The organism is Xanthobacter autotrophicus, assembly GCF_029991245.1.
GTDB classification, from domain to species: Bacteria; Pseudomonadota; Alphaproteobacteria; order Rhizobiales; family Xanthobacteraceae; genus Xanthobacter; species Xanthobacter autotrophicus_C.
In genome coordinates, this window is sequence record NZ_JAIVFO010000011.1 from 1 (window position 1) to 52,590 (window position 52,590).

General features: G+C 65.6%; 46 protein-coding genes, 1 tRNA gene and 1 pseudogene. 24 read left to right on the forward strand and 24 right to left on the reverse strand.

Annotated elements, in window-relative coordinates; genetic code table 11:
* Positions 1 to 10 precede the first annotated feature (10 nt).
* Together K9U41_RS03760 and K9U41_RS03765 are read left to right on the forward strand one after the other, a co-directional pair.
* The gene (locus K9U41_RS03760) at positions 11 to 2,419 is read left to right on the forward strand and encodes a transketolase (protein ID WP_282639567.1); all 2,409 of its coding nucleotides are present in this window, start codon (positions 11 to 13) and stop codon (positions 2,417 to 2,419) included.
* Positions 2,420 to 2,655: 236 nt separating this feature from the next.
* A tRNA-Ser gene (locus K9U41_RS03765) sits at positions 2,656 to 2,745 on the forward strand.
* A 197-nt stretch (positions 2,746 to 2,942) separates the two neighbouring features.
* Here the strand turns inward: K9U41_RS03765 and K9U41_RS03770 are convergent.
* From K9U41_RS03770 to K9U41_RS03815, 10 genes are all read right to left on the reverse strand, one after another.
* Entirely contained in the window at positions 2,943 to 3,488 is a 546-nt protein-coding gene (locus K9U41_RS03770; protein WP_282639525.1) for a terminase small subunit, read from the reverse strand.
* A gap of 88 nt (positions 3,489 to 3,576) precedes the next feature.
* Positions 3,577 to 6,228, reverse strand: coding sequence for a DUF3987 domain-containing protein (locus K9U41_RS03775; protein ID WP_282639526.1), 2,652 nt, complete (start codon positions 6,226 to 6,228; stop codon positions 3,577 to 3,579).
* 464 nt (positions 6,229 to 6,692) lie between these two features.
* Positions 6,693 to 6,932: a helix-turn-helix domain-containing protein gene (locus tag K9U41_RS03780; RefSeq protein ID WP_282639527.1), complete on the reverse strand. Its 240-nt coding sequence runs from the start codon at positions 6,930 to 6,932 to the stop codon at positions 6,693 to 6,695.
* 101 nt (positions 6,933 to 7,033) lie between these two features.
* On the reverse strand, positions 7,034 to 7,825 hold the full coding sequence (locus tag K9U41_RS03785; RefSeq protein WP_282639528.1) for a hypothetical protein: 792 nt from the start codon (positions 7,823 to 7,825) through the stop codon (positions 7,034 to 7,036).
* A gap of 456 nt (positions 7,826 to 8,281) precedes the next feature.
* Positions 8,282 to 8,659 (reverse strand): hypothetical protein, encoded by a 378-nt coding sequence (locus K9U41_RS03790; protein WP_282639529.1) that lies wholly within the window; start codon positions 8,657 to 8,659, stop codon positions 8,282 to 8,284.
* A gap of 14 nt (positions 8,660 to 8,673) precedes the next feature.
* Entirely contained in the window at positions 8,674 to 9,003 is a 330-nt protein-coding gene (locus K9U41_RS03795) for a hypothetical protein (RefSeq protein ID WP_282639530.1), read from the reverse strand.
* A 568-nt stretch (positions 9,004 to 9,571) separates the two neighbouring features.
* Complete coding sequence (locus K9U41_RS03800; RefSeq protein ID WP_282639531.1) at positions 9,572 to 12,886, reverse strand: hypothetical protein; 3,315 nt, start codon at positions 12,884 to 12,886, stop codon at positions 9,572 to 9,574.
* A complete protein-coding gene (locus tag K9U41_RS03805) occupies positions 12,886 to 14,469 on the reverse strand; it encodes a hypothetical protein (protein ID WP_282639532.1) in 1,584 nt (527 codons plus the stop codon). The genes K9U41_RS03800 and K9U41_RS03805 overlap by 1 nt, the downstream gene beginning before the upstream one ends.
* Before the next feature lie 32 nt (positions 14,470 to 14,501).
* Positions 14,502 to 14,882, reverse strand: a complete 381-nt coding sequence (locus tag K9U41_RS03810; RefSeq protein ID WP_282639533.1) for a hypothetical protein — start codon at positions 14,880 to 14,882, stop codon at positions 14,502 to 14,504.
* A gap of 49 nt (positions 14,883 to 14,931) precedes the next feature.
* On the reverse strand, positions 14,932 to 15,162 hold the full coding sequence (locus tag K9U41_RS03815; RefSeq protein WP_282639534.1) for a hypothetical protein: 231 nt from the start codon (positions 15,160 to 15,162) through the stop codon (positions 14,932 to 14,934).
* 131 nt (positions 15,163 to 15,293) lie between these two features.
* On the opposite strand from K9U41_RS03815, the gene K9U41_RS03820 reads away from it, so the two are divergent.
* Complete coding sequence (locus K9U41_RS03820) at positions 15,294 to 15,707, forward strand: type II toxin-antitoxin system RelE/ParE family toxin (protein ID WP_349237828.1); 414 nt, start codon at positions 15,294 to 15,296, stop codon at positions 15,705 to 15,707.
* Positions 15,593 to 15,886 carry an addiction module antidote protein gene (locus K9U41_RS03825; protein WP_149576368.1) on the forward strand — a complete coding sequence of 98 codons (294 nt, stop codon included), beginning with the start codon at positions 15,593 to 15,595 and terminating at the stop codon, positions 15,884 to 15,886. The genes K9U41_RS03820 and K9U41_RS03825 overlap by 115 nt, the downstream gene beginning before the upstream one ends.
* 83 nt (positions 15,887 to 15,969) lie before the next feature.
* Here K9U41_RS03825 and K9U41_RS03830 read toward each other — a convergent pair whose 3' ends face one another.
* The gene (locus tag K9U41_RS03830; RefSeq protein ID WP_282639535.1) at positions 15,970 to 16,581 is read right to left on the reverse strand and encodes a recombinase family protein; all 612 of its coding nucleotides are present in this window, start codon (positions 16,579 to 16,581) and stop codon (positions 15,970 to 15,972) included.
* Positions 16,582 to 16,909: 328 nt separating this feature from the next.
* On the opposite strand from K9U41_RS03830, the gene K9U41_RS03835 reads away from it, so the two are divergent.
* The gene (locus K9U41_RS03835) at positions 16,910 to 17,539 is read left to right on the forward strand and encodes a hypothetical protein (RefSeq protein WP_282639536.1); all 630 of its coding nucleotides are present in this window, start codon (positions 16,910 to 16,912) and stop codon (positions 17,537 to 17,539) included.
* Between the two features lie 96 nt (positions 17,540 to 17,635).
* On the opposite strand, the gene K9U41_RS03840 is transcribed toward K9U41_RS03835, so the two are convergent.
* On the reverse strand, positions 17,636 to 18,346 hold the full coding sequence (locus K9U41_RS03840) for a hypothetical protein (protein ID WP_282639537.1): 711 nt from the start codon (positions 18,344 to 18,346) through the stop codon (positions 17,636 to 17,638).
* Positions 18,347 to 18,981: 635 nt separating this feature from the next.
* On the opposite strand from K9U41_RS03840, the gene K9U41_RS03845 reads away from it, so the two are divergent.
* From K9U41_RS03845 to K9U41_RS03865, 5 genes are all read left to right on the forward strand, one after another.
* Entirely contained in the window at positions 18,982 to 20,346 is a 1,365-nt protein-coding gene (locus K9U41_RS03845; RefSeq protein ID WP_282639538.1) for a DNA cytosine methyltransferase, read from the forward strand.
* A 12-nt stretch (positions 20,347 to 20,358) separates the two neighbouring features.
* The gene (locus K9U41_RS03850; protein WP_282639539.1) at positions 20,359 to 22,101 is read left to right on the forward strand and encodes an AAA family ATPase; all 1,743 of its coding nucleotides are present in this window, start codon (positions 20,359 to 20,361) and stop codon (positions 22,099 to 22,101) included.
* Positions 22,098 to 23,369, forward strand: coding sequence for a hypothetical protein (locus K9U41_RS03855; RefSeq protein ID WP_282639540.1), 1,272 nt, complete (start codon positions 22,098 to 22,100; stop codon positions 23,367 to 23,369). The genes K9U41_RS03850 and K9U41_RS03855 overlap by 4 nt, the downstream gene beginning before the upstream one ends.
* A gap of 9 nt (positions 23,370 to 23,378) precedes the next feature.
* A complete protein-coding gene (locus K9U41_RS03860) occupies positions 23,379 to 23,816 on the forward strand; it encodes a very short patch repair endonuclease (RefSeq protein WP_282639541.1) in 438 nt (145 codons plus the stop codon).
* A gap of 420 nt (positions 23,817 to 24,236) precedes the next feature.
* Positions 24,237 to 24,416 (forward strand): Myb-like DNA-binding domain-containing protein, encoded by a 180-nt coding sequence (locus K9U41_RS03865; protein WP_203195904.1) that lies wholly within the window; start codon positions 24,237 to 24,239, stop codon positions 24,414 to 24,416.
* A gap of 222 nt (positions 24,417 to 24,638) precedes the next feature.
* On the opposite strand, the gene K9U41_RS03870 is transcribed toward K9U41_RS03865, so the two are convergent.
* The 5 genes and pseudogenes from K9U41_RS03870 to K9U41_RS03890 form a co-directional block, all read right to left on the reverse strand.
* Positions 24,639 to 25,847 carry a tyrosine-type recombinase/integrase gene (locus tag K9U41_RS03870; protein WP_282639542.1) on the reverse strand — a complete coding sequence of 403 codons (1,209 nt, stop codon included), beginning with the start codon at positions 25,845 to 25,847 and terminating at the stop codon, positions 24,639 to 24,641.
* A gap of 296 nt (positions 25,848 to 26,143) precedes the next feature.
* Positions 26,144 to 26,624, reverse strand: a pseudogene (locus tag K9U41_RS03875) (recombinase family protein); the annotation flags it as partial.
* Positions 26,625 to 26,810: 186 nt separating this feature from the next.
* Positions 26,811 to 28,184 (reverse strand): MFS transporter, encoded by a 1,374-nt coding sequence (locus tag K9U41_RS03880; protein WP_282639543.1) that lies wholly within the window; start codon positions 28,182 to 28,184, stop codon positions 26,811 to 26,813.
* Positions 28,185 to 28,346: 162 nt separating this feature from the next.
* Entirely contained in the window at positions 28,347 to 29,327 is a 981-nt protein-coding gene (locus K9U41_RS03885; RefSeq protein ID WP_282639544.1) for a Bug family tripartite tricarboxylate transporter substrate binding protein, read from the reverse strand.
* 139 nt (positions 29,328 to 29,466) lie between these two features.
* Positions 29,467 to 30,399, reverse strand: coding sequence for a dihydrodipicolinate synthase family protein (locus K9U41_RS03890; RefSeq protein ID WP_282639545.1), 933 nt, complete (start codon positions 30,397 to 30,399; stop codon positions 29,467 to 29,469).
* 169 nt (positions 30,400 to 30,568) lie between these two features.
* Here K9U41_RS03890 and K9U41_RS03895 point away from each other — a divergent pair, with 169 nt between their 5' ends.
* Complete coding sequence (locus K9U41_RS03895; RefSeq protein WP_282639546.1) at positions 30,569 to 31,645, forward strand: LacI family DNA-binding transcriptional regulator; 1,077 nt, start codon at positions 30,569 to 30,571, stop codon at positions 31,643 to 31,645.
* Between the two features lie 711 nt (positions 31,646 to 32,356).
* Here the strand turns inward: K9U41_RS03895 and K9U41_RS03900 are convergent.
* Together K9U41_RS03900 and K9U41_RS03905 are read right to left on the reverse strand one after the other, a co-directional pair.
* Entirely contained in the window at positions 32,357 to 33,133 is a 777-nt protein-coding gene (locus tag K9U41_RS03900) for an enoyl-CoA hydratase-related protein (protein ID WP_282639547.1), read from the reverse strand.
* A gap of 21 nt (positions 33,134 to 33,154) precedes the next feature.
* The gene (locus K9U41_RS03905) at positions 33,155 to 33,388 is read right to left on the reverse strand and encodes a hypothetical protein (protein WP_282639548.1); all 234 of its coding nucleotides are present in this window, start codon (positions 33,386 to 33,388) and stop codon (positions 33,155 to 33,157) included.
* Between the two features lie 168 nt (positions 33,389 to 33,556).
* Here K9U41_RS03905 and K9U41_RS03910 point away from each other — a divergent pair, with 168 nt between their 5' ends.
* Positions 33,557 to 34,723 (forward strand): acyl-CoA dehydrogenase family protein, encoded by a 1,167-nt coding sequence (locus K9U41_RS03910; protein WP_282639549.1) that lies wholly within the window; start codon positions 33,557 to 33,559, stop codon positions 34,721 to 34,723.
* On the opposite strand, the gene K9U41_RS03915 is transcribed toward K9U41_RS03910, so the two are convergent.
* On the reverse strand, positions 34,689 to 35,258 hold the full coding sequence (locus K9U41_RS03915; RefSeq protein ID WP_349237829.1) for a MarR family winged helix-turn-helix transcriptional regulator: 570 nt from the start codon (positions 35,256 to 35,258) through the stop codon (positions 34,689 to 34,691). The genes K9U41_RS03910 and K9U41_RS03915 overlap by 35 nt on opposite strands.
* A gap of 198 nt (positions 35,259 to 35,456) precedes the next feature.
* On the opposite strand from K9U41_RS03915, the gene K9U41_RS03920 reads away from it, so the two are divergent.
* From K9U41_RS03920 to K9U41_RS03960, 9 genes are all read left to right on the forward strand, one after another.
* Positions 35,457 to 36,236, forward strand: a complete 780-nt coding sequence (locus tag K9U41_RS03920; protein ID WP_282639551.1) for an SDR family NAD(P)-dependent oxidoreductase — start codon at positions 35,457 to 35,459, stop codon at positions 36,234 to 36,236.
* An 11-nt stretch (positions 36,237 to 36,247) separates the two neighbouring features.
* Positions 36,248 to 37,030: a 2-ketocyclohexanecarboxyl-CoA hydrolase gene (badI, locus tag K9U41_RS03925; RefSeq protein ID WP_282639552.1), complete on the forward strand. Its 783-nt coding sequence runs from the start codon at positions 36,248 to 36,250 to the stop codon at positions 37,028 to 37,030.
* A 338-nt stretch (positions 37,031 to 37,368) separates the two neighbouring features.
* A complete protein-coding gene (gene aliB / locus K9U41_RS03930) occupies positions 37,369 to 38,541 on the forward strand; it encodes a cyclohexanecarboxyl-CoA dehydrogenase (RefSeq protein WP_282639553.1) in 1,173 nt (390 codons plus the stop codon).
* 21 nt (positions 38,542 to 38,562) lie between these two features.
* Positions 38,563 to 40,221 (forward strand): cyclohexanecarboxylate-CoA ligase, encoded by a 1,659-nt coding sequence (aliA, locus tag K9U41_RS03935; RefSeq protein WP_282639554.1) that lies wholly within the window; start codon positions 38,563 to 38,565, stop codon positions 40,219 to 40,221.
* An 80-nt stretch (positions 40,222 to 40,301) separates the two neighbouring features.
* Entirely contained in the window at positions 40,302 to 42,362 is a 2,061-nt protein-coding gene (locus K9U41_RS03940; RefSeq protein ID WP_282639555.1) for an FAD-dependent oxidoreductase, read from the forward strand.
* Positions 42,359 to 43,561, forward strand: a complete 1,203-nt coding sequence (gene pcaF / locus K9U41_RS03945) for a 3-oxoadipyl-CoA thiolase (RefSeq protein ID WP_282639556.1) — start codon at positions 42,359 to 42,361, stop codon at positions 43,559 to 43,561. The genes K9U41_RS03940 and pcaF overlap by 4 nt, the downstream gene beginning before the upstream one ends.
* A 21-nt stretch (positions 43,562 to 43,582) precedes the next feature.
* A complete protein-coding gene (locus K9U41_RS03950; RefSeq protein ID WP_282639557.1) occupies positions 43,583 to 43,729 on the forward strand; it encodes a hypothetical protein in 147 nt (48 codons plus the stop codon).
* A gap of 50 nt (positions 43,730 to 43,779) precedes the next feature.
* On the forward strand, positions 43,780 to 45,432 hold the full coding sequence (locus K9U41_RS03955) for an electron transfer flavoprotein-ubiquinone oxidoreductase (RefSeq protein WP_282639558.1): 1,653 nt from the start codon (positions 43,780 to 43,782) through the stop codon (positions 45,430 to 45,432).
* A 9-nt stretch (positions 45,433 to 45,441) separates the two neighbouring features.
* On the forward strand, positions 45,442 to 45,876 hold the full coding sequence (locus K9U41_RS03960) for an acyl-CoA thioesterase (RefSeq protein ID WP_282639559.1): 435 nt from the start codon (positions 45,442 to 45,444) through the stop codon (positions 45,874 to 45,876).
* Between the two features lie 62 nt (positions 45,877 to 45,938).
* Here K9U41_RS03960 and K9U41_RS03965 read toward each other — a convergent pair whose 3' ends face one another.
* A complete protein-coding gene (locus tag K9U41_RS03965; protein ID WP_282639560.1) occupies positions 45,939 to 46,385 on the reverse strand; it encodes a MaoC/PaaZ C-terminal domain-containing protein in 447 nt (148 codons plus the stop codon).
* 184 nt (positions 46,386 to 46,569) lie between these two features.
* Here K9U41_RS03965 and K9U41_RS03970 point away from each other — a divergent pair, with 184 nt between their 5' ends.
* Complete coding sequence (locus tag K9U41_RS03970; RefSeq protein WP_282639561.1) at positions 46,570 to 47,772, forward strand: ABC transporter substrate-binding protein; 1,203 nt, start codon at positions 46,570 to 46,572, stop codon at positions 47,770 to 47,772.
* Positions 47,773 to 48,004: 232 nt separating this feature from the next.
* Here K9U41_RS03970 and K9U41_RS03975 read toward each other — a convergent pair whose 3' ends face one another.
* A complete protein-coding gene (locus K9U41_RS03975) occupies positions 48,005 to 48,556 on the reverse strand; it encodes a hypothetical protein (protein WP_282639562.1) in 552 nt (183 codons plus the stop codon).
* A gap of 359 nt (positions 48,557 to 48,915) precedes the next feature.
* Between K9U41_RS03975 and pobA the strand changes: the two genes are divergently transcribed.
* Entirely contained in the window at positions 48,916 to 50,088 is a 1,173-nt protein-coding gene (pobA, locus tag K9U41_RS03980; protein ID WP_282639563.1) for a 4-hydroxybenzoate 3-monooxygenase, read from the forward strand.
* 33 nt (positions 50,089 to 50,121) lie between these two features.
* Here pobA and K9U41_RS03985 read toward each other — a convergent pair whose 3' ends face one another.
* Both K9U41_RS03985 and pcaQ read right to left on the reverse strand, forming a co-directional pair.
* Entirely contained in the window at positions 50,122 to 51,183 is a 1,062-nt protein-coding gene (locus K9U41_RS03985) for a 3-carboxy-cis,cis-muconate cycloisomerase (RefSeq protein ID WP_282639564.1), read from the reverse strand.
* Positions 51,184 to 51,268: 85 nt separating this feature from the next.
* Positions 51,269 to 52,180, reverse strand: coding sequence for a pca operon transcription factor PcaQ (gene pcaQ, locus K9U41_RS03990; RefSeq protein WP_282639565.1), 912 nt, complete (start codon positions 52,178 to 52,180; stop codon positions 51,269 to 51,271).
* 217 nt (positions 52,181 to 52,397) lie between these two features.
* Between pcaQ and K9U41_RS03995 the strand changes: the two genes are divergently transcribed.
* Positions 52,398 to 52,590: carboxymuconolactone decarboxylase family protein (locus K9U41_RS03995; RefSeq protein ID WP_282639566.1), on the forward strand; the 193-nt coding region annotated here is incomplete at its 3' end.

The window sequence follows — 52,590 nt, forward strand, 5'->3', positions numbered from 1 at the left end:
CTCGCCCCCCTTGCGCCCGCGCCCCGCGCCGCCGAGCGCTGCGGACCTCGCCATCCTCGCCGAGCTGGAGCGCAAGGTGCTGTGGCTGGCGAGCTGGATGATCCACAATGCCAACCACCTGCGCCCGAGCCCGGACGGGCTGAAGGTGGGCGGTCATCAGGCCTCCTCCGCTTCGCTGGCCGCCATCATGAGCGCGCTCTATTTCCACGTGCTGCGCCCGGAGGACCGGGTGGCGGTGAAGCCCCACGCCAGCCCCATCTTCCACGCCATCCAGTATCTGTTCGGCCGCCAGACCCGCGAACGACTGGAGAATTTCCGCGGCTTCAAGGGCGCCCAGTCCTACCCCTCCCGCACCAAGGACGCGGACGACGTGGACTTCTCCACCGGCTCCGTGGGCCTCGGTGTGGCGCAGACCCTGTTTGCCAGCCTCGCGCAGGATTACGTCCACGCCCACGGCCTTGCCGGCGCCCGGCCCAAGGGGCGCATGATCGCCCTGGTGGGCGACGCCGAGCTGGACGAGGGCAACGTCTTCGAGGCCCTGCTGGAGGGCTGGAAGCACGAGGTGCGCAACACCTGGTGGATCATCGACTACAACCGCCAGAGCCTCGACGGCGTGGTGCGCGAGGGCCTCTACGAGCGCTTCACCGGCATCTTCGAGGCCATGGGCTGGCAGGTGGTCGTGCTCAAATACGGCACCCTCCAGCAGGCGGCCTTCGCCGAGCCGGGCGGGGCAGCCCTGAAAAGCTGGATCGATAGCTGTCACAATGCCGAATATTCCGCGCTCACCTTTCAGGGCGGGGCGGCCTGGCGCAAGCGGCTGATGGACGACCTCGGCGACCAGGGCGAGGTCTCCGCCCTCATCGCCCGGCGCTCGGATGCCGAGCTGTCTGCCCTCATGACCAATCTGGGCGGCCACGACATTGCCGCGCTCATCGCCGCCTTCGACGCCATCGACCACGACCGGCCGGTGGCCTTCCTGTGCTACACGGTGAAGGGCTTCGGCCTGCCGCTGGCCGGCCACAAGGACAACCACGCCGGCCTCATGACCCCGGCCCAGATGGAGGCCCTGCGCGCCGCCATGGGGGTGGGCGAGGGCCGCGAGTGGGAGCCCTTCGAGGGGCTGAAGCGCCCGGCGGCCGAGCTTTCCACTTTCCTCGCCCGCGTGCCGTTCGCGCAGGGCGGCCCGCGCCGCTTCGCGGACCCCGCCCTCGCGGTGCCGGCTCTGGCGCCACCGCCCAATCCGGTGATCTCCACCCAGGCCGGTTTCGGCCTCATCCTGCAGGACCTGGCCAGGGGCGAGAGCGCACTCGCCGATCGCATCGTCACCACTTCGCCGGACGTGACCGTCTCCACCAATCTCGGACCATGGGTGAACCGGCGCGGCCTGTTCGCCCATGCGGCGCTGGCGGACGTGTTCAAGCGCGAGCGCATCCCCTCCACCTTCGCCTGGGAGTTCTCGCCCAAGGGCCAGCATGTGGAGCTGGGCATCGCCGAGATGAACCTGTTCCTGACGCTTTCGGCCTTCGGCCTGTCCCATTCCCTGTTCGGCGCGCGCCTCGTGCCGGTGGGCGCCCTGTATGATCCCTTCATCTGCCGCGGCCTCGATGCGCTGAACTATGCCTGCTACCAGGACGCCCGCTTCATCCTGGTGGCGACGCCCTCCGGCATCACGCTGGCGCCCGAGGGCGGGGCGCACCAGTCCATCTCCACGCCGCTCATCGGCATGGCGCAGGACGGCCTCGCCGCCTTCGAGCCGGCCTTCGTGGACGAGCTGGCGGTGCTGATGGAATTTGCCTTCGACTATGTGCAGCGCGACGGCGAGGGCGTCGGCGACGAGCGCAACTGGCTGCGCGACGAGACCGGCGGCTCGGTCTATTTCCGCCTCTCCACCCGCCCGCTGGAACAGCCGAAGCGGGTGCTGACCGCGGCCCAGAAGCGCGGCATGGTGGATGGCGCCTACTGGCTGCGGGAGCCCGGCCCCAATTGCGAATTGGTGGTCGCGGTGCAGGGCGCGGTGACGCCCGAAGCCATCGCGGCGGTGGCCCTCATCGCCGAGGACCGGCGCGACGTGGGCCTGCTCGCCGTCACCTCCGCCGACCGGCTGAACGCCGGCTGGACGGCCGCCGCCCGCGCCCGCGAGCGCGGCTTTGCCGGCGCCACCAGTCCTGTGGAGCGCCTGCTGGAGCCGCTGCCCCGCCATTGCGGCATCGTGAGCGTCATCGACGGCCATCCGGCGACGCTGGGCTGGCTGGGGGCGGTGGCGGGGCATCGGGTGCGGGCGCTGGGCGTGGAGCATTTCGGCCAGACCGGGACGCTGGCCGATCTCTATGCCCACTACGGCCTCGACACCGCCGCCATCGTCGCGGCCGCCCAGGCCATTTCGCCCGGCCGGCCGCTGCGGCATCTCAAGGCGGTGTAATGCCAAAGGCCGAGGAGCGTAACTCATCGGCCGTCGGCATGAAGCCGGCGCCGCACGGGGCGGACCCCGTGTCGGCGCCAGTCCAGGACGGGGGCCGTCGTCACAGGGTGGAACGCGAGAGGGCGGCCTGAGCGGGAGAAAAGCAGAACCGATGGCTTAGACGGCTTGTCGGCGGCTTTGTGGTCCGCTAGAAGCGCGGGACCACACCCACCAGCGCTGCTGGTGCCGGGCCTCGCGGAGAGGTGGCAGAGTGGTCGAATGCACCGCACTCGAAATGCGGCATACGGGCAACCGTATCGGGGGTTCGAATCCCCCCCTCTCCGCCAGTTTATGGACATAAGTATTTGAAATATAACGAGTTTGTAGCGCTCGTTTCATATCGACCCCACCGTCAACCCCACCGCACGACACTGGCTTTAGGCGAACGTTCACGGACACATAGGGACGATTGTCGCCTGAAATGGGAAGGGGCCGCCCCGGTGGGCAGCCCCCTTAACCAGCCAGACCTCTTTGGTTGCCGCTCTCAGTGCGCCAGAAGAGCCGGCGTCGCAACCGGCTTGATGCTTGTGCCCTGAATGGCCTTCACCAGCAGCGTGAGCGGGTTCTCTGCGTCACCCTTGAGGGTGAGCTTATCGTTGAGCATGCCGAGGTGACGCGCCAGCAGCGTGAGGGCACCGATCTTGTCGGACAGCTTGATCTTCCTGACGCTGCCGGTGTGCTCACCATCATCGTTGAAGGTCTCGGCAACCTCCAACCCGGCGATTGCCGCCGCCGTTTCGTCGTCGATCTGGTCGAGCGGCTTCATGCTGCCGTCCGCGTTGAACGCCTTGCGGATGTCGAGGAAGGCGATGCGCGCCAGCTCCTGAAGAACGCGTTCGGCAGTGATCCCCGTCCGCGCAGCCCGCTCATCCATGGCGCGCTGAATTTCACGTGCAATGTCTGGTTTAAGGAGGTTTTCACTTCCAATCTTCACTGCCGTCCTTTTGGAATAACCGGCTCGAACTGCGGCCTGCGTGGCGTTCAGATCCACAAGATACTCCTGCACGAACCGCGTCTGCTTCGGTGTCATCTCACCCTCTCCTTGCTATTTCCCTGTGCCAAAAGTGCCGAAATCGCCGAAATAAATTTATCTTTCTAATTCAGATACTTATGGGGGATTATTTCGATTTCGCGCCTGTGCCGGAATTGAACGGCCGTGCCGAATTGACGTCACCACCGCACATGGCTGGGTTCACCTCGAACCCCTTGATCTTCCGCCCGCGCCCCGCCTTGGTGTCCGGAATAGGCCTGACGAGGCCCGCATCACCGAGTTCGGCGAGGGCAGCATCCATAGCCTCGGCCGTCCGAAGCGCTCCGCCGACCTGTCGCCGCAATCCTCGGACGTTGAAAGTCGGCAGCATCTTCGCTCGGATGTGGCGAGCAAGCGTGGCAGCGTTCGTTTCCGCGACAGGGATCGAGGCGTCGCCGAAGACCCGCTCGGCCATCGGGAGAAAATACGTTTCCATCATTTCGCACGCGGTGGCCACAGCCGCTTCGCCGATGTCTGCGGGCTCGTCGAAGGATGCTCGCGGATCGGCGCTCCACCACATGATGGTGAGGATGCTGGACAGCCGCAGAGCGTGCCCACGCGCTTTGCCAAGCGCCGACTTCATGAGCGGTGAAGCTCCCGCTTCGCGTGCCTTCATTTCCAGCGCAAAGCGCTCCAGCTCGGCGAGGGCGGGCTCTTCCAGCCGCAGGAAGACTGGACTGTCAGGCATCGGTACCGGGTTTGAGTTCATGTGAAGTCGGCAAACACGGTTCACCACCCGCTCCGCAGGGCCTCGGTCAAAGTCCTCGCGCGCGATATGAAAGCCGGGCACCGGATTTGGCCAGCACCATAGAAAACGCGAAACGAAGCCATCGTCCGCCCCCTTGAGCAGCTCGGCGGCTTTGTCCGGCTGAAGGGCGCCGATGATGCCGATGCTCAGATGAGGGACACGGATGGGATCGCCGCTCTTCACGCGGTCAACAGTGAAGCTGCGGCCACCATATGCTTCCAGGAAAAATTGCCTGTCCGATCCGCCGCCGCCGGAGTAGCGGCCGAACGAGGCGAAGAGACCAGCGAGTTCGTCGCGATGAAGGACCAGGCCGGCAGGGTTCTCCGCCGATAGGGTGGCAAGCCTTTCGACCGTGCTGTCGCGGACCACGATGCGCTTCAGGAAGGGCTTCACGGGCTCGCGGAAGCCCTCTGGCAGCTTGACGGGAATTGCGGCTGCCAGCGCTGGATCGGCTCGCATCGCCTCGCGCGCGGCCGTTTTGTGCGCGGCCATCACCGCGTCGGCGGAGAGCTTCTCAGCTTCGTACTCGCACAGGCGCTGCCGATAGTCGGCGTCGAGAGCCGCCTCCTCATTATTTACGAGGCTCATGACCGCCGACGATGCCGGGCTTTTTCCCGAACTAGGTTCGCCCACAAGCGCCATGAATAGTGTCGGCGGCTCCTCCCAACCGGCGCCAGCGAGGGGACGGCGGCGATTGCCGAGGAGGCCACCGATCAGGCCGAGAAGGGACACAGCCGCGTAATCCGTTGGAGCTGACGTTGCGCGGGCCTGCGCCTCAGCCCATCGCGCGAGGTGTGGCCCCAGCCAATCGAGTTGGAACGTCGGTGGTGGGCGGCGGCCTTCGTTGAGCAACGTCAGATCCGGCAGCGCCCACGTGCTGCCAACCGCTTCCCGATCGATCACCTCGCCCGTGGTGGCGTCGTGCAGCGTGCCATCTGCTGAGACAGCCAGATCGCGGTTCAGCGCGACGGCGGATGCAGCGATCTCCTCATCGCGGATGAACTCCTCAGGCACCTCGCGGGGCTGCGCCGTGCCGCCGCGCCGGGCGGAAGATATCGTCTTGAGCACCGATCGACGCCCGTCGTCTTTGACGAGCCCGCAGGCTTCTGCCGCCTGAACGAGTGCGGTGTGTGCCGCATCCTCGGCCACCCAGCCGGCCGCTACGAACTGGAAGATCGCGAACGCCGAGGTATTGAGCTGGTTGTTGCGGCCGCCGCGTCCGCACTGCGTCAGCGCCTGGATTTCGTCGTCGAAAGCCTTCTCCACCCAGGCGCGCAGCCGAGGGTGCCCCATGTCGAGTGCGCGGACGGCGGTCTGGCTCGAACTTGCAGCATTGAGAGGCGAACTTGGCGCCTTTGGCAGTGGACTTGGGTCAACCGGGGCTGGGCTTGGCGCCTTATCCTCGCGCTTGCCAGTGAGAATGTCGTGCAGCCACTCCGGAAGCTCGGGCGCTTGGAGGATGTCGAGCGGATCACCATCGCCGATGTCATAGATCCCATCTGCGAAGTCGCCGCCGTACCGCACCGATCCCGGCGCGATGATGTATCCGCCGGCGCCACGCACATCGACAGGGCACTCTGCTTTGGGCGGTAGGCCGCCGCGCCCGTTTCCGAGCTTCTCGCCCGGCCGCTGGCGGAAGATGAAGTGTCGGCCACCTCCTGCCGGCGTGTCCACCATAGGGCACTCCGGAACGCCGCCATGGGGTTCGCACAGCGCCTCGAACGCCGCGATGCCGATCCGCCCTTCATCGGCGTCGATGGCCAGCAGTGCGGCAGCTCCGAGGTTGATACCGGGCATCGCGTCGGGATGCTTCCGCCACATGGCACGAACGACATTGATGTTCGTGGTCGCGTCTCGGAACCCGTGCTGCGTGAGCGGCTTTTTGTTCTCGTCGCACGGAAAGATGGGTACGCCGCCACGGGCCAGCATCTCGGCGAGCAAGAGGTTGGTAAGCTCGGGCGGCTCGAACGGAGGATCGAGAGTGACCGGCATCACGACCGCTCCCCAAACTGATTTATCGCGGTTTTCAAGAAATGAGCATTGCCTGCGAGAGGCAGATCAGATAAACGTGTCACGTCCAAAGACCTTTGTGTTTTGAAGGGCCGACCTTGTGGCGAGGTCGGTCCTTCTTCTTTTTTTCGCATCGATCTATCTCGACAGATGCCACGAAGTTGAGCGCTCACCTCTTGCGGGATCGACACTGTTCGTCCTCGAACTCTCCGCGCGTCTGCCTGTTAAAATCGTCGCTGGCAGTGGGGTCTCGCCGCCATTCGGAGCACCAGTCTCCGCGAGGATCGACTTGAGGCCAGCGGGGCCAGCCTCGCCCTGGACGGGCCGCGCGGCAGTCGCCCTCATAAGTTTTGCCAGGATTGTGCGGGCGGAAGTGCCGGCAGGTCTCGCAGCCCTCGCCTGCCGGCGAGAGGTTCGCACCTCGCGCCCGAAAGTTGGTTCGCATCTCAGGCTCCCACTTTCTTCGCTTTGCGGGCGGCGATGGCAGCCTCGGGCGCCGGATCGAGGCCGATTGGACGGGAGCGGAGGAATTTTTCGACATCCTCGGCAAGTACCAAGGTGGTCCGCCCCACCTTGCGGGCCGGAAGGGCGCCTTTGGCAATCAGTTCGAAGGCGCGGGAACGGGAGATGCCATAGATCGACGGGAAGTCGTTCGGCCGAACGGCGAATGGAGTAGCGTTGGACATAATGGCCTCGGACGTTTTGGACGCTGTGCGCGTCTGGATACGTCGCGAATATTGGCCGGGACCAACCTGTCTGTCGGGTCCTAATGGGGGCAAAACCCTTTTTACCCCCTCTTCCTATCCGGATGAATAGCCTGATAAACCCTTCTCGCGTATAGCTTTGCCTGATCATCGTTCGGAATGTTTTTGGGGTTTTGCACCGCCAACCAATCCACCATAGCTCGCGCGATTTTGCCCTGGCTCCAGTCTCCGATCCCGTCCGGCGTGTTCGCCTTCGCTGTAAGGTGGGCCATCGCACCTTCCCAGTCGTATTTCCTCGGTCTACCCGAGACGGTTGGCGCCGACAGATCAAGCATCCTGTCGGTTTCACCGGAAAGATCAGCACCCAGGTGATCCCTCAGGAACGTGATAAAATCGTCCCTCCGGACAATAACGTGAGCCCACTGGTCTGCTGATCCCGCCGCTGGCACCGTGCAGCGCCTCAAAAGTCGATTGTACTCTTCCTGTTCATCACCCTCGAAGGAAAAAGGAGCGATGGCACCATCCTCGTAATCGAATCCGCGCACACCATCGACCATGAAAAATTCAGCCGGTATCGGTTGGCGCGCAGCCGGATCTTCTGCAACGCTTCCGATCCAGAACATCATCGGGATGCCCTTCATCACAAGTGTCCCGTCGCGCGCGGCGCGCTGCATATCGCCCTGAAGCTGAAAAATGCGGGCGTTAAACTTGTCCGCGTCGTCGGCGGCGAGACCTTCAAGGAGTGAACCGGGCAACGCGTGGGCTTGCTCATCCCCGTTGGGGGCGCCCCACAACGCGAATTGCATCGCCTCCGCAAGAAAAAGCCACTCACCCTTCGGCAAGCGGTTCAAATCGAAAACTGGTTTCAGGTCCATTTTCGCACATCCTGCGCGTGAAATTGGTTTGGCTCGAACGCCACCGGACGTGGCAGGACCCATCATAGATGATCCAATCTTGCGGCCAGTATAAAATCCACAGCTTTATGTCCGGAAGCGATTTGCTTCGCCCATGAAAAATGCCCCCGCCATGGAGGTGGCGAGGGCGGACAGAACCAGTTCGACTCAAGCCTCGATTAGACGTTTTTCGCAATCGGCGAGCGAGATCCGCATGCCATCGGCAAAATCTGCATCGAATGGCTTGGCCAGAAGATGCTTGAGTTTGTCCATATGAAACGCAATTTCTTCAGCAGTTGCATCGGCTGGAGCGGGGCGAGTCAGGTTAAATACTCTGAGTCACATCACGTCATTGCCTGCTACGTTCATTTTGAATTCCTGTCTTTTGGGTTGAAGATCAAGCTCTGCGAGCGAAGTGCAAGGCGTCGTCAGAAAACGTCATGGTCGGACGTAGATATTCCCCCCAAATGGACTTCCCGCGCCAAACGGATTGTTGATGCTGTCCGGCGAATACGGGCTGCCGTAGCGCCCGAATGGATTGCTCGTACTGTCCGGATCGAAGGGATTGGTGCTGAGCCGCCCGCGATAGTTTCCGTGCCCGTCGTACAACTTCGGCGCGTTCGTGGCGTAGGGGTTTGTCCAGGAGTTGTTGCTGTACGGGCTTCCCCGGTCGGAATAGGGGTTCATCAACCCATTGGGCTTATAAGGACTTCCAGCGCCGTAGGGATTGGAAAGGCAGTTCGGATCGAAAGGGCAGACGGCCCCGGCAGCGCTGGCAGACAGCAGCAGGACGATGGATGCGGTGATGGTGCGCATGCGATGCCCCCCCATCAAGCCTGAGCAGGTGCAGGCGCCGTGTTGAATTCACAGAGCCGGTCAAAAAGGGAGACCAGCTCGGCGTCCGCGCGAGCGACTTCAAAAAAATCGCCCGTGGAGCGCACGTAGACGGCCTTCGCCCGCGCTTCCTCTTCGGTCTGCGGGCGGCTCACAAGCAAAGTAATCCGCGCCTCGACAAGCTTGTCGTACAACGCGTCCGCAATCTCGTCGGCCCTCTTGTACTCTTGTGAGTCATAAACGAAGTCGTTGGCGGCAGTGAATGCCGCGTTGACAGCAATCTGGGCGTCGCGATGTGCTTCGATCAATTTTTGCATGACAGACATGGATGTTTTCCTTGGCTAGACCGTGAAGCTTGTTCGGATTGGCTCGCACTATATGGCGACTTTCGTGAACTAAAGATCCGCTCTGCGATCATATGATCGTACAACGCCAGGAAACTACGTGGCAGCTTTGCCAAGCGTCCAATGAAACATTTGAATCGATCCAGCGGCATCCATCAGCGAGATGAATCGTTGGGCTGAAGCGCAGGTTGACGGCGAGCGTTGCGACCGCCATTTTGCGGATGGCTCAGGGGTCGTCGTATGTCGCGGCGGTGTCTCAAGATCGGATATGGCAGCGGCATTGACAGCGCCCCGGAGCCATCCGCTTTGGCCCGAGATCGCGCTAGGGGACCCGGAAACGGGTTGATTGGACTGCGCCCTTTCCCAAAGCAGCTTCTTCCCCTCGAACGTGGGATCGAGGGGTGCCTTTTGACCGATGAGATGACCAAAGTGCCGCCACGACCGATGCTGGTAAGATAAAACCAACCCCAAGTCCCAACGCCCGAAGCGATGGCGGCGAAGCACTGTAAGACGCCGTCGACGTTACCGGCAAGCCTGCGGTGGCCCTCGCTCATTCGCCGGTGGCACCGCTCTCCAACACCGGCAGCACCGATAGCCTGCCGAGATGGGCCGCCAGATCACGCCCCCGTGCCTTCGCCTGAGCCGCCGGGACCTTGGCGAGAAGCAACTTTGCGAGCGCCGGATCGAGCATCGCGTCGCGCACCAGTTCATCCACCCGTGTCAGGCCGGCATTCCTGATGGCCAGCGCCGCCGCCGTGCCCAGAGCCGCGAAGCCGCCGGTGGTGAAGCCGCTCACCGCGCCGACCGTGCCGGCACCACCGAGGGCCTGAGGCGTGAGAAGGTGTGCGAGAAGCGAGCGGGCGCCCTTCTGGGTCGCGGCGAGGTCCTGCGCCGTGTTCGACTGCCCCGGCAGCCGCACGGATGAGATGGAGCGATTGGCGCGCTTCAGGTCGGCAGCGACACGGCCCAACAGGTTCAGCTCCTGCTCGGAAAGGACATGCCTGAGGGCGGCAGCATTGGACTTCAGGAACCCCTGAAGCGCATCGGATTTGATCGTGTCCCGCCCGCTGGTGCCGGCCTCGGTGTTCGACAAGAACCGTTCCGCGATGTGGTCCGCCACCGCCTTGCGCAGCCCCTGCCGCGCCTCGGGATTGCCGCCGGTCTCACGCGCAAGGCGCCGCATCTGGGCCGCCGCATCCTGTTTCTCGAAGATGCCGCCGATGATGCGCTTCACGTCCGCCGGATCATCTACGTTCATGAGGCGGGAGATGGTGCCCCGCTGGAAATCATCCAGTGCCTTGCGCCGCGCTGCCGCGAGACCTTCAATCGCCTCCGATGCGGAGGTGGCGTCGGCCAGCTTGGCATCCAATTCGGGGAGAGCCCTCAACGCCTCCCGATGCTTGGCGCGCCAGGAATTCACCTTCGCCGGGCTCAGCATCCCGTCCGGACGCTCGGCCATGTGGCGCAGGTCCGCCACCGCATAGTCGCTGATGACCGCGTTGGCACGTGCATCGCCCACGGCGCGACGGAAGCTGTCCACGGCCTCGAACCCACCTTCGCCCTGCCGGAATACGCGCGAGGCCAGGGCATGATCGGGAAGGCCCTCGGGGAAGTACCGAGCCTGATCGAGCGCGCGCGACGCCTTCTCCGCCGTGCCCATCTTACGGCCAAGGCCGGGCATGGCGCGCAGTGCGTCGCGATGCTTCGTCCGCCACCGCTGGAAGGCATCGGGATCGAGCGTCCCATCCTTCCGCGTCGCGACGCGGCGAAGGTCGGAAACGGCATAGTCGGAGAGGATCTGCATGGCGGCATCATCCCCCACCGCCTTTCGGTACGCGCCCACAGCCTCAAAGCCCTTCGGCCCCGGCTGGAAGACCTTCGCCGGCACGGCAGCATCCGCCATGTGATATGGCCCGTCCTGGCCGGAACGCCGCGTCACCTCGCGCACGGGAGAGGCGCCGAAGGTCTGCGCCCGGTCGCGCGTGGCGGCGCTGGCCTCCTTCAGGCGTCCCACTGCGGCGGCGTCAAAGGGCTGAGCCGGAGGAGCCTCGGCGACACCATCACGGCGTGCTTTCCAGGCTGTTGCCTGTTTCTGCAATCTCGCCGCAAGGCTGTCTTCCGCGTCCATCTTTCCTGATGCGACGGAACGAGCATCGTCAGCCGCGCGCGTCGCCACCGCACCGTCAATGTCCCGTTCCACGGCGCCGCGAAGCTGCGAAAGCCGGGCATAAGTGGGCGTCTGTCCCTTGCCGGGGCTGGAAAGCTCCTCCCGCATGGCGGTGGAGATGCGATTACGCAATGCCGTCATCTCGTTGAACAGCACGGTGTCGCCTTCATAGCCGCGCGCCACATCAAAGATGGCGCGTTCCTCGCCCTCCATGGGCTTGGCCGATTCCGGCATGCGGTCCAGCACGTCCCGAGCCGCGCGCGTTGTGCTGGCGGAAGGCAGGGACAAGGCACCGTCCGGATCGACAGCCCGCCACAGCTCGCGCTCGTGATCCCTCGCCGCTCGTTCCGCTTCCCGGACGCGGGAACGAAGATCAGCGCCGTAGCCCTCCGGCGTACCGATGCCGCCCAGATCATCCATGGCGCTGCGGGCGCGCTGCTGGGCGCGCTCCACCGCTGGGCGCTCAAGGTCTCGAAGCGCCGCACCGTAGGCCTCGGGAGGAAGGTCTCCGCCCATGCCTCGGACGCGCTCGGCAGCGCCCGCCGTCGCCTCCTCAATGGCCTGCGCGGTCTCTTTGTCGATGGCGTCGAGTTGGGTTCGGAGCGCGGTGGAAACAGCTTCGGGCGCGCCGTCCGGCTGCACCTTACCGAGGGCGTCGAGGCGGGCGGCGTTCTGATCGGCGCGGCGCTGCTGGAACACCTCGGGGTTCTTGGTCGCCACCGCGCGCTCCAAGCCACCGAGACCCATGTCGCCGGTCTGCTGGAAGGTCGTAGGCCGGGAGCCCGGAACCAACTCTTCTGCCGGAGCGTCCAGCCCTTCGCGTACGGCGGTGGGATCGGTGGCAGCGTCGGCGATACGCCGGCCGGCCGCGCGCTCCTGTGCCGCCTCGGTCGGAACGAGATAGTCCGCCGCCCGGCGCACGCCACCCGCCACCGCGCCGGGCAAAGCCATCGCGCCAGCTGCACCGACACCACCGACGATGCCGCCAGCCATCTCGGCGAGGGGTCGCCACCGCTCGCCGCCCATCTCATCGGCGACCTGTCCGGCCACCTCGGCACCAGCACCGCCAGCGGCGCCCATCGCTGCATCAGCCGCCAGCGCGCCGGGAGAAGCCGCCCGACCGATGAAGGGCGCCGCCGCGTTCACCGCCGCCTCGGTGGCCGGCACGGCCCTCGCCGCAACACCGGCCACCGCCTGGGGCGCGATCATGAGGCCGGCGCCCTCACCAGCCTTGCGAAGAATACGTTCCATGGGGCCACGCGGCTCGACCTTGGCGGGATCGTTGACGCCCACCGCCTCGCCGGCACCCGCAAGCCACCGGCTCGAGCCGGGAAGGTCGGTGCGCGCCTCCGGCAGCTCGGCGCCCGTTACGGCGTTGACGCCCTGCACCGCCTTGTTCGTCACCCAAGTCGCTGCATCCACCGGCGCGCCGAGGGCAGAATAGATCCCTTCGTTGAGGCCAGCCGTCAGGTTGCTCCAAGCGCCCGACTTCTTCTCTTCAGGCGCAGCGGCTTGGGCATCGCCCGGCATCCAGATGGGCGGCTGCGAGCCAGCCGGCCTTTCGCCGCGACCCGCCGTGGCAGGACCGAACTGGGCGAAGAAGTTGCTTCCTGTCGGATCGCCCTCCCGGATGGTCTCGGGCGAGGCTGTGCTGCCGTTGGTAGACGGGCCGAACTGGGCGAAGAAGTTGTCGGGCATCACTGCACCCCCAGAATGCGAGCGGCAGCACCAGGGCCGTACCATTGGTCGAACTGAGCCGAGAGCTTCGGGTTTTGCCTGAGAGCCTCAATTGCGGCGGTGGGAAGGCCTGCGCGCCCCTGTGCAGCGGGCTGCGGGGCCTGTCCGCGCACCTGCGGATTACTTGCGGAGCCGGGAGCCCCCTGCTGCGGCGCTGGCTGCTTCCAGATCCCATCACCACCGGATGCCGGCGTAGATCCTGGCCCGCTCCAGCCTTGCGGCGGACGATACGAAGGGCCGGCCTCGCGCATCATGCCGCCGGTGGCGGTGGCCCGGTTCTGCCGCTTCTGTGCGATCACCTCCGCACTGTCGCCCGGCTGGGGGAAATACTGGAGCCGGGCGTTCGCAAACTCGCGTTCGTTGATGACCGCACCGCTCTCCTTGCGGAGAACCGCGTTGATAAAGTTCCGCTGCGCCTGATTAACTTTCTGGCGGTCGGTGCTGGCGACGATGTTGCCCACGCCCGCCGGCAACGTGCTCGATACAGCACCACCAATGCCGCCCGTGATGCCCGAGTTGATCCCCTCGTTCGCGCTGATCACAGCTTCGGCCTCTGCCATGCGGTCCGAGAAAGCGGCGGCCTTGCCCTGACCCTCGTTGAATTTGCCTGAGGCATAGGGGTTCACGCCCGCGCCTTCCTCCTGGCGCTTGAGGTCCGACTTGTACTTTTCCTTGGTGAGGTCTGCCTGAAGCCCCCGCTGCTCCTTTGCGATGTCAGCGCGCGCCTTGTCCGTGGCCTCAAGCTGGCTCATGCCGAACTTGAACACCTGCTCAGGCGACAGGAACATGGTTCCAAACCGGTACAGGCTCTCCATGCCGTCGAATGACTGCTTCGCGACCTTGCCGCTCGCGTCGGTGAACTCAAGGTCCACACCGACCGTCTTGCCCTTATCGTCCTTGCGGAGATTGGCCTTGCCCTTCAGTCCGTCATCGAAGTAGCCGGAGTTGTTGTAGGCCTCCATGGTGTGCTTGGCGAAGCCTTCGGCATCGCCCATCTGGGCAGACTGCATCGCCCTGGCCCAACTCTCCATACCCTTCTGCACCTGTTCGTTCTTCACCCATTCCTGGTAGGCTTTGGCCTTCTCCGGCTGTCCGGCGCGGATGTACGCCTCGGTCACCTTGGGCGTGCCCTCCTTCACGTAATAGTCAAGGAAGGGCTTCACGCCGTCCTGAGCCGCCGCCTTGGCCTGCGTCTGATCGGTGAAGGTCTTGTCGCCCACCTGCCAAGCTGGGAGGCCCCTGCCGTCCGTGGTCGGCCCCTGCGCCTCGATAGGCTGGATCGACTTCTCGATGTCGGCGTTGCGCTTCATGGTGGCGTCGGTGGCAGCCTGACCGTATGCGCCCTTGACGTTCGCGTCGTCCTGCCACGCCTTGCGCTGCTGGTCCCGCTGTTCACGCTGGAAGCCGATATTCTCGTCTTCCGACGCGCGACGCCGCGCCCGATCCTCTGCCGCGATGGTGCGGTCTTCATCTTCCAAAGCGCGCCGCCGTGCACGCTCCGCCTTGTCTGTCACCATCTTATCCATGGTGGCGAAGCCGGACATGAACGAGCTAATCCCCAATCCGCCGCTAACCATCACGCGTCCCCCTCAAGGTTGGTGGTGGGGGCGACGCTGGCCGTGGCCCCATCCAAAGTCGCTTTGATTTCCGCCATGCGCGCCAGGACATCGGGATGGAGGGCCATCTCCACCGTGTCGCCGCGATCAATCGCACGGCGCAGGCGGGCGGCATTGGCCTCGATCTGGGAGCGGCGCCGGTCACTCTCCAGGTCCGCGATGGCCATGAGCGCGACCGCAGGCACCTGATGCAAGGACGCGATCCGCTCCACGTCGCCATGGGAGGCGTCGGTTTCGGTGGCGCGGGATGGTGAGCGGAGGATGAAGATCTCAGCGCCGCCCTCGGCAGCGCATGCTTCCAGCGCGGAAAGGCGCCTGAAGGCTGTCAGCGGATCGAGCACCAAAGGCTCGCATCCGATGAAATATCGCAGGATGAAGGAGGGAAGCGGCTCAGCGCCGGGCGAAGACGGGGCGCGCATCATGCGCATCCTCCTGAATGGGGGTGGGGGCGAGGCCGATGGTGGAGCCGTCCCGCTTGCGCAACAGGACCTTCAACTCGCTGGGGGCCTCAACAGCGAGGCGCGCATGGTGTCCGCCACGCGAGTTCCGCCGCTCCGCTAGCGTCACAATCGTGTCGCCGATGACGAGGGTCTCGCCCATGTGCAGAGAGAAGAGCTTCATGCCCCGAAGATAGCGGTGCGGTAAATATATAGCAATATCAAATAGTTATTGGAACAATTGCGGACGCTGGCGGACGGCTGCGAACATCCTCGGACGTTGACAAGCGACCTTCTGTGAACTATAGTTCACGCATGATCGAGGTGCGCCAGACCGACGAATTCAGCGCCTGGATCAAAGCGCTTCGTGATGCCAATGCCCGAGCGCGGATCGTCAACCGTATGCGCCGCCTCGCTGCCGGCAATCCCGGTGATGTGAAGCCGGTAGGCTCGGGCGTCAGTGAAATGCGGATCGACTACGGTCCCGGCTACCGGGTCTATTTCGTGCAACGCGGTGATGTTCTGGTGATCCTGCTGTGCGGCGGGGACAAGCGCACGCAGGAAAAAGGACATCGCTATGACCAAGGCGCTCGCCGAGGATCTGGAGGACTGACATGGCAACCAAGACCACCAAATTCGACGCGGCGGACTACATCGACACCGCCGAGGATGTCATCGCCAACATCGAAGCCGCCTTCGAGGATGGCGACCCTACGGTCATCACCATGACGCTCGGCGACATCGCTCGCTCCAAGGGCATGACGGCGGTCGCGAAGGATGCTGGCGTGACCCGCGAGGCGCTCTACAAGGCTCTGAGCGCAGATGGCGACCCGAAGCTGTCCACACTGCTGGGGGTGATGAAGGCGCTCGGCCTGCATCTCACCGTGGTTCGGGGTCGGGCGGCATGACCAAGCTCGCCGCCGAGGAAGCGGTAGATGCTGCGGCCGTGCGCCAGTTCAAAGACCAGCTCGCCAAGGGGGAGTAGCCGGCATCAAGCCGCCCGCCTCTTCGCAACCTTGGCTATGGTCGCGCGGCTACACCCCGTCGCGGCCTGGATCTGCGACCACGACACTCCCTTCTCCAACATCGCGTTGATGCCGGCATTGCGTCCCACGTCCTCTGGGCGCCCGGTATAGCGGCCCTCGGCCATCGCCCTGGCCTGCCCCTGTGCCTGACGGCGGCGCCGGTCCTCGTAATCCTTCCGGGCCACCGCAGCGAGCACATCCAACATCATGGCATTCACGGCCGCGAACATGCGCGAAGTGAATTCGTCGGCCGGGGCTGCGAGCATCCACGAGGTGGGAAGGTCGAGCGCCACGACGCGGACCTGTCGGGCGTCCAGCTCGGAGCGGAGCCGCTGCCAGTCGGCGGACGTGAGGCGGGATAGGCGATCCACCTGTTCGATCAACAGCACGTCGCCGGGACGGCTGTCAGCCAGAAGCCGGAACAGTTCCGGGCGAGCGAGTTTCGCGCCGCTCTCGTTCTCAACGTAGGTCGCCGCGATCCGCAGGCCCTTGTCGTTGGCGAAGGCCTCAAGATCGGCCCGAGCACGAGACGCATCCTGCTCATCGGTGGACGCACGCAGATACAGGCGAACGAGCATGGATGCTCCCGGACAGTTCACTTTGGATGGTTCATATCTATCCGGTTCATTTTGAATGGTCAATTGGTATTTAATGAACCACGTCAGATGTGGTTCACTATGGGCATACCCAAAATGAACTTACATTGTCAGTGCATTCCGCTTCGCGCAAACGGCCGATCTAGCGAACCCGCGAAGTCGAGATGCAGGCTGGTCGATGGCGCCAGCCGCAGCCACCGCTCCTTCTCCACGGGCATGCGTCCCTTGAGGGTGCGGCGATTGTATCGAGGCTTGAGATTTCAACTGTTGGTACGGTGGCGCTCAGCTGACGCTTGGGCAAGGAGCCGGGATGAGCGAGAAAAAGCCTTGGACCGCAGGGCGTATTGCGCGGTGGGCGGTCGGTGCGTTCTTGTTGACATCCTTTGTCTCAGCAATGCTGGAGCCGCGTAAGGAACAGCAAGGAACGGCGTCGTCCCGCGAAGCTGCCAATCCGGTTGCCGTCGTCGATGCCAAGCAGGATCCACCCATCCCGCAACCGCCAGTTCCTATTGTTCCTCTCGGCGGCAACGTTGGCGGCTTCGCCAAGGTCTTCAATGACAAATCCAAGCGTTTGAGTGCCGGTGTCAGGATCGCGAAAGGAAGCTGCGGAACGGAAGTCCGCACAGCTTGCGACTACACATTGACAGATGGGGTATCCATCATCGCCGGCTCTTCTGCGGACAAAAAGACACTCGAATCTCTAACGATTCATCTTCTTACCGACGATAAAATGGTAGTTTTACGTTATTTTTCAGCTCTCGGTGTCATTCTAAACCTTTATGCGCCAACGGCGGGCAAAGACGAGGTCGGCTCCGTCGTCGGTCAACTCGTGACAAAAATTGGAAAGGGCAACAGCGCCGATGCGGTTCTGCATGGAGTTTCTGTCAGAATTCTACTCGTGCAGCCATTTGGCTCGCTCACATCCATATCGAGGCAATAGGTTGGCGAACGCCATGATCCCTCTTCTGCATCTGCAGGAGGGCTCATTGGTGTTCTGAAAACCGAACTGCCCCGTTCCAGTTCCGAAATTGTGGCTTCAAGCGCGACCTGCGGCCTCCTGAGACACATCCACTTCGTGCCGTTCACCGCCGACGCTAATCGTGATCCGATATGCCTTCTGGTCACCTGTCGACGTTTGCGGCGGGTCGAAAACAACCTGCCCTCCATACCATTCGCCCGGCATCATGGTGTTGTCCTTCAACACCTCGCGCTCCAGCGTGGCGAGGTTCTGCTGTCCGCGCTCGACTGCCGAGTTGACCATCTGCGCATTTTGATAAGAGGCGTTTGCCTGGGCTACCGCGTTGGCCGTAGGGCTGTAACCGTTGGTGACGACAGTCGCGGTCCCATACCGGGAATAGACTTGCGACGTATTGGTGTAGTAGCCAGACCGAGACGCAGCAGCGGCATTGGCGCCAGCCGCGACACCCACCAGCACCGCAGCAACAACCTGCCGGGTCTGTTCTTCGCGGACCAAATCCTCGTAGCTGTATACCTTGAGCGGCTGAACAGGCTGGCCATCTATGAGTTGCTCAACCGTGATGTCTTCGGCTCTGAGTGTGATAGGCGCTCCAGTCGCATTGTAGATGCCTACGACGTAGATGGGGCGCGCTCCGGCCCGTATGCCACGAGATGCAGGTCGAACCATGGCGACCGTTTTCGCCTTCTTCGACACGAGGGCCGGTTGGCCATCTCGGTAAATTGCTTCCTGTTGAGCCTTGGGCTGGAAGCGCGCGACTTCAGTGGTCACGCATCCCCCAACCATCAACGCAGCTGCCGCAGCCGCGCCAATTCGCACATATTGCCTCGCCATGCCACCCCCCCAACCTAAGCGTACATCGTGGGGAAGATGCATCCGACTGTCGAGGCGCCTTAACGTTCCGTTAATGCGATCAACGCGAGCGTTGCAATGAGGCCACACCTTACCGATCAGGCGGCGCTGCGCTCGATGAGAGGCTGGCTAAGAGCCCGTTGCGCTGCAACGCCCAGCGGGTGCACGGCGGGACCAACCGTTAGATTGCGATCTCTAACGAGCGGAGCTGACCCATACCTGCCCCTCCACTGCCCTTTCAGCGACGTCCGCTTCGCGCCCCCAATACAGCCGGTCAGATCCTATTGATCATGGCCCAAAAGCTGCCATTGAGCCAAGGTCGCACGAATGTCAGTGACGGACGGGGACACCCGCCCACCCGTGCCGACGATCGCGTCGTAACTGGCTTGTTCGGAACTGCAACCCGACCTTTAACGGAAATTCAGTGTGTCCCCTGCTAATTGGCTGAGTGTGGTTGACCGGGCGCCTTCGGGCAACCGTAATGGCAGAATTGCCGAATCGAGAATGTTCCTATATTGTTCTCGCATGTGAGGCCGTGATTTAAGGGGACGGGAATGAGGACCGTAAAGCCGGGCAGCCGAAAAGATGCTCGACCGACCGAGGGTCCTAGCGTTCTCGATCTCTTCTCCGGCGCAGGCGGAATCGCACTCGGATTCGCAGACGCAGGTTATCGCGTCGTCGGCGGCATCGACAATTTCCAGCAAGCGGTCGAATCGTTCGAAGCGAACATCGCCGGCGCGCGTGGGCTCGCGCGCGATCTGCGGGTGCGCGACTTCTCGGACGTGAAGGAGTTCGTCGGATCGGCCGGCGTCGATGTGATCGTCGGCGGGCCGAGCTGCCAGGGCTTCTCCACGTCGGGCGGTCTCAGCCGCGCGACCGGGCGCGATCAGGATGACCCCCGCAACCGCCTGTTCCTCAACTACCTTGATCTGGTGGACGAACTCCGGCCGTCGTGGATTGTGTTCGAGAACGTGCCCGGCCTGCTGCTCTACAATCAGGGGCGCGTGGCGCTTGAGATCGTCCACGCCTTCCGGGAGATCGGCTACACCGTCGTTCCGATGATCCTGCTGGCGGCCGACTTCGGCGTGCCGCAGCTACGTCGCCGGCTCGTGTTCGTCGGCAACCGGACAGGCGCCGACATCGCGTTCCCGGCGGCCACGCACGGCAACGCAGACCTCTGGCGCAACTACGCCTTGCCCTTCGCGCATCTGTCGCGCATCGGCCACGGCGGCGGTGACGAAGTGCTTCCGCACGTCAGCTTCGCCGACGCCTGCTCCGACCTCCCGCCTGTCGAGGAAGGCAAGGAGGCCGATGGTGTGAAGTATCCCGGCCGCGCGAAGACCGCATATCAGCGCGAGATGCGCAAAGGCTCTCGCTTGGTCCGGCAACACGCCGCCGCCGATCTGGCGGCGATTGACCGCCTTGCCGCGCGCACTCTGAAAGCAGGGCAGAACTGGCGCGACATCCCGATCGACCAGTTGCCCGACAGGTTCCGCCGAATCCGGCCTTACGATGCGACAACTATCCTGAAGCGTCTTCAACACGACGCCCCGGCTTACACCATCACCACGAAGTTCAACGAAGGCACGACGGGCGCCTTCATTCATCCGGATCAGGCCCGAACACTCACCCTACGTGAGGCTGCGCGCCTTCAGTCCTTCCCGGACCGCTTCGTCTTCAGCGGCAGCGCCGCGCAGATCCGGCATCAGATCGGGAATGCCGTTCCGCCGCTGCTCGCCCGCGCCCTGGCCGAGGCCATCCTGCCTTCGGTGCTGCGCGACGTGCACGGCGAGGCGGTGGAAGCCTTGCGCGATGTCGTCGTGGTCGAGAACAAGGTCGGGGACGCGGACATCCTCAAGCTGCGGGCGCCCCGGAAGGTCCGCGACGAGAGCCTGATCCCGTTCGACGACGCGGCGTAGGGGGGCGCGGCCATGCCGTTCTTCGCCCTCGATCACGTCCGCCTGGCGCTCGACTATTTCCAGAAGCCGGACCACACCCACCCCACCCTGATGAGCCTCCTGGCGATGCTGCGTCAGAACGTGCCGGCCAGCGGCGACCCGGATGATGCGATCCAGTTCGGCAGTCCGGTCGAGCGTCGGCTGATGGACGACTACTTCAAGCCGGCCGGCGGCCCGGAGAAAAAGCCCTACTTCCTCGTTTTCGGCACCGGCTACGGCTATAGTCACTGGCGCGACCGGGATTATCCGGGCAAAACGCTTCAGGTGCAGCGGAACAAGCACGACCTGTTCCGGCAGAGCCCGAAGGACAACAAGCGCTGGACCCTGGCGCCGAACCTCATTCAGGCCATCAAGGACACCCCGCCCAAGGAAGTGATTGGCGACATTCCGATCAGCGCCGCCTACTTGGCCGCGTGGTGCTATCGCACCAAGGAAATCGCATCGATCGAGGCGGCGGTCGAGGGGTTTGCGAAGGAGTTCAGGCTGAACGACTACGGTCTGGTTCCGGAGATTTTCTCGACCGACATTCCCGCCGATCTGGCGGCCGTTCCGCTTCAGGACGAACCGATCGACGACGGCGATCTCCTGCTGTTCTTACAGAGCTTGGAGCCGGAGAAGGCGGAGGAGGAGCCCGAGGAGACGCCTGCGCCGGCCGCCGCGCCCACCGCTGCCGTCGCCAAGGTGCATACGCCGCCGCCGCCACCGGGCGACTGGAACATGGCTTTGGCTGATCTCGGCGATCTGTGCGGGCTGCAGGGGATGGAGGAGGCCGCGACACGGGCGCTCGCCGCCTTGGCAGCCGGCGTGCATGTGATCCTCACCGGCCCACCGGGCTCCGGCAAGACCAAGCTGGCCGAATGCATCTGCTCGAAGGCCGGCTTTCCGACGTGGACGGTGCCTGCGACCGATCAGTGGACTACCTTCGAGACAATCGGCGGCTACTTCCCGACGCCCAAGGAAGGTGAGACCGGAGACCGGCTGGATTTCCTGCCGGGGGCGGTCGTGGACTCTCTCGAGAAGGGCAAGTGCCTCATCATCGACGAGATCAACCGCGCCGATATCGACAAGGCGTTCGGCGAGCTGTTCACGCTGCTGAGCGGCAACACCGTGACCCTGCCTTACCGCCGGCGTTCTGACGACGGCAAGTTCCGCCGCGTGCTGCTACAGGTCGGATCGGCGGTGGTCGAGGATGAAGACGCCGACGTGATCGTCGTGCCCGCCTGGTGGCGGATCGTCGGTTCGATGAACGACGCCGACAAGGCGAGTCTCAAGCGTCTGTCGATGGCCTTCGTCCGCCGCTTCGCCTTCATCCCCATCGACCTCCCGTCGCCGGCGATCTACGAGGCGCTAATCCGCGCAGCCGTGGACAAGACGGATGCGGCCAAGAGCGGCGTCGGCAACATGCCCGGTCTCACGAAGGTGCTGATCGAACTGTTCAGCACCGCAGACGGCGGCCTCAGCGGGATCGGATTGCCCCTCGGCCCGGCGTTCCCGTTGTCGATCGCCCGGCACGTCGACAGCGAGTGGCGGCTGGATTCCGGCCGCAGCTTCGAAGCGGTGCTGGCTTCAGCGCTGGAACTCTACGTGATGCCGCAGTTTCAGGGCCGGCCGGATCTGCACGAAAAGGCCGGGGACCTGTTCCGCCCGCTGCTGTCGACGCGCCACGATGAGTTCGACCGCCATCTGGCCGTCTGGACCGGCTATGTGTCGGGATGACGCGCGAGGCATGGCGAGACTTCATCTGCGCTCCTGACCGGGCCGGCCGGCATCTCTCCGCCATCGGGCGCGGAGTCGCCGGCGCGACCGCAGAGGCGATCGACCTAGCGGTTCTCCAGTCCTTCCTCGAGAAGCTGTACGACACCGCAGACGACGTGCGCCTGCTCGGCAGCGCGGTCGATCTCATCGGTGGCGGCTATCGCGCCTATGCCGAGGGGCCGCTACACCGAGTCCTCGATGCCTTGTCGAACGAGATGCTGGCGCAGGAGCAGGTCGTCGGCCCTGGCCTGCGCGGCAATGCCCGATGGGATCGGACGATCCTTCAGCGGATGGCGGGCACGCTCTCGCCGGTCCATTACGTCAGTCGGACCTCACGTCGCTCCTTCGAAATGCCGGAAAACCAACTGCTGTCGTGGTTGGTCGATGATCTTCGCCGCACGGTGTCGATCGTCGAGCAGAGGGTCGGGTCGGCTGCGCTCCACACGGACCTCCAGATTCTTCGAGATGAATGCGAGCGGGCGCGCCAGCACCATTGGTTCAGCGACATCTCCGTTCCGCTGCGCCTCACGCCTGAGATGATCGCAGCGGCCACCCGCCATCGGCGCCCGGAGTATCGAGCCGCGGCGGCCCTAGCACGCCGGCGGCTGGAGATGGAAACGAACGATCATCACGCCTGGTGGTATACGATCATGTCGCTGCTCGCCGTGAACTGGCTGGAGCCGGTGAACGACGACGATTTGTTCGAGCTCTATGTGCTGGTTCTCGCCCTCGATCTGCTGAGCGACGAGCTGGGCTTCGGCGAGCCGGTCGAATACGGCCTGGTGACGAGCCGGCGCGGCCATGTCGCGCTGTTCGAGGACGATCACCAGAAGGTTCGGGTCTACTTCGATCAGACGCCGGCGACGGTGCTCGGAATCGCGACTGAATACGGCCAGGTGTTCGCTCAGCACCGCGGCATCTCGGGCGGTGAGCGGCGGCCCGACATCCTGGTCGTCGCCGAGAGAGAAGGTGAAACCCGGCTCGTGCTGATCGAGATGAAGAAGACCGTCGACGGCCGTTATATTAGCGATAGCGTATACAAGGTCTTTGCCTATCTCTACGACTTCAGTGACACTGCTGGTGCGGGCCGCACGGTGAAGGCGGTCCTGGTCGTGCCCGGCGGCGTCTCGGCCGTGCCCGGCGCGTCCGCTGGCCGGACCGTGTTCGTTGCGTCCGGCGATGATCGGGCCGGGATGGCGCAAGCGATGAAGGACGCTCTGACGGCGTAACCGGAGACGATGGATAGACTGACGCCCGAGGCCCGAAGTGCAAACATGAAAGCTGTCCGGCGCAAGGACACCGCGCCGGAGATGATCGTTCGGCGCCTGCTGCACGCGGCCGGTTATCGCTACCGGCTCCACGTCAAGAAGCTGCCCGGCTCGCCGGACATCGTGTTCCCCGGTCGCAAGAAGGCGATCTTCGTGCACGGGTGCTTCTGGCACGGTCACGATTGCCGCGCCGGCCGACGACCGCAGAGCCGTCAGGACTATTGGGTTCCGAAGATCGCAAGGAACCGGGAGCGGGACGCTGCGTCGGTGGACGCCCTCTCGCGGTCGGGCTGGACTTCGCTTACCGTGTGGGAGTGCAGGGTGACGGACCGCGACTCGCTGACTGAGCAGCTTGTCGATTTCCTCGGACCGGCGGGCTCGGTAATCGACGGCAAAGAGCGCGGGTAGTGTCTGGGGTTGCAGCGACTTAGAAGCAGAGAATGGCGAGTTCGGGTGGGTCGCTGATCGGCGGCTATCCGTGCAGCCGAATCTCGAAGGGGACGTTCCGGTCACGGCCCCAAACCGGCCGTTCATCGTCGCCGCAGCGGGCTGATGGCTGGCCGTGTGCTTGTGAGGTGTTCCTGATCGTCCATGGGGCTCTCCAAAGGTTGAGAAACCCCGTGATGGTCCGCCCGCCTATGCCGGGCACCACATGGAAAGTACCCAACCGCCCGTCATGCAGCGCGCCTACCGCGGCAGCGGTTTAGTCCTCTGGCGCCGAGCGGCCGGATGGTGCTGACACGATCGCAGCACGTCCCGCCGCTTGGCGCCATCGCTGACATAGATAGTGCGAATGCCGGATGCGTCCTGGCAAAGTAGGAGCAGATCATGGCCGAGCGATTTGAACGCCACCGCCAGCCCTGGACCCATGAGGAACTCGAAAAGCTCAAATTGCTGGCCAAGAAGGGTATGGCACTCAAAGCCATTTCGAAAGCGATGACGCGCAGCGAGGAATCCATCAAAGACCGCGCCAAAATCGATGGCATTGGGATCGCGAAGCTCCGTTAGGCCCTGCTCACGGTACAGCCCCGACTACGCGTCCCGTGCTTCGCTCTCACGGAGTGGCAAATCGGCAATTTGGCAATTTCGGCACAGACGCCGTGCCAAATTCACCGCACACAACATATTGAAAATGAATGGGATTTCTATTTCGGCGATTTTGGCATTTCGGCACATAAGATACCCTATTCAATAAGTAGTAGTATAATAATACCATTTTATTTCTACCCATCATTCCACGGCCTTTGGCTGGCAATGGGCCGCCCATGCCGTCATCAGCTCGCGGCGCTTCTCCAGGGCATCACCCCGGCGATAGGCCCGCTCGGTGGCATCCCCCACGACATGGGCGAGGGCGGCTTCGGCGATCTCCCGTGGGAAACCCGTCTCCTCGGCGGCCCAGTCCCGGAAAGACGAGCGGAAGCCGTGGACGGTGATCTCCAGCTTCTGGCGGCGCAGGAGCATTTCCATGGCCATGCTGCTTAAGGGGCGGCCCTTCCGCTGCCCAGGGAAGACGTAAGCACCCTTGTCGTCATCCTCTGGGCGCAGGGCTTCCAGCGCCCTCAGGAGCGCAATGGCGGGCGCCGTCAGGGGTACACGATGTTCTCGCCCGGCCTTCATGCGATTGGCCGGCACCGTCCATACCTCGGCCTTGAGATCGACCTCGCCCCACGTCGCCCCCAGCGCCTCGCCCGACCGGGCGGCCGTCAGAATGGCGAACTCCAGGGCTCGCGCTGCCATAGCCTCCCGCGTCCGCAGTTCGGTGAGGAAGGCGGGCACCTCTGCGTAGGGGAGGGCGGGGTGATGACCACGCTGGAGCTTCTGGCGCTTCGGCAGAAGGGTGTCGAGGTGGCCCCGCCAGCGGGCGGGGTTATCTCCCGTGCGCAGCCCCTTGGCCTTGGCGGCATCCAGCACCTTCTCGATGCGGCCCCGGAGGCGAGACGCTGTCTCGTTCTTCTCCATCCACACCGGTTGCAGGACCGCGAGCACGTCATCGGTATTGATGTCCGCCAGCTTCCTCTCGCGGATCTTCGCGCAGTAGGCGGGGCCGAGGGTCATTTTCCATTGTGCCGCGTGCTTCTCATTCCTGAAGCCGGGCGTCAGCTTCTCAGCCATGGCATCGGCGAACTCCCCGAAGGAGGGAGCCCCCTCAGCCTCCTTTTGGCGCGCCTCAGAGGCTTTTCGGCTTTCCAGTGGGTCCTGCCGCTCCGCCGTGAGGCGGCGGGCGTCCTCGGCCTTCTGGCGCGCTTCAGCGAGGCCGACATCCCTGGCCGAGCCCAGCCCCATCTCCCGGCGCTTCCCATCGCGGCGGAACATGAAGAGCCATGCCTTCGTGCCGGTGGGGCCGATCTGGAGATAGAGACCACCGCCGTCCGCATAGCGGCCCGGTTCCTTCAGGTTCGCCACGGTCCGTGCGGTGAGCCGGTTCGTTGCACGTGCCACATACCCCTCCGATGGGAAGCCAACCCCACCGGGATCCTAAACACACTAACCCCACTTTCAACCCCACCTCATGAGCTGGCTTTGGCCGGACGCTCTGAAACGATAGCGGACAGGAGATGGAGTAATTAATTGATATACATGCTACTTAACGAACGGAGCCGAACGCCCCCGGACAGGAGTTCGTCGGACCCCCTCTCCGCCATAACCAATTGATTTTGCGGTGTTTTTTGACTTTTGCCGTTCGGCGGAAATAGCGCGGCCGGTTCAAAGGCATGGGCCGAGGCTCGTCCTGCAACTGCAGGGAGAGACCTTGTCGGTACCGGAACCGAGCCAAGCTCGGCATAACGCCCGAAGATGTGCCGGACCGTTTCCGCCTCGGCCTCGGCGATCTCCAGCTTGCGGTCGCGGACCTCGTAGCCGAGCGGCGGGCGTTCACCCATCCACATGCCCTTGGAGCGCGCGGGTGAGGCGGTCGACCTTGTAGACGACCACCGTGTCGATGAGCTTGGCCTCCACATCAGCGAGGAGCTTCCGCAGGGCCGGCCGTTCCATGGTGCCGCCGGAGAAGCCGCCGTCGTCGTACATCCGGGGCAGGACGATCCAGCCTTCCGCCTTCTGGCTGGCGACATAGGCTTCGCAGGCCTCGCGCCGGGCGTCGAGGGAGTTGAAGCTCTGCTCCAGCCCCTCCTCGGAGGATTTGCGGGTGTAGATGGCGCAGCGGACCAAGGAGGGCTTGCTGGTCGGCGCTCGGACAGCCCCGCCACGTAGAGTGGGCACATCTGTCGCCGCTTCTTGTGCCCCAGCAGGGCGACAAACGGCTCCAGAAACACCCCCAACGCCTCATCCCAGCTCGCCATGGCCTGCGCGCGAGTCCGCGCGCAAACCTCAACACGTCAGCATTATCAATCCATTAATCCGCCAAAGTAGCGCGAGGGCTGAGGGGCAACGTCACGTCGGCAGACGCTACGGGGACAATTCTTCCAGCACCCGCCCCTTGGTCTCGATGGCGAAGAGCATGGTGACCAGGGCGCCGACGATGAGGACGCCGGCGAAGGCAGCGAAGACATACTGGATGCCGGCGGCGCCCATGATGGTGCCGACGACGATGGGGCCGGCCGAGGAGCCGAGGCGCAGCCATGCGCTGCCGAGACCGGTGCCGATCGCCCTGAGGCGCGTCGGATAGAGCTCCGCCGAATAAAGGTAGAGCGAGAAGGTGATGGTCTGCACGATCGCATAGGCGAGGCTGGCCAGGATCAGCACTTCGGTCGGTGAGGTCGCGCCGAGCAGGGCGAGGACCAACAGCGGGATGGGCGCCGCGAGGAAGGCGAAGGTATACCAGCGCTTGCGGCCGACCTTGTCGATCAGCAGGGCGCAGGCGATGGAAGCCACCACGCCGGCGACCGAGGTCAGGAGGCCGTAGAGCAGCGCCGTCTCCAGCGGCAGGTTGAAGGTCTGCCGGTAGAGCGTGGGCAGCCAGGCGATCATGCCGTTGGCCACGAGGTAGGAGCAGAACCACATGGACCAGATGGTCAGCGTCCGCCGGCGGTAGATGCCCGTGAACAGTTCGCGGATGCCGGAGCGCTCCACCGGCTTCACCGCCACCGCCTTCGGCTCCGCAAGCACATGGCCCTGCGCGGTGGCGCTGCGCTCGAGTTCCGAGACGATCCTGTCGGCCTCGTCATAGCGCCCCTTGGCGGCGAGCCAGCGCGGCGATTCCTTCATGAAGAAGCGCAGCGGAATGAGGATGGCCGCGGGGACGAGGCCGACAAGGAACATGGCCTGCCAGCCGTAGACCGGCACCAGTGCGCGGGCGATGATGCCTGCTCCCACGAGGCCGAACAGGAACATCACCTCGTAGAGCAGGAAGAAGCGGCCGCGCCCCTTCGAGCTGATGTATTCGTTGATGTAGGCGCTCGCCACGGGCACCTCGCCACCAGTGCCGATGCCCTGGATGAAGCGGAATGCCATCATGGAGGCGGCGCCCCAGGCGAACAGGCAGGCGATATCCATGCTGACGAACAGCAGGATGGTAAACAGCAGCACCGAGAGGCGGCCGATGCGCTCGGCGAGCCAGCCGAAGAAAACCGCGCCGATGAGCTGACCGAGGTAGCCCATGGAAAGGATCATGCCGGTCTGCTCGGGCTTGAGCCCCCACTCGCGCACCAGCACCGGCATCGCATAGGCGATGGCGATCACGGTGTAGCCGTCGAAGAAGGTGGCGGCGCCGATGATATTCCGGGTCCAGAACACGCGCCGCGTGATCGGGAGCCGCTCGATGCGGGCGCTGATGTCCGCCGGGCCGTCGGCCACCATGTGGGGTGGGGTCTGCGTGAGCATGTCGGTCCTCCAAGGGGTGCTTTCGTTTTTGGTCTCGCTGCGTCCGCGTGCGCAGAGATTCCGCCCAGAGGGCGCGGACGCGCTCGGCGTGAAGCGCGCCCCGGCATTGCATTTGGTGGAAAAGGGGGAGAGGAGGCGGCTCGGGAGCGTCCCCCCGGCACCTCAGCTCGGCTCGAAATTGACCGAGGCGAGCAGGTCGGCGCCCTTCTTGAGGTAGGCCCGCTGGAAGGCGTCGAACTGCTGCGGCGTCTCGGTGACGGGCTCGATGCCGATCTTCGCGAGCTGCCCGCTGTCGGCAAGCGCGCGGACGGCCTCGTTGACAGCGGCATTCAGCGTCTTCACCAGGTCGGGCGGCATGTCCTTCGGGCCCCAGACGCCATACCAGGAGGACTGGTTGAGGCCGGGCAGGCCGCTTTCGGCGGCGGTCGGAACCTGTGGGGCGAGGCTGCTGCGCTTGCTCGATGTGAGCGCGATAGCCTTCACGCTCCCGGCCTGCGCATAGGGCAGCAGCGCCAGCACCGGGTCGATCATGAGCTGGACGTTGCCGCCGGCCACGTCGTTGAGGCCTGGGGCCGTGCCGCGATAGGGGATGATGTCGAGGTTGAGGTTCGCCAGGTTGTTGAACTCGATGGTGGCGAGATGCCCGGGAGAGCCCATGGCCGCGACGGCGAGGTTCCAGTCCTGCGGCGCCTTGGTGGCGCTGGCGATGATCTCGGCGATGGTGGTCTGCGGCCGCTTCGGCGACATCACCATGATCATGGGCGCCTCGCCGGCCCGCGCGATCGGGGTGAAGTCGGTGATGGGATCATACGGCGGCGTCTTCATCACGCTGCCGGCCATCACATGGGTCCCGGCCGAGAACAGGATGGTGTAGCCGTCCGGGTCGGACTTGCGCACCGCGCTGCCGCCGGTCGTGCCGTTGGCCCCGCTGCGGTTGTCGATGACGACCGTGTAGCCCTTGAGTTCCTTGAGCTTCTGCCCGATCAGCCGGGCGAACACGTCGACGCCGCCGCCGGGGGCGAACGGGACGACCAGCTTGATGGGCCGGCTGGGATAGTCGCTCGCCGCCCGCAGGACGGTCGGGGCGAGGGCCGCGCCGAACAGGGCGGCGGAGGAGACTAGAAAGTCCCGTCGCTTGAGCATGATGTCCTCCAGATGCCCCGGGTTGCTCCCGGATGGCGATGTTTTCTTGATTATGCACGCCGGATGCGCCGGCGCTCGCCGTGACCCGTCATCGGGCCGCCGAGGCGGCCCGATGCGGTTCCTGGTCTGCAGACGGCGATCAGGCCGCGAGCGCGTCGGCGACGACCGTGAGGCCGGAGGCCTTCACGGCCGCGCGGATCTCGGCGTCGGCGGCATCGCCGATGGGCTTGAGGGGCTCGCGGATGTTGACGTTGTCGATGAGGCCGCGGGCGCGGAGCGCATGCTTGAGGGCGACGGTGCCCTCCATGTGCGAGCCGCGGTGGTAGACCGCGCGGGTCACGGGAAGCAGCTGCTCGTGGTACTTGCGGGCCAGGGTGTAGTCCTGCGCCTTGCCGGCATTGAGGTATTCGATCAGCAGCTCGGGCGCCATGTTGCCGTAGCCGACCAGCAGGCCGTCCACGTCGAACATGGTGGGCAGCAGCCACTCGTCGTGGCAGGACATGATGGCAAGGTTCGGGAAGGCGTTCTTGAGGGCCGGGATCTCGTTGTACCAGCGCTTCATGTCGCGCACGCCGTTCTTGGTGGCGGTCACGCCCGGGATGGCGGCGATCTCGAGCTGGGTGTCGAGGTCGTAATTGGCCTTGGTCACGGCCGGATACTGGAACAGGATGCACTCCAGGCCCGACTGGGCGATGGCCTTGTAGCGGTCCTGCGGGGCGCCCTTCTGGTAGCCGAAGCGCAGCCAGCCGTGGTTGGGATACACGAGCGCGCCGCTCGCGCCGGCATCGAACTTCTTCTTCGCCTCGATCTCGGCGACCTTGGTGCCTTCACCGGTGATGCCGGCGATGACGGGGAGGGGGGTCGCGTCCTTGTAGACGCGGATCAGCTCGATCTGCTCCTCGAAGGTCAGGAAGGTGCCCTCGCCAGCGTGGCCGAGGATGACGAGGCTCTTCACGCCGGGAATGGCGGCCAGCCACTTGGCGAGGCGCGCGTTGCCGTCGAAATCGACGTCGCCATTGTCCTTGAAGAGGGTGACGGGGGCGGGGTTCAGGCCCTTCCAGTCGATAGCCATGGTTCCAGTTCCTTCCTTGGGATCGTTCAGACCGAAAATCCGGTCCCGCTTCCTCCGACCCGCAGCTTTTGTTGGATCGTTAGCGGGAACGTTCCCATAATTGCGCTTGTGTCCGGCTCCTGTCAATCGCTAACTTGTCGCCAGGCCCCAGATCGAAGGACACACGCCGTTGCAGGATGAAGAACCGCAGGAGCGGCACGGACGGGTGACCATCCTCGATGTCGCGGCGGCGGCCGGCGTCTCCAAATCCACCGTGTCGCGCATCCTGGACGAGCGCCTCCCCCGTTCCGACAACGCGACGGCCCGGCGCGTGCGGCAGGTGGCGGAAAGCCTCGGCTACATGCGGGACGTTTCCGCCGCGAGCCTGCGGCGCGGCCAGACCAACACCATCGGCGTCATCGTCCCGCGGCTGACCGACACCGTGATGGCCATGCTCTACGAGGCTCTGGCCCGGGCCTGCGCCCGCACCGGGCAATTCGCCATCGTCGCCACCACGGACGACGAGCCGCGCGCCGACCGCGCGGCCGCGCAGACCCTGCTGCAGCGGGGTGTGGACGGCCTCGTCCTCTCCACTGCGCGGACGGGGGACGACTTTGCGCAGGAACTGGCGAACCGCGGTGTGCCCTATGTGCTCGCTCTGCGCAGCGACGGGCGCAGCCTCGCCTCGGTGGGGGACGACCGGCTCGGCGGATATCTGGCGACCCGGCATCTGATCGACCTGGGTCACCGCCGCATCGGCATCATCGCGGGGCCGAGCTATGCCTCCAGTAGCCGGGGCCGCGTCGAAGGCTACCGGGAGGCGCTCGCCGAGGCAGGCATTCCCGAGGACCCCGCATTGCTGATCGAATCCACCTTCGGCATCGATTCGGGGGCGGATGCGGCGGAGCGGCTGATGCGCCTCCCCGATCCGCCCACCGCGCTGTTCGCAGTCAACGACAACACCGCCATCGGCGCCCTGTCGACGCTCGCGCGGCTCGGCCTGACGGTGCCGGGCGACGTATCGCTGGTGGGCTACAACGACATTCCCATCGTCAGCCGCCTGCCGACCCCGCTCACCTCGGTGCGCGTCCCGTTCGACCAGATCGCCGCCGACGCGTTGGATCTCCTGACCCGAGGCCCCGCAACGCGGTCCGACCGCCTCCGAATCGCCGCCCCGACCCTCATCCCCCGTCAGTCAACGGCGGTTCCGCGTCAAACGCGCGCCGGAGCCGGAAGGGTCAGGCGGCGAGGGCTGGAAACCCGTTAACCGATGGGGGAGGCACCAGCGGTGCTTCATTCCATAAGTGGCGCATCTCGGACGTTTGGTACGCAACTCAGAGAAGGAAGGGATGCCATGCCATCTCAGGCCCCTCGGCGATCGGCAACATGCCTCAGATCGCGCGCGTGAACGGCTCTTTTCCTTCCCGGCGGCGTGAGCCCTAGCCAGGAGTTTTCCAGCTCCGGCTAGGGCCGCCTGCCCGAGGCCGAAGGCGAGAAGTCCGCGAAGACGAAGCTCAAGAGCTATCCGATCGGCTTCTTCCATGTCGATCTCGCCGAAGTGCTGTCTCGGCTCAAGCAGAAGACATGAATGTCAGGTCCTGGACGCCGAGGGGGCGTCCTACAGCTTGTCGGCGAGAAGGATTTCACCCGGTGGAAGGTATTCCAGCAACTCGCGCCCGACAGGGGTATCGCCTCAGGCTGCGATGCTCAGCCGGCACGATCTATTCCCTTGGCAACGGGCCACATACAGACAATGCGGCAGACTTATGTAAAAATGCGATATTACAATAATCGTCAAATTAATATTAGCTTCAACTGGATCACCCGGTTGGGCAGGCCAAAGATTGCAGCTCTTCAGCATGGATGACATGCTGAAGTAGCCCGAGACCATTCCCGGGGCTCGGAAGGCTGGGGGCGTTCCCGCATTCGGCGCCAAGACGCGAGCCGAGCTGCGGAGCTCAATGCGCGCGCAACCTGGTCACCGGTTGCGGAAAACGGGCTTGCGCTTTTCGGCGAAGGCGTTCATCCCCTCGCGCCGGTCGTCGAGGGCGAAGGTGGCGTAGAGCAGGCGGCGTTCAACATACAGGCCCTCCTGGAGATGAGTCTCGTAGGCCTTGTTCACCGCTTCCTTCGCCAGCGCCACGACGGGGCGGGAGGAGGCGGCGATGCGCGCGGCGATGGCCACGGCTTCGGCCAGATGTTTCCCTTCTGCCACCACCCGGCTGACGAGGCCCATGGTCAGCGCCTCCGCGGCGGACAAGGCGCGGCCGGTGAGGATCATGTCCATGGCAATCGCCTTGCCGACGATGCGCGTGAGGCGCTGGGTGCCACCGGCACCGGGAATGATGCCGATGGTGGTTTCCGGCAGGGCAAAGCGGGCTGTCTGCGACGCCACGATGATGTCGCACATCAAGGCCAGCTCGCAGCCGCCGCCGATGGCATGCCCCGCCACCGCCGCGACGGTCGGCTTGCGTACCCGTGACAGGCCTTCCCACGTGGCGGTGATGAACTGCTCCGCATAGACTTCGGCGAAGGTCTTGTCCTTGATCTCCTTGATGTCGGCGCCGGCGGCGAAGGCCTTGTCCGAGCCGGTGACCACGATCGCGCCGATGGCGCCGTCAGCATCGAAGGCGGCGGCCGCATGGGACAGCTCTGAGGTGATCTGGCGGTTCAGCGCGTTGAGCGCCTCCGGCCGGTTGAGGGTGATGATGCCGACCGGGCCGTCCGTAGCGACGAGGATGGTTTCATAGGTCATGTCTCTGGCCCTCGGTGCTGCTCAGGGAATGCGGATGAGGATCTTGCCCATGCGGGCCGCGTCTTCGAGGTGGGCGAAGGCGGCGGGCACCTCGGCCACCACGCCGACGCCGGAGTCGCGCATGTAGAGATCGACGCGATTGACCGATGCCGCCAGCATCCGAACCTTCGCCCATCCCTCGGGCACGGCGGGTTCCGGCATGTCGCGAAGAGCGACGCCATGGGCGCCGCGTTCCGTCAAGACAATGGCTTTCACGGTTTTTCCTCCCCTGAAGCAGGATAATATATTGTCTTATTGACGCAAGCCGAACGCGACGCGAATGCGCTTATAAAGGCTTAACTTCATGCTCCACGCCACCGTCTTGCGGATAGGGCTTCTCGCATATATAGGTAAATATATTGCCACAATAAAGGGGAGGATGTCATGGCCTTGGATCCCGGGACCCTGTCCCAGCTGCTTGATGCGATCCGCCGCTTCGTCGACGAGCGGCTCATCCCCGCAGAGGCCGAGGTGGCCGAGACCGACGCCATTCCGGCCGCCATCGTCGCGGAGATGCGCGAACTGGGTCTGTTCGGACTGACCGCGCCGGAGGACTTTGGCGGCCTCGGCCTCACCATGGAGGAGGAGGTGCTTGCGGTGTTCGAGCTCGGCCGCGCCGCGCCGGCGTTCCGCTCCATGTTCGCCACCAACGTGGGCATCGGCATGCAGGGCATCGCCATCGACGGCACGCCGGAGCAAAAGGCGAAATATCTGCCTGGCCTCGCCTCCGGCGAAATCGTCGGCGCGTTTGCCCTCACCGAGCCGGAGGTGGGATCCGACGCCGGATCGGTCAAGACCACGGCGCGCCGCGACGGTGACGTCTATGTGCTGAACGGGACCAAGCGCTTCATCACCAACGCTCCTCATGCCGGCCTGTTTACCGTGATGGCACGCACCGATCCCAGCCAGAAGGGCGCCTCCGGCGTCTCGGCCTTCGCCGTGGAGCGCGGAACGCCCGGCCTGTCCACCGGCAAGCCGGAAAAGAAGATGGGCCAGCAGGGTGCCCATGTGTGCGATGTCATCTTCGACGATTGCCGGGTGCCTGCATCCGCGCTCATCGGCGGCATCGAGGGCCAGGGCTTCAAGACGGCCATGAAGGTGCTGGACAAGGGTCGCCTGCACATCGCCGCCGCCTGCGTGGGCCTCGCCGAGCGCATCCTCGACGACATGCTGGCCTATGCGGTGGGCCGCAAGCAGTTCGGCCGGCCTCTGGCCGAGTTCCAGCTGCTCCAGGCCATGTTTGCCGATTCGAAGGCAGATGCCTACGCCGCTCGCTGCATGGTGCTCGATGCTGCCCGCAAGCGCGATGCCGGGCAGGACGTGAGCGTGGAAGCCTCCTGCGCCAAGATGTTCGCCTCCGAGGCGGTGGGCCGGATCGCCGACCGCAACGTGCAGGTCCACGGCGGCAATGGCTATATCCGCGAATACCGGGCCGAGCAGCTCTTCCGCGATGCCCGCCTGTTCCGGATCTATGAGGGCACCACCCAGATCCAGCAGATCATCATTGCCAAGGCACTCACCGCCGGGGCGAAGGAACGCGCCGGACTCTAGGGACCGGCGCGGCGGCCGGCACGGACTCGCCTTCATCCGGACGACGGGCGGCGATCTCCGGATCGAGGGCCTTGAAGTTGGCGAGCATCTTGTCGAGGTAGTGGATCACGTGGATCTTGTCCTCGGTGGAGAAGCCGGCCAGCGCCGCGTCGTAATAATCGGCGATGACGGGGCGCATGTTGGCGTCCCACAGGCTGCGCCCCTTGGGGGTCAGGCGGATGAGGCGCGAGCGATTGTCGTTGGCATCCACCGTGCGCTCCACATAGTCCATGGCTTCGAGCCGCTGCAAGACGCCGGCGAGGTTCTGCCGGGTGACCAGCAGGAAGGCGGCGAGGTCGCCCACCGCCACGCCCTCGGCGAAGGCGGGGCGCGTGAGGGCGCCGAGCACCGCCCATTGCTGGGTGGTGATCTCATAGTCGTCCAGCGCCCGCGTGCCGGTCTTATGCAACATGTTGGCGCATTGGTAGAGCCGGAAGAAGAGCCTGTTGCTCAGTCCCGGTGAAATCCCGCGTGAAGTGCCGCCATTCTTTTTCATGCCAGCACTCTGACCGCGCCGCAGCGCTCGGTCAAGGGATCCCCGGCAGCCCATTTTAAGGAAATATATTGACATAAAAAGCGCGACCCGATAGAGCAATGTCACAAGGGCGGCGGGCGCATCAACGAAGGTTCCTCGCCAGAATAGGCAGTAACGTCGAGCTTTCGGTACCTTCGCTCCTGCCCATGACCATGGAGGATGACCACCGTGCGAGGCTTAAAAGGTAAAGTAGTTGTTGTAACTGGCGGTGGCGGCGGGATCGGATCGGCAACCTGCCGGCGCTTCGCCGAGGAAGGCGCCCGCGTCGTGGTTGCCGACATCAGCACTGCCGCCGCGGAAAAGGTGGCGGAGGAGATCAAGGCTGCCGGCGGCGAGGCCATCACCGCGGTGGTGGACCTCACCGATGCTGCCGCTACCGCAGCCAAGGTGGCCGAAGTGGAGAGTGCCTTCGGCCCCATCGACATCCTGGTCAATAATGCCGGCTGGGACCTGTTCGTGCCGTTCCTGAAGTCGGAGCCCGACTTCTGGACCAAGATCATCGACATCAACCTGCGCTCGGTGCTGAACATCACCAAGCCGGTGCTCGCCTCCATCGTCGGGCGCGGCGTTGCCGGACGCGTGGTCTCCATCGGCTCCGATGCCGGGCGCGTCGGCTCCTCGGGCGAGGCGGTCTATGCCGCCTGCAAGGCCGGGGTCATCGCCTTCATGAAGACGCTCGCCCGCGAGCATGCGCGCAACGGCATCACCTTCAACACCGTGTGCCCGGGCGTCACCGAGACCGTCATGCTGGAAAGCTTCATGGAGGCGGCCGGCGACAAGGACAAGCTGCGTGTCGCCTTCACCCGCGCGGTGCCGCTCGGCCGACTGGGCAAGCCCGACGACCTGCCGGGTGCCATCGTGTTCCTGTCCAGTGACGACGCCGCCTTCATCACCGGCCAGGTGATCTCGGTCTCCGGCGGCCTCACCATGCACGGCTGAGGGGGGAAATCATGAGCTATACGGACATTCTCTACGATATCCGCGGCGGTGCCGCCTGGATCACCATCAATCGGCCGGACAAATACAATGCCTTCCGCGGCCAGACCGTGGACGAGCTCATCCACGCCTTCCAGACCGCAGGCTGGGACCGCAAGGTCGGCGTGATCGTGCTGACCGGCGCCGGCGACAAGGCATTCTGCACCGGCGGCGACCAGTCGGCCCACGACGGCCAGTATGACGGGCGCGGCGTCATCGGCCTGCCCATCGACGAATTGCAGAGCCTGATCCGCGACGTGCCGAAGCCGGTCATCGCCCGCGTCAACGGCTTCGCCATCGGCGGCGGCAATGTGCTCGCCACCATCTGCGACCTCACCATCGCCTCCGACAAGGCCCAGTTCGGCCAGGTGGGTCCCAAGGTGGGCTCGGTGGATCCGGGCTTCGGCACCGCCTATCTCGCCCGCGTGGTCGGCGAGAAGAAGGCCCGCGAGATCTGGTACCTCAACAAGCGCTACACCGCTGCAGAGGCGCTCGCCATGGGCCTCGCCAATGCCGTCGTTCCGCCAGAGGAGCTCGATGCCGAGGTCGACCGCTGGGTCGCCGAGCTGATGGACCGCTCGCCCACCGCCCTGGCGCTGGCCAAGGTCTCGTTCAACGCCGACAGCGAGAACATCCGGGGCATCTCCGCCCTCGGCATGCGCGCGCTCAGCCTCTACTACGACACCGACGAGAGCAAGGAGGGCGGTGTCGCCTTCCGCGAGAAGCGCAAGCCCGATTTCCGCAAGTTCGGAAAGTAGGCCGGACGGCCACTGGGCAGATGGGCCTGCCGTCTGGCCCGGTGGCTTCAGTCCCCCGAACGCGCGTGTGCCGTAACGCGATCCTGTCCCGCCATGGGGCGCCAGCGGCGACACGGCGCCGCCATGCCGGTGTCAGGGCTCCGGCATGGCGGCAACGGCCCGTGAGCCCGCGGGGCGCGTGATCGCGGCGGCAGGATCGGTGCAGGCGCAAGACATGCGCATCAAGGGCTCTGCCGCGGGGATCTGTGCGCCGCGCCGGCGCCGGCCCGCGACACTCAAAGGCTGCGCTAAAGCGGCCACAGCTCAATCCGGCAGGAAAAGCCAAGGTAGGGACCCCCATGAATCCGACGGCATATCCAACGGTTTTCGATAATGAAGACCTGACCGCCTTGCGCGACCTCGCCGCCAAGTTCGCCGCCGAGCGCCTCGCGCCGGGTTATCGGGAACGCGAGCGCACCGGCAGCTTCGGCAAGGATCTGGTGCGCGAGATGGGCAGCCTCGGCCTGATCGCCCCCGAGCTGCCCGAGGAGTTCGGCGGGATCGGCTCCGGCAGCATGTATTCAGGCGTCATCATCGAGGAGATCGCCAAGGGCGACTTCAACTTCGGCTACGTGAATATCCTCGCCTCCCTGAACGGCCAGATCCTCGCCAATTTCGCCAATCCCGAGATCAAGGGCTACTGGCTGCCCAAGCTCACCGCTGGCGAGATCATGCTGGCCATCGCGCTGACCGAGCCGCGCGGCGGCTCGGACGCGGCCAATCTCGGCCTCAGGATGGAGCGCTCCGGCGACCACTATGTCCTCAACGGCGAGAAGACCTCCATCTCCGCCGCCGACCAGGCCGGCGCCGCCGTTGTCTTCGCCCGCACCGGCAAGCCCGAGGACAAGGCGCATGGCATCTCCGCCATCTTCGTGCCCATGGACACCCCCGGCATCTCGACGACCCGCTTCACCGACGTGGGCCAGCATGCCATCGGCCGCGGCTCCATCTTCTTCGACAATGTAAAGGTGCCGGTCGATCACTTGCTCGGGCAGGAGAACAAAGGTTTCGTGCAGGTGATGCAGGGCTTCGACTTCTCGCGCTCGCTCATCGGCCTGCAATGCCTTGGAACGGCCCGCCAGTCCCTCACCGAGGCCTGGGCCTATATTGGCGAGCGGCGTGCTTTCGGCAAGCCGCTCGCCGCTTTTCAGGGCATCACCCACCAGCTCGCCGATTTCGACACCCGCATCGAAGGCGCGCGGCTGCTGAGTTACAACGCGCTGTGGCTGAAGGACAACGGCCTGCCGCACGTGGCCGAGGCGGCCATGGCCAAATGGTGGCCGCCGCTCCTCGCCTACGAGGCGATCCACGCCTGCCTGCTGGTGCACGGCCACGCCGCCTATTCCAACGAGCTGCCCTTCGAGCAGCGGTTGCGCGACGTGCTGGGCCTGCAGATCGGCGACGGCACCGCGCACATCATGAAGAACATCATCGCCCGTGAACGGGCGGGCCGGGCAGCCGTTAGCGGCTGATCCGAAAAAGGGGAGGAAACCATGGAATTCGACGCCCTTCTCATCGAGCCCCGCCGCGCCAGGATGGAGGCCGAAGGCCTCTGGCCGGGCAAGACCCTGCTCGATTATTTCGACGCCTGCCTTGCCGAAAAGCCCGATGCCACCGCCGTGGTGAGCATCGTGGTCGGCACCGGGGCAAGGCGCGACCTGACCTATGCCGAGATCGACCACCTGGCCTGGCGGGCCGCGGTCGGGCTCCGCCGTCTCGGCCTCGGAAAGGACGATGTTCTTGCGAGCCAGCTGGCCAATGGCTGGGAATTCGTCGTCCTCTACATCGCCTGCCGGCGCCTGGGCATCGTCTTCAACCCGGTGATGCCCATCTTCCGCGAGCACGAGCTGCGCTTCATGCTGCGCCATGGCGAGGCCAAGGCCTTCGCCATCCCCAAGGTGTTCCGCGGCTTCGACCACGAGGCCATGGCCGAAACGCTCAAGCCTGAGCTGCCAGACCTCTCGACCCTCATCGTCGTCGGAGGGGCAGGGCCGAACGGGTTCGAAGCGCTGCTGCTCGATCCGGCGTTCGACGCCGAGGTGTCCGGCATCCGGCAGGTCAGCGCCCGCGACCGGGGCGACTCCAACGACGTGTGCCAGCTCATCTACACCTCGGGCACCACGGGCGAGCCCAAGGGCGTGATGCACACCGCCAATACCATGTATTCCAACCTCGTCCCCTACGCCACCCGTCTGGGCCTCGGCGCGTCCGACGTGGTTCTGATGGCCTCGCCCATGGCCCACCAGACGGGCTTCATGTACGGCCTGCTCATGCCGGTCATGCTCAAGGCCCGCATGGTGTTGCTGGACAGCTGGGACAAGGCGCTGGCCGCCAGGGTGATCGCGCAGGAAGGCGTCACCTTCACCATGGCCTCGACGCCCTTCCTCATGGACCTCACCAACACGGTGGAGGAGCTCGGCACCGATTCCTCCTCCCTGCGCATCTTCCTGTGCGCGGGCACGGCCATCCCTGGCGCGCTGGTGGAGCGGGCGCGCAAGGTGCTCGGCACCAAGATCGTTTCAGCCTGGGGCATGACCGAGAACGGCGCGGTGACCCTCGTCTCCCCTTCCGACCCCGATGAACGCTCCGTCAATACGGACGGCTTCGTCCTGCCCGGCATGGAGATTCAGATCCGCGCCGCCGACGGCACGGTGCTGCCGGCCGGCCAGGAAGGCGCGCTCTATGTGCGCGGCTGCTCCAATTTCGGCGGCTATCTGAAGCGGCCCCAGTGGAACGCCACCGATGCCGGGGGCTGGTTCGACACCGGCGACATCGCGCGGATAGACGACGCCGGCTATATCCGCATCTGCGGGCGGACCAAGGACGTGATCATCCGCGGGGCGGAGAACCTGCCCGTGGTGGAGATCGAGGCGGTGCTCTACAAGCACCCCGACATCCAGCAGGTGGCCATCGTCGCCTATCCCGACGAGCGCCTCGGCGAGCGCGCCTGTGCCTTCGTGGTGCCGAAGCAGGGCAAGGCGTTCTCCTTCGAGGAGATGGTTCGCTTCCTCGATAGCCAGCATCTGGCCAAGCAATATTATCCCGAGCGGCTGGAGGTCTGTGACCAGCTGCCGTCCACCGCCTCCGGCAAGATCCAGAAGTTCGCTTTGCGCACCATGCTGCGCGAGGCCTACGAGAAGTCCCGGTCATGACCTCCCCCATGCGCCCGGGTGGGCCGAACGCGTCGGATACGCGCACGGCGAGCGTCCCCGCGTCTGCAGGCGAGGCTGCCGTGTCCGGACCGGTTCATTGCATCGTCGATGACGGCATCGCCCTCGTCACCATCGACAATCCTCCGGTCAACGTCACCTCCCAGGCCGTGCGGCAGGGTCTTGTGCGCGCCCTCGACAAGGCAGAAGCGGCGGGCGTCGCCCGCGTCGTGCTGACGGGTGCCGGCAAGACCTTCATCGCCGGCGCCGACGCCAGGGAGTTTGCCGCCCCGCCTGCGGCGCCCCACCTGCCGGACATCATCCGCCGGATCGAGGACTTTCCGGTTCCCGTGGTCGCAGCCATCAACGGAACGGCCCTCGGCGGCGGGCTGGAGGTGGCGCTCGCGTGCCGGGCGCGCATCGCCGCGCCGGCGGCCACTCTGGGGCTGCCGGAAGTGACGCTCGGTGTCGTGCCCGGCGCCGGTGGCACCCAACGGCTGCCGCGCCTCATCGGCCTCGGGCCGGCCCTGTCGCTCATCGGCGAGGGGCGGGTGATCGGCGCGGGGGAGGCACAGTGCCTGGGGCTCGTGGATACGGTCGCAGCCGATCCGGTGACCCTCGCCCGCACCTTTTCCATTCCGAGCCGGCCCGCCACCGGCGCCTTGCCCGCCCCACCGCCCGATCCGGAGGCGGTGGGGGCAGCGCGCAAGCAGGCGGCAAGGCGCAGCCCGGGCCAGATCGCGCCCTTGAAGGCCATCGATCTCGTCGATGCCTCGACCCGCCTCCCGCTCGACGAGGGGCTGGTGGTGGAGCGCGAAACCTTCCTCGCTCTGAAGACCTCGGATCAGGCGGCGGCCTTGCGCCATGTGTTCTTCGCCGAGCGCGCCGCCATGGCGCAGGGGAAAGGCGGCGGGGCGGAAATCAGCTCCGCCGTGGTGGTGGGCGGCGGCACCATGGGCGCCAGCATCGCCTACGCCCTGGCAGGACTCGGCATTTCCGTGGCGCTGGTGGAAAGCGATGCCGCCGGCGTCGAGCGGGCGCGGGCCAATGTGGCGCGCCTCTATGCCGACGCGGTGAAGCGGGGCAAGACCACTGCCGAGGCCGCCGAAGCGGAGCAGGCCACGCGCCTCAGCTTCCACGAGGGCTATGGCGCGCTGCCGCCGGCGGATTTCGCCATCGAGGCGGTGTTCGAGGACATGGAGGTCAAGCGGCAGGTCTTCGCCGCCCTCGACGCGGCGCTGCCGGAGAGCGCCGTCCTCGCCACCAACACCTCTTTTCTCGATGTGAACCAGTTCGGCGAAGGCGTGCGCCGTCCGGAGCGCTTCCTCGGGCTGCATTTCTTCAGTCCGGCCCACGTGATGAAGCTCCTGGAGGTGATCCGGGCGCGGACCACCTCCGCCGAGACGCTGGCGACGGCGCTGCGTCTCGCCGCGCGGCTGAAGAAGATCCCGATCCTCGCCGGCGTGTGCGACGGCTTCATCGGCAACCGCATCCTCACCCGCTATCGCCAGACCTGCGACATCATGCTGATGGAAGGTGCTCTTCCCGCGCAGGTGGATACGGCGCTGCGCGGCTTCGGCATGGCCATGGGTCCCTACGAGGTGCAGGACCTCTCCGGCCTGGACATCGCCTATGCCAACCGCAAGCGCCTTGGCTGGCGCACGAAGGAAGGCTTCCGCTACATCCCCATCGCCGACCGGATCGTCGAAGAGACCGGCCGGCTCGGGCGCAAGACGGGAGCCGGGTGGTACGACTACGACGGCGGCAAGGCCTCTCCCTCGGCGTTGATCGACCAGATCGTGGGGGAGGAGTCGGCCCGCGCCGGCATCGCGCGCCGCACCTTCTCCGATGAGGAGATCGTCACCCGCGCCATCAGCTCCATGATCGAGGAAGGCTTCCGCATCCTCGAGGAAGGCATCGCCGCACGTGCCGCCGACATCGATCTCGTGATGATCCACGGCTACGCCTTCCCGCGGTGGCGCGGCGGCCCGATGCACTACGCCGGGCGCATCGGCCTTCCTGAAATCCTCCGCCGGATCGAGGCCTTCGCCGCCGAAGATCCGCTGTCCTGGGGCATTCCCGAGCTCCTGCGCCACGCAGCGCGCGAGGGGCTGGGCCCGGACGACCTGAAGGGGCAAGCATGACCCAAGCCTTCATCTGCGACTATATCCGTACGCCCATCGGCCGTTACGGCGGCGCCCTCGCCCCGGTGCGCGCCGACGACCTTGCCGCACTGCCCCTCGGCGCCCTCCTTGCCAGCAATCCCGGCCTCGATCCTGACGCCGTGGAGGAGGTGTGGATGGGGTGCGCCAATCAGGCCGGGGAAGACAACCGCAACGTGGCGCGCATGGCCCTACTGCTCGCCGGCCTGCCGCAGAGCGTGCCCGGCGTCACGGTGAACCGCTTGTGCGGCTCCGGACTGGAGGCGGTGGCGGCAGCCGCCCGCGCCATAAGGTCCGGCGACATGGAACTCGCCATCGCCGGCGGCGTGGAAAGCATGACCCGTGCGCCCTTCGTGATCCCCAAAGGGTCTTCCGCCTGGTCGCGCGCCTCCGAGATCCACGACACCACCATCGGCTGGCGCTTCGTCAACCCGCGCATGGCCGAAGGGTACGGCATCGATTCCATGCCCGAGACGGCGCAGAATCTGGCCGACGACCATGCCATCTCCCGCGAGGACCAGGACGCCTTCGCCTTGCGCTCCCAGGAGAAAACGGCGGCGGCCCAGGCGAGTGGCCGGCTTGCTGCGGAAATCCTTCCTGTCGCCGTGCCCCTGGGCCGCGGCAAGACCCAGGAGGTGGACAAGGACGAGCATCCGCGCGCAACGACCCTTGCGGATCTCGCGAAGCTGAAGCCCATCACCCGGCCCGACGGCTCGGTGACCGCCGGCAATGCCAGCGGTGTCAATGACGGGGCGGCGGCGCTGATCGTCGCTTCCGAGGCGGCGGCGAAGCGCTTCGGGCTCACCCCCCTTGCCCGCGTGGTGGCCGGGGCTTCTGCCGGCGTCGCGCCGCGCATCATGGGCATTGGCCCGGTTCCGGCGGTGGAGAAGCTCTGCGGGAAGACCGGGGTCGGGCTGGATGCCATCGATCTCATCGAGCTGAACGAGGCCTTCGCCGCCCAGTCCCTCGCGGTGCTGCGCGCGCTTCACCTCGCCGACGACGATCCCCGGGTGAACCCCAATGGCGGCGCCATCGCGCTCGGCCATCCCCTCGGCATGAGCGGGGCGCGCATCGCCGGATCGGCGGCGCTCGATCTGGCGCGGGGTGCGGGCCGCCATGCCCTGGCGACCATGTGCGTGGGCGTGGGCCAGGGTGCCGCGCTGTTGCTGGAACGAATTTGACGCATACGGGAGGAAGCCGCTGTGACGGGAGAAGTGAAGCTCAAGCCGAAGGATGCCCCCGACCTGTCGCGTTTTCAGTGGGACGATGCTTTCCGCCTCGCGAGCCAGCTCTCCGAGGACGAGCGGATGGCCTGGCGAGTGATCTCTTCCACATCCTGCCCGCGCTGACCGGCAGGCACTGAACCCCACGCAAGCAGAACCAGGCAAAGAGAGGCGCAATGTCCCAGATCGAGCGGGAGGCGATGGAGTACGATGTCGTGATCGTCGGCGCGGGCCCGGCAGGGCTTTCCGCCGCGATCCGCCTGAAGCAGCTCGATCCGCAATTGTCCGTCGTGGTGCTCGAGAAGGGCTCCGAAGTGGGCGCGCATATCCTCTCCGGAGCGGTGCTCGATCCCTCCGGTCTCGACGCGCTCATCCCCGACTGGCGCGAGCGAGGCGCGCCGATCACCGTGCCGGTGCGCGAGGACAACTTCCACTTCCTCACCGCGACCGGCGGGGTCCGCATTCCCAACTGGCCCATGCCGCGGCTCATGTCGAACCACGGCGCCTACATCGTCTCCATGGGCAATGTGTGCCGCTGGATGGCCCGGCACGCGGAAGAACTCGGCGTCGAGATCTTCCCCGGCATGGCCTGCTCGGCGCTGGTCTACGGCGAAAGGGGTGAGGTGAAGGGGGTTGTGGCGGGCGAGTTCGGCCGCTCTGCCGATGGCACGCCGGGTCCCGCCTACGAGCCGGGCATGGAGCTGCACGGCAAATATGTCTTCCTCGGCGAAGGCGTGCGCGGCTCGCTGGCCAAGGAGGTTATCGCCCGGTTCGACCTGGGCCGGGACCACTGCCCGCAGAAGTTCGGCATCGGCATGAAGGAGATCTGGGAGATCGACCCCGCCAAGCACAGGGAGGGCACCGTCACCCACACCATCGGCTGGCCGCTCGGCTCCAGCGCGGGCGGCGGGTCGTTCATCTATCATATCGACAACCATCAGGTTTACGTCGGCTTCGTCGTTCACCTGAATTATGCGAACCCTTATCTGTCTCCGTACATGGAGTTCCAGCGGTTCAAGCACCATCCGATGGTTGCCGGGCTGCTGGAAGGGGGAAAGCGCGTCGCCTATGGCGCGCGGGCCATCTCGGAAGGCGGATGGCAATCCATCCCCACCCTCGTGGCGCCGGGCGTGGCGCTCGTCGGCTGCGCGGCGGGCCTCGTGAACGTGCCGCGCATCAAGGGCAACCACAACGCCATGCTCTCGGGCAAGGCGGCGGCGGAAGCGGCCCATGCCGCCATAAACGCGGGTCGCTCCGGCGACGCGCTCACCGCCTATGAGGAGGAGATCCGCCACGGCGCCGTGGGCAAGGACCTGAAGAAGGTCCGCAACGTGAAGCCGCTCTGGTCCAGATATGGGCTCACCGCATCGCTCATGCTCGGCGGCCTCGACATGTGGACCAATGATCTCTTCGGGGTGAGCCTGTTCGGCACCTTGAAGCACGGCAAGAGCGACGCCGCATCAACAGGTGAGGCCAAGGACTTCGCACCGATCGCGTATCCCAGGCCCGACGGCGTGCTCTCCTTCGATCGGCTGACCAACGTGGCGTTCAGCTTCACCAACCACGAGGAAAGCCAGCCACCCCACCTGAAACTTGCGGATCCTGCGCTCCCCATCGCCGTGACCCTGCCGAAATTCGCCGAGCCCGCCCAGCGCTATTGCCCTGCCGGGGTCTACGAGGTGGTGGAGGGGGACGGCGAGCGCCCCCGCTTTGTGGTCAACTTCCAGAATTGCGTCCACTGCAAGACGTGCGACATCAAGGATCCCGCACAGAACATCACCTGGACGACGCCCCAGGGCGGCGACGGGCCGAACTATCCGAACATGTGACGAGGGCTCATGGGCAACGGCGCATTCATCTGGCGGCGGCGGGTCGGCTTCGGCGACTGCGATCCGGCGCGCATCGCCTATACGGGCCGCATCCCGGACTTCGCCCTCGAGGCGATCGACGCCTTCTGGGAGGATCTGCTCGACGGCGACAATTGGTTCCGGATGAACGTGGACCAGGGTTTTGGATGCCCCTTTGTGCATATGGAGATGGACTTCAAGGTCCCGATCACGCCGCGCGCGCCGCTGTTCTGCCATGTTGAGCCGGCACGGCTCGGAACCACCTCCATCACGTTTCGCGTGGTCGGCATGCAGGACGGACACCCCTGTTTCATCGCCAGCTTCGTGGCGGTCTTCGTGGTGGCGGGCGAGCTGCGGAAGATCCCGGTCCCCGACCATATCCGCGCCCCGCTGCTGGAGCGATACGCCCATCTGCGCCAACCGTGATGCAGCATGGCAAGGAAAGCGTTGCGAGCAGTTGGACACTGATCGGCAGGTATGCGGGACGCTTATCCGGCCGCGGGGGTGTTCGCCAACCAGGCGAGGGTGTGGGAGGCGACCGCCACCACCGTGCCATCCTGGTTCGTGACCTCGATTGCGGCGCTGGCGCGCCTGCGCGCGGTGTCCACCGTGCTTACGCGATAGTGGGTCGTCACTGTATCTCCCAGGAAGACCGGCGCGACGAAGCGGATGCGGTCATAGCCGAGCGCCACCGCGATCTCGTTCGCCTCGGGCGGCGTTCGCGCCGCGATCATTCCCGCGACGGTGGACATGAAGCCCACCAGCAGTGCGCCGTGGGCCTGCAGCCGACCGAAGCGTGAGCGCTCCATGAAGGCGCGGTTGACGTGGTTCGGGGCGAAGTCGCCGGTAATCCCGGCGAAGAGGTACACGTCGCTCTCGCCAACCGTCTTCGTGAAGACGGCGGTATCGCCCGGCTTCACGTGGAAGTCCTGCATCGCCCTGTCCTCTTCATCCCGGTTCGGCATGTGGCCGGCCAGGCATAATTTTCCGCGCGCTGCGGAGAGTCCACCGTAGCTCGGTCGAAAAAATTAGCAAATATATTTACATATTATATGCAATGTGATTGACATAAATAACGTCAATAAAAACAGCTTCAATCACCTCAGGGGAGGACACATCATGCGTTATTATATGAGCATTTGCGGGCTTTTGGCCGGCATTGCGCTAGGGGCTGGACCCGCCGCGGCCGAGGCCAGGATCAAGATCGGTATCCTGAGCGACATGAGCGGACCATACTCGGATCTTGCCGGTCCCGGCTCGGTGGCGGCTGCCCGTCTCGCGGTGGAGGACTTCAAGGGGGCGGACAAGGGCATCCAGGTGGAGATCGTCTCGGGCAACCATCAGAACAAGGCGGACATCGGCTCTGTCATCGCCCGCTCGTGGATCGACCAGGAGGGTGTCGACGTCATCGGCGACGTCACCGGCTCGCCGGTTGCGCTGGCGGTCAGCCAGATCGTCAAGGACAAGGACAGGATCCAGCTCAATGCGGGCGCGGCGACCGCCGACCTCACCGGGTCCAAATGCACGCCCAACACCATCCACTGGACCTATGACACCTGGGCCAATGCCAATGGCACCGGCAGCGCCATGGTGCGCCAGGGCGGCAACAGCTGGTTCTTCATCGCGGTGGACCAGGCGTCCGGCCACGCCATGGAGCGCGACACCGTGGCGGTGGTGAAGGCCGCCGGCGGGCAGGTGCTGGGATCGGTCAAGCATCCGCTCGGCACCAGCGACTTCTCATCCTACTTGATCCGGGCGCAATCCTCCGGCGCCAAGGTGGTGGGCCTCGCCAGTGGCGGCGAGGACATGATCAACGCCATCAAGCAGGCCTCCGAGTTCGGCATCGTGCAGGGCGGGCAGTCCATCGCCGGCTTGTTCACCTTCATCACCGACATCCATGCCCTCGGCCTGAAGCTGGCGCAGGGGCTGGTGCTGACGGAGGCGTTCTACTGGGACCGCGACGACGCCAGCCGTGCCTTCGCCAAACGCTTCGCCGCACTCCACAAGGGCAAGATGCCCACGCAGGTTCATGCCGGCGTCTATTCATCCATCATGCACTATCTCAAGGCGGTAGAGGCCGCCGGCACCAAGGACACCAAGGCCGTGCTGGCCAAGATGCGCGAGATGCCCATCGACGACCCTCTGTTCGGCAAGGGCGAGGTGCGCATCGACGGCCGCGCGGTGCACGACATGTTCCTGTTCCGAGTCAAGACCCCGGCGCAGTCCAAGGGTGAATGGGACGTCTACGAGACCCTCGCCACCATCCCGGCGGCCGAGGCTTTCCGCCCGCTCAACGAAGGCGGCTGCCCGCTGGTGAAATAAAGCGGACCCGGTGGACTTAAGCCGGCGATAGCGGCGATGAAGAAGTCGGACGAGATCCGTGGTTCAGTGGCGACGATTGCGGTGGATATACTGACTCCGTCTTCCTGGGCCATGCGATCTTTGTGAGTTGCCGCGTCGTCGGCGTAGATCCACAGAGGCGGCTCTCAGAGCCTGTTTGCAAATTATGGGTAAGCGTTGCGCCGGATGAGGATGCCGCCCATGGCGACATGGATCATGGCGCGCTTACGCCGAGCCGCCGGGCGCGATCGGCGAGGCTTGGATGGCGGCGAAAATCCTCCTCCACCGGGGTGGTGCAGCGCTCCACACGCTGGATGCCGGCGAAGGCCTGGCTGCCGCCGTCCGGCCGACCCGCGGCCAAAGTCCGGTGGAACCACATCAGGATCAGGCCGGCGAAGGCGGTAAGCGCCTCGCGTCGGCTGGCGCCGTGCTCGCCGGATTCGCCTAGCGCGAGGTCCAGCGTGGTCTGCAACTGCGCCGCCTGAGCCGGCGTGACTGCCAGCAGCAGCGGCGCCTTGAACAGGCTGCGCCACTGGGTCTTGGGCGACGACCAGTGGTCGAGCACTGCGGCGGGCACGCTCGCCACGTAGCCATCGGTGTGCGGGGCGAAATCGAAGGCGTGGACCACCAACGGCGGCACGGCGATGGCCGCGCCGGGGCCGAGGGCGTGGACGGTTCCATCAATGACAGCCGCACCGCCTCCCGCCGCGATGAAGACGAACTGGTGGAGGCCGCCGTTGGCGGTGCGAGCGGATGCGCCAGTCATGCTTGGCGCTGCGTGCCGTGATGGTCGCCACGTGCCGTTCGTCGGGAAAGCCATCCGCACCCTCGCCGGAGAGGGCGCAGGCGGGCACCGGGGGCGCGGCGCTTCCCATTGGCACGTCCGATAGGTTCGATTTGTCCAAGAGAGTGCGCGAAGGTTCCATTCCGCACCAGCCGTCCGCGCGCCATTCTCACCAGTGCCGACGCCGCGCGCGACGCGGCGCGAGAACGGGTCTGCGGGACCGCCTTCCGGCCGGAGCCGCGGTCCCGCTCCGTCCATTGCCCAACCTGAAAAAACCAACACGGGACTGCGTCGGCACGTCGAAGGCGTTCCGCGCGGAGTGTCCCTGGGAGGAAACAGACGTGCGACATCAAGTGTGCATCATCGGCGCTGGCCCGTCCGGCCTTCTCCTCGGCCAGCTTCTCGCAAAGGCCGGCGTCGACGCGGTGATCCTGGAGGCGAGGAGCGCCGATTACGTGCTCTCGCGCATCCGCGCCGGGGTGCTGGAGAGCGGCCTTGTGGACCTCATGCGGCAGGCGGGATGCGCCGATCGGCTGGACCGGGAAGGCCTCGTGCATGACGGCTTCCACTTGGCCTTCGCCGGCCGGACCCATCGCATCGACCTTCGCGCCCTGTCCGGCGGCAAGTCGGTGGTGGTCTACGGCCAGACGGAAATCACGCGCGACCTGATGGAGGCCCGCGCCGCCCTGGGCGTCCCGACCGTCTACGAGGCGCAGGACGTGGCCCTGCACGATTTCGACGGTCCCCGCCCGCGCGTGACCTACAGCAAGGACGGCGCCACCCACGAGATCGCCTGCGATTTCATTGCCGGCTGCGACGGCTTTCACGGCATCGCGCGCCGTTCCATTCCGGAAACGGCCATCGCCCAGTTCGAGCGGGTCTATGCCTTCGGCTGGCTGGGGCTGCTCGCCGACGTGCCGCCGGCCTCGGACGAACTCGTCTATGCCCGCCACGAGCGTGGCTTTGCGCTGGCGTCCATGCGGTCCCACACGCGCAGCCGCTCTTACATCCAGGTGCCGCTCTCCGACCAGGTTGAGGATTGGTCTGACGAACGGTTCTACGACGAGTTCCGCCGCCGCCTGCCGGAGGAGGTGGCCGCGCGCGTGGTCCCCGGGCCGTCGGTGGAGAAGAGCATCGCCCCGCTGCGCTCCTTCGTGGCGGAGCCGTTGCGCTTCGGACGGCTGTTCCTCGCCGGCGACGCCGGCCACATCGTGCCGCCGACGGGGGCCAAGGGCCTCAATCTGGCGGCGAGCGACGTGCATTACCTGGCGTCCGGGCTGATCGAGCATTACCGGGACAAATCGGACGCCGGCATCGACGCCTATTCCGAGCGGGCGCTGAGACGGATCTGGAAGGCGGAGCGCTTCTCCTGGTGGATGACCTCCATGCTGCACCTGTTCCCCGAAGCCGGGGACTTCGTGGCCCGCATGCAGCTTGCCGAGCTCGACTATATCGCCGGCTCGGAGGCGGCGGCGACCACGGTGGCGGAGAACTATGTGGGCCTGCCGTTCTGAAGCCCGCTGCCGCCCCCGGCCGCCGTCGCGTCGTCAGGATCGTGCGGGAAAGCGCAGGGCCTCGATGAGCGCGAAGGCGGTGCGGGTGGCGGCGCCGGCGGTCGTCACGAGCTGGGGCAGGATCATCCACTCCAGGGTCCAGGCGGCGCCGGAGCGCTCGTTCTCGTGCACCAGGGCCTGGTCCAGGCCGCCCTGGAGCATGGCGGCGAAGCGCGCCAGGGTCACCAGGATCTCGGCGCCCACGGGATTGTTCTTCTCCGGCATCGCGGAGGAGCCGCCGCCGCCGGCGATGGTCACCTCGCCCACCTCGTTCTGGGCCATGAGGGCGATGTCGGCGCCGAACTTGCCAAGCGAGCCGGCCAGCAGCGCGCACCAATGACCATAGGCGGCGACAGCGTCCCGCTCGGCATGGGTGGCGCGTGGCGCGGCGCCAAGGCCGAGCCGGGCCGCGAGCCCGTCGGCCACGCGCCCGGCAGCGTCTCCCAGCTCGGCCCGGTTGCCCACCGCCCCCCCCAGCTGCACCCGGAACAGATCGTCCGCCACCGCCGGAAAACGGGCCCGGTGCCGCGCAAGGGGCTCGCGCCAGGTGGCAACCTTGTGGGCGAGGGTGATGGGCCGTGCCCGCTGCATGCGCGTATGGCCCGTCAGCTCCAGACCGCCCGCGGTGGCGGTCAGCCGATCGAAGCTGCCGATCAGCGCGTCGAGGCGCGCCAGCAGGATGTCGGACGCCGCCTTCAGGCGCAGGAACAGGCTGGTGTCGATCACGTCCTGGCTGGTCGAGCCCTTGTGCACGAAGCCCGCATGGGGCTCGCCTACCGCTGCGCGCAGCCGGCGCACCAGCTCCGGGATCACCACGCCGTCGCGGGCCACCGCTGAAGCCAGCTCCGCGGGTGCGACGGCGATGCTGCGTGCCGCCTGCGCGATGGCAGCGGCCGCCTCGTGCGGAATGACGCCGGCCTCCGCCTCCGCCTCCGCCAGCGCCGCTTCGAAGCGGAGCATGGCGGCGATGTCGGCTTCGGCGGTGAAGGCAGCGGCGATGGCATCGTCGCCAAGGAGTGGCCGCAGGAAGGGGTGCTCGAACACGGACACGCTCATGGATCTGGGGCCTTCCTTGGGAACGAAACGGGCCGCAAGCTCGACCGCGGCGCGCGGTGGCGTCAAGCCTGTTGTGGGGTCCGGCTCACAGCGCGCGGGCCACCGCGCGCAGGGCGTCGAGCAAGATCGCCGCCTGCGGCAGGGGGGCCTGTCCCGCCCGCGTGGTGAGGCCCACCGGCCCGCCGGATATGGACATGGACAGGGGCAGCCGCACCAGTGTGCCGGCGTCGAGATCGCCGGCCACCACCCCGTGGGAGATGACCCACACCGCGTCACTGGCACCGACATAGGCCCGCGAGAAGCTCGCATCGGTGGTCTCGATGCGGTCGGCGGGGCCGGCCAGGCCTTCCATCAGGAACAGCCGGTCGATCTCCGGACGAATGATGGAGCCTTGTCCCGGCATGATGAAGGGATGGCGCGCAAGCTCCACCAGCCCCACCGGGTGGCCGGTGTCGGCAGGATGGCCGCGCCGCGCCACGAAGACGATGGGCTCGGAATACAGGTGCTCGAAGGCGAGGCCCATCATGGCCTTGGGCTCGGCGAGGCGACCCACCACCAGATCGAGCCGGCCCTCGTTGAGCAGATCGAGGAGCCAGCCGTTGGGCCCGGCCTCGATCATGATGGTGGCATCGAGGCCCGTTTCCTTCGCACGCCGGACCGCGCCGGGCATGATCCGCGCCGCCACCGTGGGCAGCGCGCCGACCCTGAGCGCCACGTCGCCGCCGTCCGGCCGCCGCAGCGTGTCGATGCCACGTCCCAGTTCCGCGAAGGCCGCCCCCGCGTGGGTGCGGAAGGCGGTGCCCTGCGGTGTCAGCACGGCGCCGCCGCGGCCGCGCTCGAACAGCGGCGCGCCGAGGATGTCCTCCAGCTCGGCGATGGCCCGCGACACCGCCGGCTGGGTGAGGCCGAGCGCGTCGGCCGCGCGGCCGAAGCCGGACCGCGCCGCCACCTCCAGGAAGCAGGCAATGTGGCGCAGCTTCATGCGTCCGTCGATCATGGTCGATACATATCCAAATTGCATGGATAGATAGAAAAATATCATTTTCCATATCATACGCTACATGAAATTCTCGCGGCGATCCCAAACGGGGCCAGCCGGGTCGTTCGAGCGTGTGCATGCACGTTTCATCCAAGTTTATCCCGGCAGGCCCCGCGCCACATGAGGCCGTCCCGTGTCAATTCCCACCGACCGCTCCCCGCGCTGGACTGCCGGAATGGCAACCCGCCGTTCCGTGCTCGGAGACAGCTATGTGGACGCGGCATCCGCCCGCACCACGCCGTTCGATGCCGGCTTCCAGACCTTCATCACCGAGGGCGCCTGGGGTTCGGTGTGGTCGCGGCCGGGGCTGACGCGGCGCGAGCGGTCCATGATCACCATCGCGCTGCTCGCGGCGCTCGGCCACGACG

Bases quoted from the DNA above. Each gene is read 5' to 3' on its own strand.
- K9U41_RS03770 (WP_282639525.1), bottom strand. From the start codon at position 3,488: ATGACACCGAAGCAGACGCGGTTCGTGCAGGAGTATCTTGTGGATCTG.
- K9U41_RS03775 (WP_282639526.1), bottom strand. From the start codon at position 6,228: ATGCCGGTCACTCTCGATCCTCCGTTCGAGCCGCCCGAGCTTACCAAC.
- K9U41_RS03780 (WP_282639527.1), bottom strand. From the start codon at position 6,932: ATGTCCAACGCTACTCCATTCGCCGTTCGGCCGAACGACTTCCCGTCG.
- K9U41_RS03785 (WP_282639528.1), bottom strand. From the start codon at position 7,825: ATGGACCTGAAACCAGTTTTCGATTTGAACCGCTTGCCGAAGGGTGAG.
- K9U41_RS03790 (WP_282639529.1), bottom strand. From the start codon at position 8,659: ATGCGCACCATCACCGCATCCATCGTCCTGCTGCTGTCTGCCAGCGCT.
- K9U41_RS03795 (WP_282639530.1), bottom strand. From the start codon at position 9,003: ATGTCTGTCATGCAAAAATTGATCGAAGCACATCGCGACGCCCAGATT.
- K9U41_RS03800 (WP_282639531.1), bottom strand. From the start codon at position 12,886: ATGCCCGACAACTTCTTCGCCCAGTTCGGCCCGTCTACCAACGGCAGC.
- K9U41_RS03805 (WP_282639532.1), bottom strand. From the start codon at position 14,469: ATGTCCGGCTTCGCCACCATGGATAAGATGGTGACAGACAAGGCGGAG.
- K9U41_RS03815 (WP_282639534.1), bottom strand. From the start codon at position 15,162: ATGAAGCTCTTCTCTCTGCACATGGGCGAGACCCTCGTCATCGGCGAC.
- K9U41_RS03820 (WP_349237828.1), top strand. From the start codon at position 15,294: ATGATCGAGGTGCGCCAGACCGACGAATTCAGCGCCTGGATCAAAGCG.
- K9U41_RS03825 (WP_149576368.1), top strand. From the start codon at position 15,593: ATGGCAACCAAGACCACCAAATTCGACGCGGCGGACTACATCGACACC.
- K9U41_RS03830 (WP_282639535.1), bottom strand. From the start codon at position 16,581: ATGCTCGTTCGCCTGTATCTGCGTGCGTCCACCGATGAGCAGGATGCG.
- K9U41_RS03835 (WP_282639536.1), top strand. From the start codon at position 16,910: ATGAGCGAGAAAAAGCCTTGGACCGCAGGGCGTATTGCGCGGTGGGCG.
- K9U41_RS03845 (WP_282639538.1), top strand. From the start codon at position 18,982: ATGAGGACCGTAAAGCCGGGCAGCCGAAAAGATGCTCGACCGACCGAG.
- K9U41_RS03850 (WP_282639539.1), top strand. From the start codon at position 20,359: ATGCCGTTCTTCGCCCTCGATCACGTCCGCCTGGCGCTCGACTATTTC.
- K9U41_RS03855 (WP_282639540.1), top strand. From the start codon at position 22,098: ATGACGCGCGAGGCATGGCGAGACTTCATCTGCGCTCCTGACCGGGCC.
- K9U41_RS03860 (WP_282639541.1), top strand. From the start codon at position 23,379: ATGGATAGACTGACGCCCGAGGCCCGAAGTGCAAACATGAAAGCTGTC.
- K9U41_RS03865 (WP_203195904.1), top strand. From the start codon at position 24,237: ATGGCCGAGCGATTTGAACGCCACCGCCAGCCCTGGACCCATGAGGAA.
- K9U41_RS03880 (WP_282639543.1), bottom strand. From the start codon at position 28,184: ATGCTCACGCAGACCCCACCCCACATGGTGGCCGACGGCCCGGCGGAC.
- K9U41_RS03885 (WP_282639544.1), bottom strand. From the start codon at position 29,327: ATGCTCAAGCGACGGGACTTTCTAGTCTCCTCCGCCGCCCTGTTCGGC.
- K9U41_RS03890 (WP_282639545.1), bottom strand. From the start codon at position 30,399: ATGGCTATCGACTGGAAGGGCCTGAACCCCGCCCCCGTCACCCTCTTC.
- K9U41_RS03900 (WP_282639547.1), bottom strand. From the start codon at position 33,133: ATGACCTATGAAACCATCCTCGTCGCTACGGACGGCCCGGTCGGCATC.
- K9U41_RS03910 (WP_282639549.1), top strand. From the start codon at position 33,557: ATGGCCTTGGATCCCGGGACCCTGTCCCAGCTGCTTGATGCGATCCGC.
- K9U41_RS03915 (WP_349237829.1), bottom strand. From the start codon at position 35,258: ATGAAAAAGAATGGCGGCACTTCACGCGGGATTTCACCGGGACTGAGC.
- K9U41_RS03920 (WP_282639551.1), top strand. From the start codon at position 35,457: ATGACCACCGTGCGAGGCTTAAAAGGTAAAGTAGTTGTTGTAACTGGC.
- badI (WP_282639552.1), top strand. From the start codon at position 36,248: ATGAGCTATACGGACATTCTCTACGATATCCGCGGCGGTGCCGCCTGG.
- aliB (WP_282639553.1), top strand. From the start codon at position 37,369: ATGAATCCGACGGCATATCCAACGGTTTTCGATAATGAAGACCTGACC.
- aliA (WP_282639554.1), top strand. From the start codon at position 38,563: ATGGAATTCGACGCCCTTCTCATCGAGCCCCGCCGCGCCAGGATGGAG.
- pcaF (WP_282639556.1), top strand. From the start codon at position 42,359: ATGACCCAAGCCTTCATCTGCGACTATATCCGTACGCCCATCGGCCGT.
- K9U41_RS03955 (WP_282639558.1), top strand. From the start codon at position 43,780: ATGTCCCAGATCGAGCGGGAGGCGATGGAGTACGATGTCGTGATCGTC.
- K9U41_RS03960 (WP_282639559.1), top strand. From the start codon at position 45,442: ATGGGCAACGGCGCATTCATCTGGCGGCGGCGGGTCGGCTTCGGCGAC.
- K9U41_RS03965 (WP_282639560.1), bottom strand. From the start codon at position 46,385: ATGCAGGACTTCCACGTGAAGCCGGGCGATACCGCCGTCTTCACGAAG.
- K9U41_RS03970 (WP_282639561.1), top strand. From the start codon at position 46,570: ATGCGTTATTATATGAGCATTTGCGGGCTTTTGGCCGGCATTGCGCTA.
- K9U41_RS03975 (WP_282639562.1), bottom strand. From the start codon at position 48,556: ATGACTGGCGCATCCGCTCGCACCGCCAACGGCGGCCTCCACCAGTTC.
- K9U41_RS03985 (WP_282639564.1), bottom strand. From the start codon at position 51,183: ATGAGCGTGTCCGTGTTCGAGCACCCCTTCCTGCGGCCACTCCTTGGC.
- pcaQ (WP_282639565.1), bottom strand. From the start codon at position 52,180: ATGATCGACGGACGCATGAAGCTGCGCCACATTGCCTGCTTCCTGGAG.